Raw genomic sequence first — 56,099 nt, 5'->3', positions numbered from 1 at the left:
CAGCGCGGACGCGTCGTACGGCTCGAGCTCGTCGAATCGGCCCGCCAGCACCTTCGCGGCCCACTGCGGGTCCTGAAGCAGTGCCCGCCCGACGGCGACCATGTCGTACTCCTCGCGCTCCAGGGCGTCGAGCAGGTCGTCGATGCCCTTGACCGGGGAGCCCTCGCCCATGAAGCCGCGGATGAAGTCGCCGTCGAGGCCGACCGAGCCCACGGTGATGGTCGTCCTGCCGGTGAGCTTCTTGGTCCAGCCGGCGAGGTTGAGGTCCGAGCCGTCGAACTCGGGGAGCCAGTAGCGGCGCGTGGAGGCGTGGAAGGCGTCGACTCCGGCGGCGGCGAGCGGCGCGAGGATCGCCTCCAGCTCTTCCGGCGTCTCGGCGAGCCGCGCCTTGTAGACCTCCTGCTTCCACTGCGAGTAGCGGAAGATGATCGGGAACTCCGGCGACACCGTCTCCCGTACGGCCGCCACGATCTCCGCCGCGAACTTCGTACGGGCGACCGGGTCGCCGCCGTAGGCGTCGGTGCGGCGGTTGGTGCCCGACCACAGGAACTGGTCGACGAGGTAGCCGTGGGCGCCGTGGATCTCCACACCGTCGAAGCCGATGCGCTCGGCCGCGGCCGCCGCCTCCGCGAAGGCGCCGATGACGTCGTCCAGGTCGCGCTGGGTCATGGCCTTGCCGGTGGGCTCGTCGGAGCCGAGTCGCAGACCGGAGGGACCGACGGCGGGGGCGTCGACGTAGGGCTGCTGGCCCTGCTCGCGGACCATGCCGATGTGCCACAGCTGCGGGACGATGGTGCCGCCCGCCGCGTGCACCTCCTCGGCGACCTTCGCCCAGCCCGCCAGCTGCTCCTCGCCGTGGAACCGCGGGACGCTCTCGCTGTTCCCGGCCGACTCGTGGCCGACGTAGGTGCCCTCGGTGACGATCAGACCGACTCCGGCGGCCGCGCGGCGGGAGTAGTACGAGGCCACGTCCGCGCCGGGGACACCTCCCGGGGAGAACATGCGGGTCATGGGCGCCATGACGATGCGGTTCGGGACGGTCAGGCCGTTGATGTGGGCCGGGCGGGAGAGGATCTCGGCGGCGCGGGAGGTGGCGGGGGCGGTCACGTGGCAGTACTCCTCGGTATGTGCATGCGCATGGACACTACCCAGGTGCCAACCGCCTCGTCCGCCTCAGGATTTCCCGATGCGCTGTGACACCGGCCACGCATGGAAGTCACGCATCGAGGCCACGCATGAAAGAAGCCCGCCCCACCATCGTGGGACGGGCTTCTTGTCGAGCGCCGGGCAGGCCTTGCACCTGCATCTCCCCGCAGGAAGCGGGGCGTCTTTCCTTGGACCACCAACGCGTAGTCGACCGACGGGAGTTCACGTCGAGCGGCTCGTGATCAAGCATAGCGCAGGAAAAGACCGGGGGCGGCCACCCCCTGTTTCCAGGAAGTGCCGCCCCCGGGAAGGACGTTGATCAACCGTCAGGCCTGGCGGCCGGGGGTCGATCAGAAGTCCATGTCACCGCCCGGCATGCCGCCGCCGGCCGGGGCAGCGCCCGCCTTCTCCGGCTTGTCGGCGATGACGGCCTCGGTGGTGAGGAACAGCGCGGCGATGGAGGCGGCGTTCTGCAGGGCAGAGCGCGTGACCTTCGCCGGGTCGATGATGCCTTCGGCGATCATGTCGACGTACTCACCGGTCGCGGCGTTCAGGCCGTGGCCGACGGGCAGGTTGCGCACCTTCTCGACGATGACGCCACCCTCGAGACCACCGTTGACGGCGATCTGCTTGAGCGGGGCCTCCAGGGCCAGCTTCACGGCGTTGGCGCCGGTCAGCTCGTCACCCTCGAGGTCCAGCTTCTCGAAGACCGAGGAGGCCTGGATGAGGGCCACGCCACCACCGGCGACGATGCCCTCCTCGACGGCCGCCTTCGCGTTGCGAACGGCGTCCTCGATGCGGTGCTTGCGCTCCTTGAGCTCGACCTCGGTCGCGGCACCGGCCTTGATGACGGCGACGCCACCGGCGAGCTTCGCCAGGCGCTCCTGGAGCTTCTCGCGGTCGTAGTCCGAGTCGCTGTTCTCGATCTCGGCGCGGATCTGGTTCACCCGGCCGTTGACCTGGTCCGAGGAACCGGCACCGTCGACGATGGTGGTCTCGTCCTTGGTGATGACGACCTTGCGGGCGCGGCCCAGGAGGTCCAGGGTCGCGTTCTCCAGCTTGAGGCCGACCTCCTCGGAGATGACCTCGCCGCCCGTGAGGATGGCGATGTCGCCGAGCATGGCCTTGCGGCGGTCACCGAAGCCCGGGGCCTTGACGGCGACGGACTTGAAGGTGCCACGGATCTTGTTGACGACCAGGGTCGACAGGGCCTCGCCCTCGACGTCCTCGGCGATGATCAGCAGCGGCTTGCCCGACTGCATGACCTTCTCCAGGAGCGGGAGCAGGTCCTTGACGGAGCCGATCTTGGAGTTGGCGATGAGGATGTACGGGTCGTCGAGCGACGCCTCCATCCGCTCCATGTCGGTGGCGAAGTACGCCGAGATGTAGCCCTTGTCGAAGCGCATACCCTCGGTGAGCTCGAGCTCCAGACCGAAGGTCTGGGACTCCTCGACGGTGATGACGCCTTCCTTGCCGACCTTGTCCATCGCCTCGGCGATGAGCTCGCCGATCTGGGTGTCGGCGGCGGAGATGGAGGCCGTGGAGGCGATCTGCTCCTTGGTCTCGACATCCTTGGCCTGCTCGAGCAGGGCGGCGGAGACGGCCTCGACGGCCTTCTCGATACCGCGCTTGAGGGCCATGGGGTTGGCGCCGGCGGCTACGTTGCGCAGGCCTTCCTTGACCAGGGCCTGAGCGAGCACGGTCGCGGTGGTCGTACCGTCACCGGCGACGTCGTCCGTCTTCTTGGCGACTTCCTTGACCAGCTCGGCGCCGATCTTCTCGTACGGGTCCTCGAGCTCGATCTCCTTGGCGATGGAGACACCATCGTTGGTGATCGTGGGGGCGCCCCACTTCTTCTCGAGGACGACGTTGCGGCCCTTGGGGCCGAGCGTCACCTTGACGGCGTCCGCGAGCTGGTTCATGCCGCGCTCGAGGCCGCGCCGCGCCTCCTCGTCGAACGCGATGATCTTGGCCATGTGAAGTGGTCCCTCCAGGACTGGGGGTGATTCCTTCGGACCGCGCCCGCGCCCGCGACGGACGGCTCGCCGGCCTGTGGATCCTTGCCCCACAAGGCCTGCGGGCCTCACCGACCCGGTCCATCTTTGTCACTCTCACCTTCAGAGTGCTAACGCCAATGATTAGCACTCGGCATGGTCGAGTGCAAGCGCCTCTCGTGGATCGGGCAGGGCGCCGAGCAACAGCGACGCCCGGTTACCGGCCCGTACGGCCCGACCGACACCGCTGCGTCCGGGCACCACCGGGGCCGTACGGGCGCCGCACACGACGGCCCGGCCGCCCCGTCCGCGTGACCGGTGTTCGACCGGCGCGGTCGAGCACCCCGGACCGCCGTACAAGACGGCGAACGCGGGCCCGGCCTCCCGGTGCCCGTGAGCCCGGCCCGATCACGCCCCCCTCAAGACCCCGGGCATGCCGAAGGGCCCGTACCCCATGACTCCCTATGGGGGACGAGCCCTTCGAAGAAGAACAGAAGAACGACGCTGTTGTTACCCGGCGCGTGCTTCAGCCGGTCGCCAGGCGAACCATGTCCGCCTGCGGCCCCTTCTGACCTTGCGAGATCTCGAACTCGACCCGCTGGCCCTCTTCAAGGGTGCGGTAGCCGTCCATCTGAATCGCGCTGTAGTGGACGAATACATCCGCACCACCGTCGACCGCGATGAAGCCGTACCCCTTCTCCGCGTTGAACCACTTGACGGTGCCCTGAGCCATGCCTAACTCCCCTATTACTGGCCCTTGCACGGATCCACACTTCGTGGATCCGGGTCAGACCTCACCCCCCACATGGTTGGGGGCGTGCGCCGGAACGCGTCGACCGCGGCTGAATGTATCTGTCCAACTGCCGTCTGCAACAGGTCAATCGGACGAGAATTCTGGACGGAAGGGGTCCGGAATGTAGTGAGAATTCGCCTGAATTCGGGGCAAGTCGGGCCCCATAAAAGACACATAAGGCACTTAAGGCGCACACACTTTGGCTACTTCTCATCGCATGTGGAGCGAGAACTCATATGCACGCGGCAAGAAGAAAGCCGCTGCTTCCCCAACTGTACCGCGCTCAACCATAGAGAATTGCCCCCTCCGCTTCTCAAGCGGAGGGGGCAATCCGATGAACACTCGGTAATTACCGTTACCGAAGGTAATGACCAGTCATACGGTCACCCGCCGGCGACGGCCGGAATGATCGAGACGCCGGCCCCGTCGGGCGTCGCCGTCTCCAGCCCCTGCTCGAACCGCACATCGTCGTCGTTGACGTACACATTGACGAACCGCCGCAGCTTGCCCTGGTCGTCGAGAACGCGCGCGGCGATACCCGTGTGGTTCTTCTCCAGATCGGCGATGACATCGGCGAGGGTCGCACCCTCGGCCTGCACCTCGGCCTGCCCGCCGGTGTAGGTGCGCAGGATGGTGGGGATACGGACGGAAACGCTCATGTTTCAGGACCTCCGGTCGGGTGAGTGCTTTCAGGGGCGGCGACTACGCGAGGCCGGCCTCGCGGAACGAATCCAGGTTGGGACGGATCGTGGCGGTGAGACCCGTACCCGCCACCGCGTCCAGCGTCTTCAGACCATCACCGGTGTTCAGCACGACGGTCGTCAGCGACGGGTCCAGCAGACCGTTCTCGATCAGCTTCTTCGCCACGCCGACGGTCACGCCACCGGCCGTCTCCGCGAAGATCCCCTCGGTCCGCGCGAGCAGCTTGATGGCGTCGACGACCTGCTCGTCGTTCACGTCCTCCACCGCACCACCGGTACGACGCGCGATGTCCAGCACGTACGGACCGTCCGCCGGGTTCCCGATCGCGAGGGACTTGGCGATGGTGTTCGGCTTCTGGGGCCGGACCACGTCGTGGCCCGCCTTGTACGCGACCGACACCGGCGAGCATCCCTCGGCCTGCGCGCCGAAGATCTTGTACGGCTTGTCCTCGACGAGCCCGAGCTTGATCAGCTCCTGCAGACCCTTGTCGATCTTCGTGAGCTGCGAGCCGGAGGCGATCGGCACGACCAGCTGATCGGGGAGCTGCCAGCCCAGCTGCTCGCAGATCTCGTAGGCCAGGGTCTTGGAGCCCTCGGCGTAGTACGGCCGCAGGTTGACGTTGACGAAACCCCAGCCCTCGCCGGCCGGGTCGCCGATCAGCTCGGAGCAGAAGCGGTTCACGTCGTCGTAGTTGCCCTCGATGCCGACGAGTTCGCCGCCGTAGATCGCGGCCATGACGACCTTGCCCTGCTCCAGGTCGTGCGGGATGAACACGCAGGAGCGGAACCCGGCCCGGGCCGCGGCGGCACCCACGGCGCCGGCCAGGTTGCCGGTGGAGGAGCAGGAGAGGGTGGTGAAGTCGAAAGCGCGGGCGGCCTCGATGGCCTGGGCGACGACGCGGTCCTTGAAGGAGTGCGTCGGGTTGCCGGAGTCGTCCTTCACGAAGAGCTTGCCGGCGTCGACACCCAGCTCGCGGGCGAGGTTGTCGGCCTTGACGAGCTTGGTCCAGCCGGGGTTGATGTTGGGCTTGTCCGCCACGTCCGCGGGGACGGGCAGCAGCGGAGCGTAGCGCCAGATGTTCGCGGGGCCCGCCTCGATCTGCTTGCGGAGCTCCTCGGTGTCGTAGGCCGAGAAGTCGTACGCGATCTCGAGCGGGCCGAAACACTCCTCGCAGGCGAAGACCGGGCCGAGGGGCACGCGGTGGCCGCACTCGCGGCAGCTCAGCGCTGCGGCGGGGCCGAGGTCTACGGTGTTCGTGGTGCTTGCATCAGTCTGCACAGCCATGGAGGCGAGGCCCTTTCTCCTCATCTTCCTCACGACGCACTTCGCCGTGAGACGGATTTGGCACCTTCCCGAGCCGGGAGCCTCGCGGAAACGATCGTCAGCGATCGCTACGAGAACCGACTGGAGGGTTGCCGGGGCTTCATCGGGCCGTATCCCTCTGCCCCTCTGGATGAGCGGTATGAAGTTGTGAACGGCGGGCCACCCAGGACATGCGATGGTCATCCGCGTTGTTCAAGACTGTAACCGACGGCCAGGACAGTTGAGAGAGACGTCCGAACCGCGAGATGGATCAAAGGCAGAGGAGCCGCGCACTGTGCTGAACGAAGTCGAGCGCTGGCTGGCCACGCGTTCCTGGTCCGTGACCGATCGCCCGCTGCACAGGATCATGGCGGCGAAGCGGGGCACGGGCCGGACGGTCAGTGTTGTCCTGCCCGCACTCAACGAGGAGGAGACGGTCGGTGACATCGTCTCCGTGATCCGTCATGACCTCATGCAGCAGGTCCCGCTCGTCGACGAGATCGTCGTCGTCGACTCGGGATCGACCGACCGCACGTCCGAGGTCGCCGCCGCGGCCGGTGCGCGGGTCGTCCACCGCGACGACATCCTCCCGCGCATACCCGCCGTGCCCGGCAAGGGCGAGGTCCTGTGGCGCTCCCTGCTCGCCACGTCAGGGGACATCGTCTGTTTCATCGACGCCGACCTGAAGGAGTTCTCCTCGGACTTCGTCTCCGGCATCGTCGGCCCGCTGCTCACCGACCCCGAGGTCGACCTGGTCAAGGGCATGTACGACCGTCCCCTGGGCGGCGCCGCGGGGCAGGGCGGCCGGGTCACCGAGCTCATGGCACGTCCGCTGCTGAACATGCACTGGCCGCAGCTGGCCGGTTTCGTGCAGCCGCTGGGCGGCGAGTACGCGGCCCGGCGCTCGTTGCTGGAGCAGCTCCCGTTCCCCGTCGGCTACGGCGTCGAGCTGGGCATGCTGGTCGACGCCCTGCACCTGGTGGGCCTGGACGCGCTCGCCCAGGTCGACGTCGGTGTGCGCAAGCACCGTCACCAGGACGGGCAGGCCCTGGGCCGGATGTCCGCCGCGATCTACCGCACCGCCCAGCTGAGGCTGGCCCGCGGCCATATGATCCGGCCCTCCCTCACCCAGTTCGAGCGCGGCCGGGACGGCTTCGAGCCGCGTACGTACTCCGTGGACACGGAGGAGCGGCCGCCGATGGTGGAGATCGCCGAGTACGCGAAGCGTAAGGTCGCGTGACGGACCGGGTGACAGAACGGGGCGTTCCGTATACGTCCGCGCACTGTGTGCAACCGTACGTTTGAGCGTTTCCGGGCCGGGCTAGGTTGTGGCGTATGGCTTCCACGTCTTCCGTGCAGGGTGCTGCCCAGGTGCTGGTCGCGTCCAACCGCGGCCCGGTCTCGTACGAGGTCCAGGAGGACGGTTCGCTGAGCCCCAGGCGGGGTGGCGGCGGACTGGTCTCGGGACTGTCGGCGATCGGCCCGGAGGCGGGCGCGCTGTGGGTGTGCTCGGCGCTGTCCGACGGCGACCGCGAGGCGGTACGGCAGGGGGTCGGCGAGGACGGCGTCCGCATGCTCGCCATCCCGGCCGACGTGCACGCGGACGCGTACAACGGCATCGCGAACTCGGTCCTCTGGTTCGTCCACCATCTCCTCTACCAGACCCCGCTGGAGCCGGCCTTCGACGCCGAGTTCCGGCGGCAGTGGGGGTCGTACGAGACGTACAACCGCGCCTTCGCGGAGGCGCTCGCCGAGGAGGCGGGCGAGGGGGCGGCGGTCCTGGTGCAGGACTACCACCTGTGCCTGGTGCCGGGGATGCTCCGCGAACTGCGCCCCGACCTGCGCATCGCCCACTTCTCGCACACGCCGTGGGCGCCGGTGGACTACTTCCGGATGCTGCCGGACGACATCGCCGGCCAGGTCCTTCGGGGCATGCTGGGCGCCGACCGGCTCGGCTTCCTCACCCGCCGCTGGGCGGACGCCTTCACGGCCTGCTGTACGGAGTTCGCGGACGGGCTCGGGGAAACCCGGATCGGGGTGCACGGGCTGGGGACGGACGCGGACTTCCTGCGCGCCCGCTCCCACGAGGCCGATGTCGAGGAGCGCATCGTCGGCCTGCGCGAGGAGATCGGCGCGGGCCGCAAGACGATCGTCCGGGTCGACCGCACGGAACTGTCGAAGAACATCGTGCGCGGCCTGCTCGCCTACCGGCGGCTGCTGGAGTCGCGGCCCGAGTGGCGGGAGCGGGTCGTGCACGTGGCGTTCGCGTATCCGTCGCGGCAGGACCTGGCGGTGTACCGGGACTACACGGCCGAGGTGCAGCGGGTGGCGGACGAGATCAACTCCCAGTACGGGACGCCGGGTTGGACCCCGGTCGTGCTGCACGTCAAGGACGACTTCGCCCGCTCCCTGGCCGCGTACCGGCTGGCCGACGTGGCGCTGGTCAACCCCATCCGGGACGGCATGAACCTGGTCGCGAAGGAGGTGCCGCTGGTGTCCGACGAGGGGTGCGCGCTGGTCCTGTCGCGGGAGGCCGGGGCGTACGAGGAGCTGGGTGACGACGCGATCGTGGTGAACCCGTACGACGTGGAGCAGACGGCGGAGGCCCTGCACGAGGGCCTGACGATGCCGGCGCACGAACGGGCCGAACGAGCGAAGAGGCTCGCCGCGGCGGCGACGGCGCTGCCGCCGGCGCAGTGGTTCCTGGAGCAGTTGAACGCGCTGAAGGCGGTCGGAGGGTGACCGCGATGAACGGCTGAGCGCCGTGAGCGGGAGACGCCGGTGAGCGGGTGACCCCGGTGAGCGGCTGCGCCGGTCGGGCGGCTGGCCGACCGCGCCGACCCGGCCACCGGCCACCCCCACCCGCCGACTGCGGCCACTGACCGACCGGCCACTGAGCGATGCCCCGACTGCCCCGACTGTTGAACTTCACCCCGCGGAGAGGGACTTCATGAGCAGCCACACCGACCCCGGCGCCCTGCCGAGCCCGGCGACGCCAGCCGGGCGGGACGGCCTGCGCGCGATCCTCGCGGAGCCGCAGCGGGCGGTCATCGGGCTCGACTTCGACGGGACGCTGGCCCCGATCGTGGCGGACCCGGAAGGGGCGCGGGCACACCCCGAGGCGGTGGCCGTCCTCGCCGCCCTGGCACCGAAGGTGGCCTCCGTCGCGGTGATCACCGGCCGCCCGGCCGAGATCGCGGTCCGCTACGGCGGCTTCGCGGGCGTCCCCGGCCTGGAGCACCTGACGGTCCTCGGCCACTACGGCGCGGAACGCTGGGACGCGGTGACCGGCGAGGTCACGGCGCCCGAACCGCACCCGGGCGTGGCCACGGTCCGTGCCGAACTGCCGGAGCTCCTCGACGGAACGGGCGCCTGGATCGAGGAGAAGGGCGGCCGGGCGGTGGCGGTCCACACCCGCCGGGCCCCCGACCCCCAGGCCGCCTTCGACGCGTTGCGCGCCCCCCTCACCGACCTGGCCGGCCGGCACGGCCTGATCGTCGAACCGGGCCGTCTGGTCCTGGAGCTGCGCCCCCCGGGCATGGACAAGGGCGTGGCCCTCCTGACCCACGTCCGCGAACTGTCCGCCACGTCCGTCCTCTACGGCGGTGACGACCTGGGTGACCTGCCGGCCTTCTCCGCGGTCGACGACCTCCGCGCCACCGGCACCCCCGGCCTCCTGGTCTGCAGCGGCAGCGACGAGGTGACGGAACTGCGCAAACGGGCGGACCTGGTGGTGGACGGCCCGGGCGAAGTGGTGAGCCTGCTGCGCGCCCTGGCGGAACGGCTCACCTGACCCTCACCCGACTCTCAGCGTTCCTGCCGCCGCGCCTCCCGGACCCGGCGCAGGCGGTTCACCGTCACCGGGTCGAAGGCCAGGGCGCGCTCGTCGTCCAGCAGGGCGTTCAGCAGCTGGTAGTAGCGGACCGGTGCCAGCCCCAGCTCCTCCCGTATCGCCCGCTCCTTCGCGCCGGGCCCGGGGAAGCCGCGGCGCTCCAGGGCGAGGATGTCCCGCTCCCTGCGGTCCAGCTCCGGATGCTCCATGCCCGGAACCGTAACTCCCGCCACTGACAGCGACTACTCCGCCTTCTGCGCGGTCAGCTGCAGCTCGCGCAGCACCTCCGCAGGGCTCCCGCCCGAACTCACCGCCGACCCGATCCGCTTCTTCACGGCCGCGCTGACCGAGGCCCAGGACGTCTTGCCCACCGGAGGCAGCTCGGAGTCGGGCAGCGCGTCGAGGAAGGGCTTGAGGTCGGCGTCCCGGGAGGCCCGGCTCATGACCGAGGACGCGGAGTTGGTCACCGGCAGCAGGTCGTACTCCCGGGAGAACGCGAGCACGTTCTTCTCGCTGTAGACGAAGTCGAGGAAGTCGCCGACCTGTTCGGCGTGCCCGTTCTGCTTGAAGGCCATCATCCAGTCGGCGACACCCATGGAGTTCTCGGTCTTCCCGTCGGCCCCGGGCATGGGCACCATCCCGAACTTCACCCCCTTCGCGGCGGCGGTCTTCATCAGCGAGGGATGCCCGTTGAGCATGCCGACATCCCCGGCGGCGAACGCCGAGAACGCGGCGGCCCGGTTGAGGTTCTCGGGCGCGACCGGCCCGGTGAGTCCCTTGCCGACGAGGTCGTCCTTGAGCCAGGTCAGCGTCGCCAGGTTCTCGCCGGAGTCGATGCCGTACGTCCCGACGGAGTCGATGTACCCGCCGCCCCCGCTCAGCAGCCACTGCATGGTCTCGGCCTGCGCCTCCTCAGGACCGAGCGGCAGCGCGTACGGGTACTTCACCCCGTCCGCCTTGAGCGCCTCGGCGTCCGCGGCGAGCTGCTTCCAGGTCGTCGGCGGGGTGAGCCCGGCGTCGGCGAAGAGCGTCTTGTTGTAGAAGAGCAGCCGGGTGGACGCGGCGAACGGCATGCCGTACTGCATCCCGTTGATCCGCCCCGCCGAGGCCAGCTGCGCGACGAAGTCCGCCTGCTCCCGGATCCCGATCAGGTCGTCGGCCTTGTACAGCAGCCCCTTGTCCGCGTAGTCGGCGTACGCGCCGATCTGCGCCATGTCGGGTGCCTTCCCGGCGTCGACCAGCTCCTTGACCTTGCGGTCCACGTCGGTCCAGGAGTACACGCTGACGTCGATCTTCACGCCGGAGTGCTCGGCCTCGTACTCCTTGACGAGCTCGTCCCAGTACTTCCGGGAGCTGTTGGCCGAGCTGTCGCCGTAGTCGGCGGCGACCAGCCGCAGCGTCACCTCGTCCGGCCCGCTCCCCAGCCCGCAGCCGCCGAGGACCGCCGTCATGCCCAGCGCGGACACCGCCGCGATCGTTCCCGTCCTACGCCGCCGCACCGACAACCGCCCCACACTCACGTTCGAAAACTCTCGAAAAGTCATACATATCTCAGACGTAAGGTCTACACCACGTGAGTGGACTAGACCTCTTGCGGGTCGAAGGGCCACACTGTTCCCGTGAGACATGTCATCGCCCTCGACGTGGGCGGCACCGGGATGAAGGCGGCCTTGGTCGGCGCGGGCGGCGAGCTCCTGCACCAGGCCCGCCGGGCGACCGGCCGCGACCGCGGCCCCGACGCGGTCGTCGACGGCATCCTCGACTTCGCCGCCGAGCTGCGCGCGTACGGCACCGAGCACTTCGGCGCCCCCGCGCTCGCGGCCGGCGTCGCCGTGCCCGGCATCGTCGACGAGGAACTGGGCATCGCGGCCTACTCCGCCAACCTGGGCTGGCGGGACCTCCCGCTGCGCGCACTGCTCACCGACCGCCTCGGGGGCGTCCCGGTCGCCCTGGGCCACGACGTGCGCACCGGCGGCCTCGCGGAGGGCCGCATCGGCGCGGGCAAGGGCGCCGACCGCTTCCTCTTCGTCCCCCTGGGCACCGGCATCGCGGGGGCGATCGGCATCGCGGGGCGGGTGGAGTCGGGCGCCCACGGCTTCGCGGGCGAGATCGGCCACATCGTCGTACGCCCGGGCGGCACGCCCTGCCCGTGCGGCCAGCGGGGCTGTCTGGAGCGGTACGCCTCCGCGGCGGCGGTCAGCGAGGCCTGGGCCTCGGTCACCGGGAACCCGGACGCGGACGCGGCGGACTGCGCGAGGGCGGTGGAAGCCGACGACCCGAAGGCCCGGGAGGTCTGGCAGCACGCCGTGGACGCCCTGGCCGACGGCCTGCTCACCGCCCTCACCCTCCTGGACCCCCGCACCCTGATCATCGGTGGCGGCCTGGCCGAAGCGGGGCAAACCTTGTTCACACCCCTGCGGGAGGCGGTCCGACGCCGGGTCACCTTCCAGAAGCTCCCGACCATCGTCCCGGCGGCCCTGGGCGACACGGCGGGCTGCCTCGGTGCAGGCCTACTGGCCTGGGATCTCCTCAACAAGACGAACAGTTCGGAGGCAACTCGCTGATGGCAACCCCCCTAGGGGCGCGGGGAACTGCGCGACCAGCCACAACGCTCCGGCACCCCGCAACGGCCGGAACCCCCCTGGTGCTCTCCGGCGGACACGTGGTCCTGCCCACGGGAACGGTCAAGAACGGCCAGGTTGTCATCGAGGGCACCCGAATCACCCGCACTGCCCCGGAGAACGCCCAGGTCATCGACGTAACCAACCACTGGCTCGTGCCCGGCTTCGTCGACATCCACAACCACGGCGGCGGCGGAGCCTCGTTCACCTCAGGCACGATCGAAGACGTACTCACAGGTATCCGCACCCACCAGAACCACGGCACCACCACCCTCGTCGCCTCCACCGTCACCGGCGACATGGACTTCCTCGCCCGGCGAGCCGGCCTGCTGAGCGAACTCGCCGAGCAGGGCGACATCGCCGGCATCCACTTCGAGGGTCCGTTCATCTCCCCCTGCCGCAAGGGCGCGCACTCGGAGAACCTGCTGCGCGACCCCGACCCGGCGGAGGTCCGCAAGCTGATCGACGCGGCTCGCGGACAGGCGAGGATGGTCACGCTCGCCACCGAACTCCCCGGCGGCATCGACTCCGTACGGCTGCTCGCCGAACACGGCGTCATCGCGGCGATCGGGCACACGGACGCGACGTACGAGCAGACCGTCGAGGCCATCGACGCGGGCGCGACCGTGGCCACTCATCTCTTCAACGCGATGCCGCCGCTCGGCCATCGCGCCCCCGGCCCCATCGCCGCCCTCCTGGAGGACGAGCGGATCACGGTCGAGCTGATCAACGACGGCACGCATCTGCACCCGGCCGCGCTGCAACTCGCGTTCCACCGCGCGGCGGCACACCGTGTCGCGTTCATCACGGACGCCATGGACGCGGCCGGCTTCGGCGACGGCCGTTACCTGCTCGGCCCCCTGGAGGTCGAGGTCAGCGAGGGAGTCGCCCGGCTCGTGGAGGGCGGTTCGATCGCGGGATCGACGCTCACCCTGGACCGCGCCTTCAAGCGGGCGGTGACCGTCGACCGGCTGCCGGTCGAGGGCGTGGTCGCGGCGATCTCCGCCAACCCGGCCCGTCTGCTGGGCATGTCCGACCGCATCGGCTCACTGGAGCCCGGCAAGGACGCCGACCTGGTGCTCCTCGACCATCAATTCGACCTCAAGGGCGTCATGCGCCGGGGAGAATGGGTGGTCGATCCCCAACTGGGCTGATGTGTCCGGCTGTTGGGGCCGGTGGCATCCTGGGAGACTGGACGGGCACATTCTGTCTTCCGGGGGAGGTCGGCCCAGGTGATCCTCACGGTCACGCTGAACACCGCTCTCGACATCACCTATCGCGTACGGTCGCTGCGTCCGCACACCAGCCACCGGGTCACCGAGGTCACCGAACGCCCCGGCGGCAAGGGCCTGAACGTGGCCCGGGTGCTGGCCGCGCTCGGCCACGAAGTGACGGTCACCGGGTTCACGGGAGGCGCCACGGGCCGCATGGTCCAGGACCGGCTCACCGCCGTACCGGGCCTGGTGGACGCGCTCGTCCCGGTCACGGGCCCGACCCGGCGCACGATCGCCGTGGTGGACGAACAGTCCGGCGACACGACTCAGCTCAACGAACCGGGTCCGACGGTGACGCCGGCGGAGTGGTCGGCCTTCCAGGAGGCGTACGAGGATCTCGTCCCGTCGGTCTCGGCGGTGGCCCTGTGCGGGAGCCTGCCGCCGGGGGTGCCGGTGGGGGCGTACGCGGGCCTGATCCGCACGGCGAAGGCGGTCGGGGTGCCGGTCCTGCTGGACACCAGCGGTGAGGCCCTGCGCCGCGGGGTCGCCGCCCGCCCGGACGTCATCAAGCCGAACGCCGACGAACTGTCCGAACTGACCGGCTCCCACGAACCACTGCGCGCGACCCAGGACGCCCGACGCCGGGGCGCACTCACGGTGGTCGCGTCCCTGGGCACGCGGGGCCTGCTGGCGGCAACCCCGGAAGGCCGCTGGCGCGCCACGCCCCCGACCCACGTCCACGGCAACCCGACGGGCGCCGGCGACTCGGCGGTGGCAGGCCTCCTGTCGGGCCTGGTGGAGCAACTCCCCTGGCCGGCCCGCCTGACCCGCGCGGTCGCGTTGTCCGCGGCGACGGTACTGGCTCCTACGGCGGGCGACTTCGACCGCGCGACCTACGAGAAACTCCTGGCGGAAGTGTCGGTGACGGCGGCGTGAACTACCGGTCGACGTTCTCCGTCACGGTGAACTGGTCGAGCAGCGCGTTGCACTTGTTGCCCTGCTGGCACGAGAGCTGAATCGTGTTGGTGCCCTTGGTCAGGGAGACCTGGGCCCAGGTCTCCTGCCATTCGTTCGCGGGAAGCCCACCGAAGTTCTTCATGTTCAGCGGCCGGGAAGCGGACTTCCCGTTGACCGTCATCGTCCCGTCGGCATCCTCGGCGGGGAGGCTGTAGCGGACGTAGACCCGGTAGGTGCCGGCCTTCGGGATGCCGTTGACAGTCCAGGTGACCGAGGCGCCGACCTGGTTGAACCCCTGGACGTAGACTCCGCCGTCGGCCTTCGCGCCCTTCACGTCGGACGCGAGAGTCGTGCCGCCCTCGAGGCGCATCGTCTTCGTGTCGGCCTTGGGAAGCTCGGCCGCCTCTGACGCCGACGCGGACGCGCTCGGCTTCGAGCTCTGTGACGTGCTCGGGGTCGTCGCCGCCTGGTTGCCGCTGTCGTCCTTCTGGTCGTCGCCGCCCGCCATCGCGATACCGATGCCTATGACCACCGCGGCGACCACCGCGATCGCGCCGATCAGCAGGCCCTTGGTGTTGGGGCCACCGCTCCGGCCGCCGCCGCCACCGCTGTAGCCGGGCATGGGCTGCTGGGTGGTGGGGGCCGAGCCGGGGAAGGTCTCCGGGGCGGCGTAGTGGGCGCTGGGCTGGTTGTAGCCCTGGCCCTGCTGCTGCGGGACCTGGCCGTACGGGCCGTTCGGCGCGGCCGGCGCCTGCTGCTGGCCGTACTGCCGCTGGCCGACCGAGCGCGTCCGGTTGACGGAGTTCGGGTAGCCGTAGCCGTAGCCGCCGCCGGACGGCGGCTGGGCGCCGTTGGCCTGGCCGTCGGCGTAGAGGTAGCCGAACGGGTCGTCGTCCTCGGGCGCACTCGCCCCGTTGTTGCCGGACGTCATCCCAGGTACTCCTCAAACAGGTGGGCATCGGATGCGATACGGATGGTCAGAATGGCGAGCCTACCCGCTCCTGATGGCCCAAACGGGTGACTCGGATCGCATCAGCTCGCTGACCTGGGGATCATCCCGCGCGTCTGTGTTGTTTGGGACGAGATCGTTTCTCGACGTACATCCGTTCGTCGGCGGACTTCAACACTTCGTCCGCCGTCATGCCGCAGTGCGCCCAGCCGATGCCGAAGCTGGCACCGACCCGGACGGCCCGTCCCTCGGCACGGATCGGCTGGATGATCTCGCTGCGCAGACGGACGGCGAGGTCGGCGGCGTCGGCCTTGCCGAGCCCGTCGGCGAGGATGACGAACTCGTCGCCGCCGAGCCGGGCCACGGTGTCGCCGTCGCGCACGCACTGGGACAGCCGCCGGGCGACCTCGATGAGGACCGCGTCACCCGCGTTGTGCCCGAACCGGTCGTTGATCGACTTGAAGCCGTCGAGGTCGCAGAAGAGCACCGCGAGCCCCTTGGTGCCGTCGTCGCGCTCCCCCTCGGGGGCGACGGTGTGCACATGGTGGTCGAAGGTGTCGAACGCCTCCGCGCCGGCCGGCCGGAAGTCGAAACCGTGGCCGTTCGTGTCGAAGGCGGGGTGGCCGAAGGCCGCGTCGATCGACTCCAGCGCGCCCGTGTGGGTGGAGCGCTGCTGACAGAGCCGGGAGGACAGCCGCGAGCGCAGCTCGGCGGAGTTCGGCAGACCGGTCAGGGAGTCGTGGGAGGCGCGGTGGGCGAGCTGGAGCTCGCGGCGCTTGCGCTCCTCGATGTCCTCGACGTGGGTGAGCAGGAAGCGCGGCCCGTCGGCGGCGTCGGCGACCACCGAGTTGCGCAGCGACACCCAGAGGTACGTGCCGTCCCGGCGCCCGAGGCGAAGCTCCGCGCGCCCGCCTTCCGCGGAGGTCCGCAGCAGGGTGCCTATGTCCTCGGGGTGGACCAGGTCGGAGAAGGAGTAGCGGCGCATCGCGGACGCGGGGCGGCCGAGGAGGCGGCACAGGGCGTCGTTGGTGCGCAGGATCCGGCCGTGCTGGTCGCCGCCCATCTCGGCGATGGCCATGCCGGAGGGGGCGTACTCGAACGCCTGCCGAAAGCTCTCTTCACTGGCCCTGAGGGCCTGCTGCTCCCTTTCGAGCCTGACCAGTGCGCGCTGCATGTTCGACCGCAGACGCGCGTTGCTGATCGCGATGGCGGCCTGGAACGCGTACATCTGGAGCGCTTCGCGTCCCCATGCCCCGGGCCTGCGGCCGTTGCGCGGCCGGTCCACGGAGAGCACGCCGATCAGCTCGCCGCACTGGCCGCCCTGCACGCCCGGCGTGTACATCGGCGCGAACAGCCGGTCCGAGGGGTGCCACTCGTCCTCGAAGCGGGGCGCGGGGCCGTCGGTGTACCACTGCGGGACGTCGTCGTCGTCGAGGATCCAGCCCTCGGTGTGCGGGATGAAGACCAGGTCGCCCCAGGTCTCCCCCATGCTCAACCGGCGCTCCCAGGACTCACGGGAGCCCACCCGGCCGGTGATCAGCGACTCGGCGGCCTGGTTCCCGGAGAAGGCGGCGACCACGAGGTCGCCGTCGGGACGCACGAGATTGACGCACGCCAGTTCGTAACCGAGCGCGGTGACCACGCCGTTCGCGACGGTCTGCAGTGTGTCGGCCAGGCTGCGGGCCGTGTTCATGTCGGCCATGACCTGGTGCAGCTGTCGCAGGGACGCAAGACGGACGTACGGCTCCGACTCGCTCTCCATTGCTCGCCCTCCCCCCGAGACCTCGCAGCGAATCAAGGGTTCTCTTCGGCGTATCTTCAGTGCGGCTTCGTTGGTGCGGCTTCGTCGGTACTTCCCCGCCACTGAATCACAGCGCGCTGCCCACTCGGTACACAGGGTCAACAAATACCGCCTCTTGTGACTCAAGTCACAGCGAAAGATGAACAATTGAGTGGGGTTTCTGCGCTTTCCCTGTGCGTTTACTGAACGCAAACTTTGGGCGTTTGTGGACGCCGTGCCCATCTCCGCCGGTAGACCTAGGTCCGGCCTCCGACGAAGGCCCGATGCCGAGCGCACGGACCGGACATTAGCGTTTCCGGCGTGCCGAACACTCCCCCCGCCACCGCCCCGATGATCCCTTCCCCCGCTTCCGGGCATGCTGTGGGGGTGAGCAACGACGAGTTCCGCGCCGCCATGTCCCGGCTGGCCGCGGGCGTGGTCCTGGTGACCGCCTTCGAGCCCCCGCTCGACGCCGAGGGGCCGGGGGGCGAGGACGTCGGCATGACGGCCACGGCGTTCCTGTCGGTCTCCCTGGATCCGCCTCTCGTGCTGGTCAGCCTGCGTACGGGCTCCCGCATGGACGACCTGCTCGACGAGCAACCCCACTGGGCGGTCTCCGTCCTCTCCGAGAGCCAGCGCCACATCGCCGGCCGCTTCGCCATGAAGGGCCGCATCAGCGACCGCCTCCTGTTCGAGGACATCCCCTACGTCCGCGGCGAGGTCACCGGCGCCGCACTGGTGGGCGGCGCCCTCGCCACCCTGGAGTGCCGCACCGAACAGCGTGTGGAGGCCGGCGACCACACCCTGGTGATCGGCCGCGTCCTGACGGCCGACGTGCCGAGCGCGGACGGCGGGCCGCTGACCTATTTCCGGGGCAGGTACCGCCAGCTGGGATGAATTCCGTGGCCGCGCGCCGATACTCCGGCATAAGGTCCCCGGATGACATTCGCACCCCGCCTCGAAGAGGTCACACCCGGGAATTTCGAAACGGCGACCGGCATACGCGTCCGCCCCGAGCAGGAATTCGCGGTCTCCCCGGTCATGCAGTCCCTCGCCGAGGCCTACGTGCATCCCGCGGGCGTCGCCTGGCCCCGTCTGATCGTCGACGGTGACCGCACGGTCGGCTTCCTGATGGCCTTCCTCGACATCGACTGGCGCGCCGACGGCGGCAGCGTCGTCCGCTCCGGCCTGTGGCGGCTGAACATCGCGGCCGACGCCCAGGGCCAGGGCTACGGCCGTTTCGCCGTCGAGTCCGTCGCCGCGGAGCTGCGCCGCCGGGGCACGAAGGAGTTGTACGTCACCTGGCACGAGGGCGCCGACGGCCCGGCGGAGTTCTATCTGCGGCTCGGTTTCCGCCGGACCGGGGAGCTGAGCGACGGCGAGACCGTCGGGGTGCTGAGCCTCGACTAGACGAAGGTGATCTCCGACCGGGCCGCCCGGACCGGGTCCGTGGTGATGTCGATCACAGCGATCCGGTCGTGTACGAACGTGAACGCGAGCGTCCGCTCCACGCGGCCGTCCCGCAGGAGCGCGATGCCGGTGCGGCCCTCGACGAGAACGGGCACCGCGACGCCGACGATGTGCCGCGAGTAGCTCGTCGCCCCCTTGGCCACGGCCAGGGCCCCCGTCGTCACCCCGACCTCCGTGCGCACCACGACATCCGGGTCCAGGACCTCCAGCAGCCCCTCGAAGTCACCGCCGCGCGCGGCGGCGAGGAAGGCGTCGACGAGTTCACGCCGGCGCGCCTGATCGGTGTCGGTGGCCTGGGCCCCCCGCACCCGACGCCGGGCCCGGCTGGCGAGCTGGCGGGTGGCCGCAGGGGACTTGCCGATGACGCCGGCGATCTCGTCGTAGGGGACGGCGAAGAGGTCGTGGAGGACGAAGGCGAGCCGTTCGGCGGGGGTGAGGGTGTCGAGGACGACGAAGAGGGCGCTGCCGACCGAGTCGGCGAGGAGGACGTCCTGTTCGGGATCGGGGACGGTGGCCGGCACCGGCGCCTCGGGCTCCAGGGGCTGTTCGGCACGGGACCTGCGGGAGCGGAGCATGTCGAGGCAGACCCGGCCCACGACGGTCGTCAGCCAGCCACCGAGGTTGTCGACGTGCGTGGTGTCCGACCGGCTCATCCGCACCCACGTCTCCTGCACCGCGTCCTCGGCCTCGGCTCCCGACCCGAGCATCCGCCGCGCCACCGCCCGCAGCTGCCCCCGGTGCGCCTCGAAACGTTCGGCCAGGAAGTCGTCGTCGCCCATGGGTCACCGCTCTCGTCGTCGTCCGCCGTCGTTGAGTTGACGGACGGGACGGAGCAGATGTGACACGCGCAGGTCGGTTGATGATGTGTGGGAAGGCCGGGGTCACCCCCAGTCCCGCCCCTGCCGCCCCCGCTTGGTGTCCGAGCGCTGCTTCTTCTCCCTCAACCGCCGCTCATTGATCCCGCGCGGGATGCGCGTCGGCCGCCGCGGCTTGGGCGGCGGCGCCGTGGCCTCGGCGAGCAGCGCCGCGAGGCGTACGGCGGCGGTCTCGCGGTTGCGCCACTGCGAGCGGTGCTCGGAGGAGCGGACGGTGACGACGCCGTCGACGAGCCGCCCGGCCAGCCTGTCCAGCGCCCGCTGCTTCCACACGTCGGGCAGGGACTCGGTGCGGGCCACGTCGAAGCGCAGTTCCACCTGGGAGTCACTGGTGTTGACGTGCTGGCCACCGGGGCCGGAGGAGCGCGAGAAACGCCACATGAGCTCGGCCTCGGGGAGCGAGACGGAGCCGCGGATGACGTGGGGACCGGACATGGGCTCCATGTTCCCGGCTCTGTCCGGTCCACGTCACCCGAATATCGCCGGGCGGCCGCCCTCAGTTTGGTAAAGAAAGTAAAGACACGGGGAACCTTCGACGCACCTCGCGGCGTTCATACGGGTAGCTGTAACTTCAAGCCCGTACTTGCCGTACATAAACGAGGGAAGGACTCCCAAACCATGGCTGTAAGCCTGTCCAAGGGTGGCAACGTCTCGCTCACCAAGGAGGCTCCGGGCCTGACCGCCGTCACCGTGGGCCTCGGCTGGGACGTCCGCACCACCACCGGCACGGACTTCGACCTCGACGCCTCCGCGATCGCGGTCAACCCGCAGGGCAAGGTCTACTCCGACGGTCACTTCGTCTTCTTCAACAACAAGCAGACCCCGGACCAGACCATCGTCCACACCGGTGACAACCGCACCGGCGAGGGCGCCGGCGACGACGAGGCGATCAACGTCAACCTGGCCGGCCTCCCGGCCGACGTCGACAAGATCGTCTTCCCGGTCTCGATCTACGACGCGGAGAACCGCTCGCAGAACTTCGGCCAGGTCCGCAACGCCTACATCCGCATCGTCAACCAGGCCGGCGGCGCCGAGATCGCCCGCTACGACCTCTCCGAGGACGCGGCCACGGAGACGGCGATGGTCTTCGGCGAGCTGTACCGCAACGGCGCGGAGTGGAAGTTCCGCGCGGTGGGCCAGGGCTACGCGTCCGGCCTGGTGGGCATCGCGCAGGACTTCGGCGTGAACGTCTGACACGCGCTGCGCTGAGCTGGAGCCCCTGGTCTTGTCGGCCGGGGGCTCCGGTGTTTGTCTTTACGCCTGTGACACGAACGCGGTCCAGCTGGCCGGGGTGAAGGCCAGGCGGGGGCCGGTGGAGGTGTTCTTGGAGTCGCGGACGTGGACCGTGCGGGGTGCTACCGCGATCTCGACGCAGGAGTTGCCGTCCGTGCCGCTGCTGTAGCTGCTCTTGAACCACACCAACTCGGAGGCGTCCCCGGTGGGGCCAGGCTGCTGGCAGTCGAGCAACTCCGCGAGTGGGGAATGCCGTTGCACCCGGCGGAGCACATCGTGGCGGAGCTGGCGGCGAATGCGGTCACGCACGGCCGGGTACCGGGGCGCGACTTCCGCCTGACGCTCTACGTCGTCGGCGACACTCTGCGCATCGAGGTCACGGACACCCGGGGTGACTGTCTGCCACGCACCGAACCCCCCACGTCGGACGCCGAGTCGGGCCGGGGTCTCATGCTCGTGGACGCGCTCGCCGACCGTTGGGGCGTGGCGCCGGGACCCCGCCCGCGCAAGACGGTGTGGGCGGAAATCGACCTCTCACCGCATCCCGAAAACCCGTACTCCGGTGGCGCGGGCGGCCTTTCCCAAAGAACTCCGGGCTGAAAGAAACCTCACCAAGCCCCACCCCTCCTCCCGCCGCGAAGTCGCAACTCACTCGGCCGAGTGAACATCGCCAACTCAGCTGGATTTCGGCCCGGTTGCTTGCTCTACAGTCGGCGCAACACAACCGCAGACATGCAACGGCCCTCGCCGGGACGGCAATCCCGATGCGAGGGCCTGACCACCAAGGAAGAACAGCTTCCCGATGGACACGCAAAACCCTAGCGCGCCCCCACGCGCCCAGTCCCGCACCACGGGCAAAAACCACCCCCGCGTGGGTGGTCTCCTCCACGACAACGCCCGCCACACCGAACGCTTCACGGTGATCGGCAACCACCTCGCCCAGCACCCCGACCTCTCGCTCGTCGCCAGAGGGCTGGCCCTCTACCTCCAGTCCCTCCCCGCAGGCGCTCCCGTGGACATCAAGACCCTCGCGGTCCGCTTCCCCGAGGGCAGGGACCGTATCGCCGCGGCCCTGCGGGACCTGGAGACCCATGGCTACCTCCGCCGCACCCGCGAACGCGTCCCCGACGGCCGTATTGTCACCCGCACGGTCTCCTGCAACCGGCCAGGTCATCGCGGCCGGGCCGGCGAAGACCAGGCCCCCGGGCCTCCGAAGCCACGGCAACCGCGCCGCAAGAGGCTCCTCCCGGCCGTACCGCAACCGGGCTATCCCGCCCCCGCCCTCCTGCAGCAGGCCACCGACGTCCTGTCGGGCCTCCGCCGCCACGACCCCCGCCTGCTCCTGTCGGCCACGGACACGGAACACCTGGCCCCCGGGGTCGCCGCCTGGCTGGAACGGGACCTCACCCCCACCGCCGTACGAGACGCCCTGACCGCCCACCTCCCCACAGAGCCCCTGCACCGCCCGGCAGCCCTCCTGGCCCACCGCCTCACCGCTCAGCTGCCACTTCCGCCCCCATGCCGGCCTCCGGCCCCACCCCCGGACGTACGGCACCCGTTCCGGAACTGCGACGGCTGCGACCGCGCCTTCCGCGCACCCGCACCCGGCCGCTGCCGCGACTGCCGAGGCGATCTTCCGGAGGCCGCCTAGCATGGACGTGACGATCCTGGCCCCTGGGCACAGACGAGGAGCGAGCGCCATGACCATCGCACCGGATGACGCGCAACGCGGCGGCTCCCACATCTACCGGGCCATGCGAGATCTCGTTCAGTCCATGGACGACACCATCCCGGGCAAGTTCGAGATCACCCTGGAAGGGATCGTCCACGACATGATGTCGCCCATTGGGCCGCACGAACTCACGGTGCTGCGCCTCAGGAAACGTCTGGAAAAGGTGATGCCAGAAGAAATCGTGGCGCACACAGGCGAGCCGGATGTGGAAGGCCAGTCCGAAGGCATCATGCGACGTCCCGACGTGATGGTGATCGCCGAGGCCGACATGGAGACCCAAGGAACCTTCGATCCTCATACGATTCGCGCCGCCATCGAAGTCGTCTCCCGCTCCAACCCCGACAACGACTGGGTGGGCAAGATCCGCGACTACCCCCTGATCGGCATCCCCATCTACGCGATCTTCGACCCCCGAACCGGCACCGGAGCCGTCCTCACCGACATCCACCCCACCCCCGACGGCCCCCGTTACGCCACCCGCAAGGACTTCGTCTACGGCGAGGACGTCACCATCGGCGACTGGACGATCTCCACGGACGACCTGCCCCGCTACAAGGACCAGACCTCACAGCCTCAGCCGTAAGCCTCAACTACTCTGCCCGCCATGCTCCTCACCCCCCTCCCCCTCACCCCCGACCACGACATCCCGGCGCCCCTCCTGACCGAACTCACCGCCCTGTACGCGGCCAACCGTGACTTCATGGCCCTCAGCGGTGACTTCCCGGACCCGGACGACATCCGGCCGGAGCAGGTGGCGGCGGCGCTGGCCGAGGAGCTCGCGCATCCGGACGCGGAGGTGCTGCTGGCGCGCAGTGCGGGCCGACTGGTCGGGGTGGCCATCACGCTCGCCCGACACCCGGACCCGGCCGACCCGGACCCGTGGATCGGGCTGCTGATGGTGGACGCGGATGTACACCGGCAGGGCTACGGCCGTCGGCTCGCCGCCCTCGTCGAGGACCGCTTCCGCACCGAGGGCAGCACCGCCGTACGCCTCGCCGTCCTCGACGGCAACGACCGCGCCCTCGCCTTCTGGACCGCCCTCGGCTACGAGGTCATCGACCACCGCACCGACCTGCAACACGCGCGCCCCTGCTCGGTGTTGCGCAAGCCGTTGTCGGAGGGCCGACAGGACCACAGCCGCGGCAACTAGGCGTCTTCCGGCTTGCCGTCCCCGTACAGCCACTCCTCCCAGATCGGTCCGAAGTCCTCGTCGGGGGCGAGGTCCTCGACGTACGACGTGAAGTCGTCGGTGTCCGCGTTGCCGAGGCGGTGGGTGGTGGGCCAGTCGCGCAGGAGGGCGCGGAAGGCCGTGTCGCCGAGCCGCTGGCGGATCTTGTGGAGGACCATCGCGCCGCGCTGGTAGACGGGGCTGTCGGAGAGGTGCGCGGCGCTCGACGGTTTCCCGGGCGGGAAGGACCAGAGGTCGTCGTAGACGTCGTCGCCGTGCGTGTACAGCTCGTCGAAGGTCTTCTGTGCGCTGTCGCCGCCGTGGTCCTCGGCCCACAGCCACTCGGCGTAGGTCGCGAAGCCCTCGTTGAGCCACATGTCCCGCCAGGTCCTCGGGGTGACCGAGTCGCCGTACCACTGGTGGGCGAGTTCGTGGACGAGGGTCTCGGTGTCGGGGGCGCCGGGGAAGAAGGGGCGGTTCTGGGTCTCCAGGGCGTAGCCGGCGTCGCCCTCGCGGTCCACGATCGCGCCGCTGGAGGAGAAGGGGTACGGGCCGAAGGTGTCCTCGGACCAGGCGATGACGGCCGGGATCTGCGCCAGCACCTTCCGGCTCGCGTCGGCCTCCGCCGGGTCGACGGCGGTGTAGACGGGCAGGCCGTCGGGGGTGGTGGTGCGGTGGATGTCGTAGTCGCCGATCGCGAGGGTGGCGAGGTAGCTCGCCATGGGTTCGGCGGTGTGCCAGGTGGTGGTCGTACGGCCGCCGCTGGTCCTGCTGGCCGTCAACTCGCCGTTGGAGACGGCCTGGAGGCCCTCGGGCACGGTGATCGTGAGGTCGTAGGACGCCTTGTCGGAGGGGTGGTGGTTGCCGGGGAACCAGGCCATCGAGCCGGTCGGTTCGCCGAGGGCCACCGCGCCGTCCTCGGTGGGCAGCCAGCCCTCCTCGGAGCCGTCCGGGTCGGTGATCGTCTTCGGGGTGCCGGAGTAGGCGACGGTCACGCGGAAGGCGCTGCCCTCGTCGAGGTCGTCGTGCGGGCGCACGGTCAGCTCCTGGCCGGTGCGGTTCCAGCGGGCCTTGTCGCCGCCGACGGTGACCTTCTTGACGTCCAGCCCTTCGAGGTCGAGGTCGAAGGCGGAGAGGTCCTGGGTGGCGCGGGCGGTGAGGGTCGCGGTGCCGGAGAGCCTGTCGGTGTCCGGGTCGTAGGCGAGGGCGAGGTCGTAGTGGGTGACGTCGTACCCGCCGTTGCCGGCCTTCGGGAAGTACGGGTCGCGCAGGCCGGAGCCGCCGGGGGTGCCGTGCACTCCGCCGCCGCACGCGGTGAGGGCGCTCGCGAGGAGCAGGGCGGTGGAGAGCAGGGCGGTGGGGACGAGCAGCGCGGATCGGGACACGCGGTGATCCTATGAGAGACCGCGTGACACCATCTCGTACGTGCTCGACATCGGCTACGCCCTCTCCAACCGCTTCCCGGACCCGCCGCAGACCGACTACCGCCGCGCGGACGTCCACGCGCTGCGGCACGACCTGTTCTGCGGAGACGTCTATCTCGCGGACACCAAGGAGGACCGGGAACTGTCCACAGCCTGGGGATGGGTGCCGGTGCTCGACTTCGCGTGGGCGCTGTGCGACATCGCGGAACGCCTCGACCGCGACCCTGCGGGCTCCCGCGCCTCCCGTCCCCAGCACGCGGAACTCGACTTCACCGAGTCCACCGACCGCATGCTCTTCGAGCGCCGCTTCGGCTGGGTGGACATCGAGGCCGACTGGATGCCGGTGGAGGAGCCCCCGCTCACCTTCTCCCACGCGGACCTGCGCCGCGAGGCCCGCGACTTCCTGCACGACCTCATCGCCGACCTGATCGACCTCCACGACGACCTGGGCGAGAACCCGGCGATCTGGACGCTCCAGGCACGATTCCCGAGGGTGAATTGAATCCTCCCCTCCATGAAGTGAAGGGGATTCCTGGCTCAGGCAGCCACCTGGGACGGCGCCCCATGTGGTCTTATGCCCTCCACACCAGCCGGGTTGAGACCAGCCCGGACGAGCATCACATGTGCGGAGTTCTTGTCCCTGGGAGACACGGTTCCGCATGCGGTGCAGTTGTAGGTGCGCTCTCCCAGCGGCAATGCGTGCTTGGCTCTCGCTCCGCACTGTGCGCAGTCCATCGTGGTGTGCGCGGGGTGGACCAGGTGCACGATCCTGCCGTGCTTGCGGCCCATCTCGATCAGGGCTTGTTTGGTGGCGCCGATGGCGGCGTCGGCGGCCTTCTTGGCCATGGTGGTCTTGGCGAGGAACTTCGGTCTGAAGTCCTCAACGGCCAGGGCATCGTGGCCGCGGACGACGGACTTGGCCCACTTGCGGGCCGTGTCCTGGCGTTGCCGGGCGACCTTCTTGTGCGCCTTGGCCCGGAGTTTCTTGGCAGTGCGGTAGCCCTTCGACCCGCTCTTCCCTTTCTTCGGTCTGCGGCGAGCCATCATGCGGTCGTACCGGGTCAGCTTCTCCTCGGCCTTCAGCCCGTGCTGGGCGTGCGGGAGGTCATGGGTGTCGCTGGTGGTGGTCGCGGTCTCCTTCACACCCCAGTCGATGCCGATCACACGGCCGGTGGCCGGGAGCGGCTGAACCTGGGCGGGGACGACGAAGCTGGCATACCAGTGTCCAAGGCTGTCCCGATAGACGCGCACCGATGACGGGTCGGCCGGAAGGTCTCGCGACCACACCACCGTCACCACGATGCCGCCCGCCAGGCACAGGAGACCGTCCTTCAAGCGGAAGCCGCTCCGGGTGTAGTTCAGCGTCGGCGGCGCCTCGCGCTTCTTCTTCCACTTCGGCATCCCCGCCCGGCGATGCACGGGCAGCCGTTGCCTGATGTCATTCTGCGCCTTGGCCTTGGACGTGCCGAAGTCGCGGATCGACTGCTGCTGCGGAACGCTGGAGCCCTCGCGCAGCCACCCGTTCGTCTTCCGGGCTTCGGTCAGCATTTTGTCCAGCTGAGCTGGACCGCAGGTCTGCTGGTCCACACCTTCAGGCCGGTTCTTGTTCCCAAGGTGCGTCTGCTTCGACTTCGCGCAGCACTCGTTCCAGATCCACCGGCACCGGTCCCACTCCGCCATCAGCGCGGTGCGGGCAGTGGACGACACACGCAGTCGGAAGGTGTACCGGACGCGCCCCGCACCGTCGGCGCCTGCTGCTTTCGCCACGCCCTCACCCCCGCCCTACGTTCCGACCACCCCAGCCCCGCCGGACGACCATACGTACGAGATCCGCACACCCCACCGCCCTCCCGCCACGATCACCCCTATCGGCGAACACAGGCACACCTGTTCACAGGGAGAGGGCGGGTGCGGCCCACGTCGGCCACTGCGACCGCGCACCGCGGGCCAACCCGACGCCCGCACCCGCACCCGCACCCAAAACTCGGCCTCACCCCCGGCAGTTCGGAAGAGAGCGTGCGGGCCTTCCCGCGCCCCGCGTCACCCCTCCACCCGGATCCCCACCTCCGCCGCCAACACCGGTGCCAAATCCAGCAGTTGTGACGGGCTGATCACCGCTCCGGCCAGCCGGTCGATCCCGCGGGCGATCTCCAGGACCGCGGCGCCGCGCAGGTCCACGTCCTTGAGGGTCGCCGCCGTGAGGTCCGCGCCCTTGAGTGTGCAGTCCACGAACTCCACGCGCTCCAGCCGCGCGCCGCCGAAGTCCGGTTCCACCAGGACACAGCTCTCGAAGACGACGTCCTTGAGGACGGCCGTACGCAGGTTCAGATAGTCGATCTTGCCGCCACGGATCACGACGCGCTCCAGGGCCGCGCCGTGCAGCTGCACTCCGCCCAGGCGGGCGTCGATCAGCTCGACGTCGCGCAGGGTCGACTCCGCCAGGTCGGTGCCCACGCCGCGTATGCCGGTGAGGACGGAGTCGAGGAAGCGGGCGTGGTGGAGATGGGTCTCGTCCAGCGCACAGCTTTTCAGCGCACAGTCCATGAAACGGGCCCCCGCCCCGTCCTGCCCCGCGAAGTCCACCTCCAGGAACTCCAGCCCGTCGTAATCCCCGTCCGGCTCCAGTTCCCCTCCCCCGTGCGGCTCCAGCGGTGGCAGCCGCACTTCCGGCCGCCGCGCCCCCTTCACCCGCGAGCCGCCCGCACCACCGGCACCACCGGACCCGCTCGCCCCAGCTGTCGCTCTCCTCGCCATGCCCCCATCCTGCACCCCACCACTGACAATCCCCCTGACCTGCACAGACAGCCCCCATGTCACATTCCGGTGCCCTCAATCAGTCATACCGACGACGGACCCACCCCCGAGCAGAGGGAGACCCCAGCCATGCACCGCATCACCGTCATCGGCGGCGGCCTCGCCGGGCTGACCGCGGCGATCTCCGCCGCCGAGGCGGGCGCCAAGGTCACCGTGCACGAGGCCCATCACACGCTCGGCGGCCGGGCCCGGACCGCCGAAGGGCCGTACCGCACGAACGACGGTCCGCACGCTCTCTACAAGGGCGGCCCGCACTGGTCCTGGCTCCAGCAGCGCGACCTCATCGGACCGCTCGCACCGCTCCCCCCTCTGGAGGCGGCCCGGCTGCGGCTGAGGCACAAGGGCGTACTGCGCCGCACCCCTCCCTTCGCGATGCTCAAGCTGCTGCGCCGCAGTGCCCAACAGGCACCGGTCGACGTGGACTTCCTGTCCTGGGCCACCGAGCAGGCCGGTGAGGAGGGCGCCCGCGCCGCCGCCCACTACTCCGCCGTCGCCCTGTTCCATCACGACCCGGGCGCCCTGTCCGCCGCGTTCGTGCAGGAACGGCTGCGGCGTGCCACCAAGCTGCCGCCCGAGGCGCACTACCCGCGCGGCGGCTGGGCCGGCGTCGTCGACCGGATGGCCGCCCGCGCCTGGAACCTGGGCGTCCGGATGGAGACCCTGTCCCGCGTCGACACGCTGCCCACCGACACCCCGGTCGTCGTCGCCACCTCCCTCGACGCGGCCCGCCGGCTCCTCGGCGACGACTCGCTGACCTGGCCGAGCGGCCGTACGACACTCCTCGACCTCGCCCTGCGCACCCGGCGGGGTGACGCCTTCGCCGTCTCCGACCTCGACTCCCCCGGCTGGATCGAACGGTTCACCGCCCAGGACCGCACCCTGGCACCCGCGGGCGAGCAGCTCCTCCAGGGGCAGATCCCGATCGCCCCGCACGAGACCAGGGCGGACGGGGTCGCGCGCGCGGAGCAGCTCCTCGATCTCGCCTTCGACGGCTGGCGCGAACGCGTCACCTGGCGGCGCGAGTCCGTCGCGAACGGCCGTACGGGAGCCGTCGACCTGCCCGGCACGAACTGGCGCGACCGGCCGGCCGTCGACCGGGGCGACGGCGTCTATCTCGCGGGCGACCAGGTCGCGGCGCCCGGGGTGCTCTCGGAGGTCTCCTTCAACAGCGCGCTCACCGCCGTGTCGCTGGCACTCGGCCGGAACGCCCTTGACCTCAAGCATGCTTGAGGTCGGAGGGTGGGTGTCCTGCCGACAGAGCCCCTGCCTACAGAGGGAGTCCCTCCATGCACGCCATCCGCCTGCACACCTTCGGCCCCGCCGAGAACCTCACCTACGAGCAGACCGACGACCCGGCGCCGGCCCCCGGCCAGGTCCGTATCGCCGTACGGGCGGCCGGTATCCACCTCCTGGACACCGCCCTGCGCGAGGGGCAGCAGGGACCGCTGCCCCGTCCGGCCACGCTGCCCACCATCCCCGGCCGGGAGGTCGCCGGAGTCGTCGAGTCCCTCGGTGACGGCGTCGCCGAGCTGTGGCTCGGCAAGCGCGTGACCGCCCACCTCGGCTTCGCACTGGGGGTCCCCCCAGGCTCTTCAAGCACTGGGGGAGGGTACGCCGAACTCGCCGTCACCGAGGTCGACCGCGTCCACGAGATCCCCGAAAACCTCGACTTCGCCCAGGCCGTAGCCATGATCGGCACGGGCCGCACGGCGATGGGAATCCTGCAGTTCGCCGACCTCGGCCCGGACTCGGTGGCCGTGATCCCGGCGGCCGCCGGAGGCATCGGCACACTGCTCGTGCAGTACGCGAAGAACGCCGGAGCGAGTGTCGTCGGCCTCGCGGGCGGACCGTCGAAAACGGCACAGGTGCATGCCAACGGCGCAGACCTCGCCGTCGACTACAAGGACTCCGCGTGGCCCGGGAAGGTCCGCGCCTTCCTCGGCGGCCGGCCCGCCACCGTGGTCTTCGACGGCGTGGGCGGAGAGATCGCCCGCGAATGCGTCGCCCTTCTCGGCCCCCAGGGCCGGCACATCGTCTTCGGCTGGTCCGGCGAGGGGATCCACGACGGACAGCCCTACCTCGTCGAAGGTGTCTCCGAGCAGGTCCTCGGGCCCGTCATGGCGCAGAAGGCCGGCGGACCCAACCCCATCCGCACCCTCGAACTCCGCGCCCTCGCCGAAGCCGCCGCGGGCCGTCTCACCCCCGCCGTACAGCGCTTCCCGCTCGCCGAGGCGGCCGCCGCACACCGAGCCCTGGAGACCCGCGGAACGACCGGAAAGGTGGTCCTCGAGCCATGAGCCCCCCGCCTCAAGAAGGTCAGTGCCGCCCCGCGATCCGGTCCGCCCACCGCGCCAGCCGGGACGACTCGGCGCGGTGGCCGGCGAGCTCCCGCCGGTCCGCCGTGCGGTACGTGGCGTACATGGCCTGCACGCCCAGCCAGCGCAGCGGCTCCGGCTCCCACCTGCGCACCTTGTGGCCGACCCACGGCAGTTCGGTGAGCTCGGTCCGGCCGCCCTGCCCGGAGTCCTGCTGGACCAGGTCGCGCAGGGTCCGGGCGGCCAGGTTGGCGGTGGCGACACCCGAGCCGACGTAGCCGCCCGCCCAGCCGATGCCCGTCGAACGGTCCAGCGTCACCGACGCGCACCAGTCGCGCGGCACGCCGAGCACCCCCGACCAGGCGTGCGCGATCCGCGTCCCGGCCAGCATCGGGAAGAACCCCACGAGAATCTCCCGCAGCGCCTCGACCGTCGCCGCCTGCGTCCGCCCGTCGTTGTCGGTGCGCGAACCGAAGCGGTACGGCACCCCGCGCCCGCCCAGCGCGATCCGCCCGTCGGCGGTGCGCTGCGCGTACATGTAGGCGTGCGCCATGTCGCCCAGCGTCTGAAGCCCCTCCCAGCCGATCGCCGCCCACTGCTCGCCGGTCAGCGGCTCGGTGGCGATCATCGAGGAGTTCATGGGCAGCCAGGTCCGCTTCTGGCCCTTCAGAGCGGCGGTGAAGCCCTCGGTGCAGCGCAGGACATAGGGCGCGCGGACGGTGCCGTACGGCGTCACCGCGTGCTTGGGCCGGATCTCCGTCACCGGCGTCTGCTCGTGGACCGTCACGCCCAGCGCCTCGACGGCCGCCGCGAGCCCCTTCACCAGCTTCACCGGGTGCACCCGCGCCCCGTGCGGCGTCCACGACGACCCGACCGCGTCCGCGACCCGGATCCGCTCGGCCGTCTCCCGGGCGCCGTACAGCTCCCGGTCCTTCTCGCCGTACGCCAGCTCGTGCTCGTGGAACGCCCTCAGCCGCGCCAACTGCGCGGGGGTACGCGCGACTTCGAGGACGCCTCCCTTGTGGAGCCCGGCGTCGAAGCCCTCCTCGCCGACGGCCCGGACGACCTCGTCGACGGTGTCGTTCATGGCCTTCTGCAGACGTACGGCGGCCTCGTGACCGTGCAGTTTCGCGTACCGGTCGCGGCCCGCGATGCCGTTGTAGAGCCAGCCGCCGTTGCGCCCGGAGGCGCCGTAGCCGCAGAACTTCTGCTCCAGGACCGTGATCCGCAGGAAGGGCACGGCCTTCTTCAGGTAATACGCCGTCCACAGTCCCGTGTACCCGCCGCCGACGATCACCACGTCCGCCGACGCGTCACCGCCGAGCGGCTCCCGCGCCTGGGGGAAGCCGTCGTCCGCGTACCAGAAGGAGATGCCGCCGTTCACGGCAGTGCTGCTCATGGCCTGGGACGTTAACCCGCCGGCGCGCTCGCTGTCTCCTTCGGATTCCGTGCTTTTTCCCGCCCCCCGACCAGCGGCCGGCACCCGAACCCGATCAGCACCGCGGTGAGGTGCCCGAGATCGGTGAAGGTCCGCCCGGTCACCAGCGGCACCCCGTACACGACGAGGACCGCGAACCCGTAGACGTACCGCCAAGGCGCCGGAATCCGGTACACGAGCACGGCGACCACCCCGGCCAGGGCGTAACTCACCCCGATGTCCAGCGTGTTGACCGCGGACGCGGGCGCCATCCCGTGCCGGATCCCCCACAGCAGCGCCCCCTCACTGATCACCGTGGCCAGTACGTGCGCCGCCGCGCACACCGCCAGCCAGCGCGCGGTCCCCAGCCAACGCTCCGCCGGCGCGTGGAAGACGGAATAGAGGACGACGTACGGCAGCCAGTGCCCGCCGTCGATCCACATCGCGCTGGCGACCAGCACCCGCACCGGATTGCTCGACAGCTCATGGATGTTGGTCGAGCGCTGCCGCAGGAACTCCTCCTCGAACTCCGGCGACATGTGGTGCAGCGCCACCGTCGTCACGAAGAGGACCGCCAGCCACACATAGGTGCCGGGGGCGCTGCGGACGTACGCCCACACCCTGTGGACACCCCGGTTAATTCGCATGAGGCGATTCACCCACGCCGGTAGGGTCCGGCACGTGATCGACATCCCGGAGGAACTGGCGGCGGCACAGGAGCTCTACAACGGCGACAAGGGCCGGGAGTTCATCGCCGGACTGCCGGCCCTGACCGAGGACTTCCTGGAGCGCTGGGAGCTCAGACCGGACGGCTCCCCGATGCACGGCGTCGCCGCGCTGGTCCTGCCCGTCGTCCGCCGGGCCGACGGCACCCCGGCCGTCCTCAAACTCCAGCTCCTCGACGAGGAGAGCGCCGGCGAACCCGTCGCCCTGCGCCTGTGGGACGGCGACGGCGCGGTCCGCCTCCTCGACCACGACCCGGTCACCCACACCATGCTCCTGGAGCGCCTCGACTCCGACCGCATGCTGTCCACCCTGCCCGGCACCCGTGACGCGGTCCTCGTCATCGCCGGTCTGCTCGCCCACCTGACCGCGGGGCCCGCCCCCGCCGGGATGCGCCGGCTCGGTGACATCGCGCAAGCCATGCTGGACCGGACCCCCGAGGCCCTCAAGCGCATCGCCGACCCCGAGGTCCGCCGTACCGTCGCCGACTGCGCGGCCGCCGTACGCGAGGTCGTGGACGAACCCGGCGACCGGCTCCTGCACTGGGACCTGCACGACGAGAACGTCCTCGCCTCCGAGCGCGCGCCCTGGCTCGCCATCGACCCCAAACCCCTCGCCGGCGACCCCGGGTTCGAACTCTGGCCCGCCCTCGACAACCGCTTCGACGCCGACGAGATCACCTGGCGCTTCGACGCCATGACCGACGTCCTCGGCCTGGACCGCGCACGCGCGCGTGCCTGGACCCTGGGACGGCTGCTCCAGAACAGCCTCTGGGACATCAAGGACGGCCGTCCCCTGGAACCCCGCCAACTCGAAATCGCCCACCGCCTGCGCACCCACCGGAGCCGACAGCCGTGATCCGTCCCGCCACCCCCGCCGACCTCCCCGCGATCCACGCCCTCATCCGCGAACTGGCCGAATACGAAAGGGCGCTGGAGGAGGCGAAGGCGACCGAGAAGCAACTCCAGGAAGCCCTTTTCGGCCCCCGCCCCGCGGCCTACGCCCACGTGGCGACCGACGACTCGACCGGCGCGGTGATCGGCTACGCGATCTGGTTCCTCAACTTCTCCACCTGGCGCGGAGTCCACGGCATCTACCTGGAGGACCTCTACGTCCGCCCCACGGCCCGCGGCGGCGGCCACGGCAAGGCCCTGCTCACCGAACTCGCCCGCATCTGCGTCGAGCGCGGCTACCAGCGCCTCGAATGGTCCGTCCTGAACTGGAACACCCCCGCGATCGACTTCTACAAGGCCCTCGGCGCCCACCCCCAGGACGAATGGACGGTGTACCGCCTGACCGACGAGTCCCTCGCAAAGGCGTCCCGCGCATCGTGAGCACGCCCGCCTTCATCCCCGGTCTCGAACTCTCCCGCCGCTTCTACGCCGAGGCGGTGGGCCCCTTGCTGGAGGAGGCCGCCCCCGGCATTCCACACTCCGCCGCGCGCATCGGCCCCGGCTCCGAAGTCCTCGGCTACGACACCCCACGCTCCGCCGACCACGAATGGGGCCCGCGCCTCCAGATCTTCCTGCGCGCCCAGGACCTCTCGCGCCACGCGGGCCGTATCGGACACGTCCTCTCCGAGCGCCTCCCGAAGACCTTCCACGGCTGGCCCACTCACTTCGCACCCACCGGCGAGACCCGCGACATCCGCGTCATGCGCGCCACCGACGGTCCCGTCCACCACCGCGTCGAGGTCACCCACGTCTCCTCCTGGTTCACCGACACGCTCGGCTTCGACCCGACCTGCGCGATCACACCCGCCCACTGGCTCGGCACCCCCACCCAACGCCTCGCCGAGGTCACCGCCGGAGCCGTCTTCCACGACGGCCTGCACGCCCTCGCCCCCGCCCGCGCCGCCCTGCGCTGGTACCCCCACGACCTGTGGCTCCATGTCCTGGCCCGCCAGTGGCAGCGCATCTCCCACGAGGAGGCCTTCGTCGGCCGCTGCGGCGAGGTCGGCGACGAACTCGGCTCGGCCGTCGTCGCCGCCCGCCTGACCCGCCACATGATGCGCCTGTGCCTCCTCATGGACCGCCGCTCCCGCCGTACGGCAAATGGCTCGGCAGCGCCTTCGCCCGCACCGCTGTCGGCGACCGCCTCACGCCGGTCCTCAGGGCTGCCCTCGCGGCCACCGACTGGCACGACCGCGAGCACCATCTCGCCGCCGCCTACGAAACGGTCGCCGACCTGCACAACCAGCTCGGCCTCACCGACCGGATCGACCCGACGACGAGGCCGTACCACTCACGCCCCTTCCGCGTCCTGCGCGCGGACCGGTTTGCGCAGGCCCTGACGGCCCGTGTCGCCGACCGGTCGATCCGGGAACTGCCGCTGCCGCAACCGTAGGGAGCCCATGCGCGGGTTTCACCAGCTGAGTCCAGCCGCCACCGGCCGGTGGTCGCTGCCCGTGGCCGGCAGCACCCAGGAGCTTTCCGGCTCCACACCGCGCACCAGGATCTGGTCGATCCGCGCCACCGGGAACCTCGCCGGCCAGGTGAAGCCGAAACCGTCCCCGGCAGCGTCCTGGACCGAGTGCAGCCGCGAGGTCAGGTCGGCGAGCGCGCGGTCGTCCGTGGTGCCGTTCAGGTCGCCGAGCAGCACCACCCGCCCGTTCGGCTCGGCGGCGACGGCCTTGGCGAGCGCCTTCGCGTTACGGTCCCGGCTCTCCGTCCAGAACCCGCCCCTGGGCATCACGCGTACGGACCCCAGATGGGCCACGTACACCGCCAGGGGACCCCGGTCCGTGGCCACCGTGGCGCGCAGCGCCCGGTTCTCGGGCAACTTCGCGGCGGCCGACTTGGCGTCCCCCAGCGGCCCTACGTCCATCTCCGTGTCCACCGGCCGGGTGTCCGACAGCGGCAGCTTGCTCCACAGCCCGACCGTGCCGAGCACCGTGTGGTACGGATACGCCTTCGCCAGAGCCTTCTCGTACACCGGCCTCGCCTGCGGGGTGATCTCCTCCAGACCCAGCACGTCCGCCCCGGAGGCGACCAGGTCGCGGGGCGGTCCCGACCGGGTCGGGGTTGTCGGCACCGACATTGTGGCCGGCCACCACGAGGTCACCGCCCGAGTGGGACCTGTCGCCGAGCAGCCCGCCGAAGAGACTCAGCCACACCGTGACCGGCAGCAGCAGCGCGACCACCGCGGAGGCGGAACGGCGCCACAGCGCCCCGGCCAGCAGCACCGGCACGAACAGACCGAACCACGGCAGGAAGGTCTCCACCAGACTGCCGAGACCCCCGTAGTCCGTGATCTCCGCGTGCAGCAGCATGAGCAGGCCGAGGAGCAGCGCCAGCGCCGCGAGCACCGGACCGCGCTTCCAGGGGCCCGGCCGGGAGCAGGCCCGGAACACCCGACGGATGCCGGCCCGCCGGACACCGGAGCCACTCTGTGGGAACGGGTGAGTCCGGCGGGTCGCTGTCCGTGCCGAGGGCGGGGTTCGCGTCATGCCACCAGTCAAAGCAGCACGCTGTTGCCCGCACGTATGCGGTTTTCGATACGCCCGCAATATGCGCCCCCTCGTAGCATCGAAGGCATGCGTGTGTTGATCGTCGAGGACGAGCTCTACATGGCAGAAGCCATCCGCGATGGCCTACGCCTGGAAGCGATCGCCGCCGACATCGCGGGCGACGGCGACACCGCACTGGAGCTGCTGAGCATCAACACCTACGACATCGCCGTCCTCGACCGGGACATCCCCGGACCCTCCGGTGACGAGATCGCCAAACGCATCATCGCCTCCGGCAGCGGCATGCCGATCCTCATGCTCACCGCGGCCGACCGCCTCGACGACAAGGCCACCGGCTTCGAACTCGGCGCCGACGACTACCTCACCAAACCCTTCGAACTCCAGGAACTCGTGCTCCGGCTCCGCGCACTCGACCGCAGGCGCGCCCACAGCAGACCGCCCGTGCGGGAGATCGCGGGTCTGCGTCTGGACCCGTTCCGCAGAGAGGTCTACCGGGACGGCCGCTACGTCGCGCTGACCCGGAAGCAGTTCGCCGTCCTCGAGGTCCTCGTCGGCGCCGAAGGCGGGGTCGTCAGCGCCGAGGAACTCCTGGAACGCGCATGGGACGCGAACGCCGACCCGTTCACCAACGCCGTACGCATCACCGTCTCGGCCCTGCGCAAGCGTCTGGGCGAACCCTGGATCATCGCCACCGTGGCCGGCGTCGGCTACCGCATCGACACACAGCCGGGGGCCCAACCCGAGGGAGGAGACCGTGGATAGAGCGCCCGGTCTGAGTGTCCGCCTCAAGCTCACCCTCAGCTACGCCGGCTTCCTCATGCTCGCGGGCCTCCTGGCCATCGCCACCGTGGGGGTGTTCCTCCTGCGAAAGGGCGAGTTGGGATTCAACGAACGAGGGGCGGTGCAAGCGACTCCGGGCACCATGTTCCTGAAGGGTTTCGCCCCGACGGCAGCCGGAGCAATGGCGCTCCTGCTGGTGTTCGGTCTCCTGGGAGGATGGATCCTCGCCGGCCGGATGCTCGCCCCCCTGAACCGCATCACGGACGCCACCCGCACGGCCACCACCGGATCCCTCTCCCACCGGATCCGGCTCCCGGGCCGCAAGGACGAGTTCCGCGAACTCGCCGACGCCTTCGACACAATGCTCGCGCGACTCGAAGCGCACGTCGCCGAACAGCGGAGATTCGCGGCCAACGCCTCGCACGAGTTGCGCACCCCGCTGGCGGTCTCGAAGGCACTCCTCGACGTGGCCCGCACCGATCCGAACCGCGACACCGGCGAACTCATCGACCGCCTCCACACCGTCAACACCCGGGCGATCGACCTCACCGAAGCGCTGCTCCTGGCCAGCCGCGCCGAGCAGCGGTCGTTCACCCGGGAACGCGTCGACCTGTCCCTCCTGGCCGAAGAAGCCACCGAAACCCTTCTCCCCCTCGCGGAAAAGCACGGCGTCACCCTCGAAACCAGCGGCGAGATCACCGCCACGACCGGATCACAGGCGCTTCTGCTGCAACTGACCACGAACCTCGTGCACAACGCGATCGTCCACAACCTGCCCGACCAGGGCACCGTGTGGGTCACCACCGAAGTCCGCCCCGGGACGGTGGCGCTCACCGTCGAGAACACCGGCGAGCAACTCGCCCCGGAACTGATCTCGACCCTCACCGAACCCTTCCAGCGCGGCACCGAACGCATCCACACCGACCACGCAGGCGTCGGCCTCGGCCTGGCCATCGCCAAGACCATCACCCACGCCCACGACGGAACCCTGACCCTGACCCCGCGCCCGGCCGGCGGACTACGGATCAGCGTGGAGCTGCCGGTGACGGATCCGCCCCCAACGCAAAAGCCCAGGTCAGAACTGATCTGACCTGGGCTTTCGTTGAGCCGCCTGTCGGAATCGAACCGACGACCTTCGGGTTACAAAGCCGGCGCTCTACCAACTGAGCTAAGGCGGCAGCGCGCACTGCAATGCCGTACGCGAAGGCGGCTCCACTGTACACAGCGCCCGTTTCCTCTAGCCACGAAGTTCCGCACTCCACACGCTCCCAAAACCGTGCGTAACCATCCGTGCACCCGTTCGTTGATCGAGCTGACGTGCTGTTCCGAAGATCGGATCGTCAGGGAGGGGTCATGGGGGAGACAGAGACCGAGCGCGTCAAACGCGAGGTCCTCGGCATCGGCGAGCGCCGGAAGCACCACACACGCAAGGCGACTCCGTTGAAGTCCCACGCCAAGGCGCCCGACACGCATCACCGCCTCTATCGGTTCCGCTTCTATCCGACCGAGGAGCAAGCCCAGCAGTTGGAGCGGACGTTCGGAGCGTGTCGGTGGGTCTACAACGAGGGGCTGGCGCTGCGTTCGGGTACCTGGGAACGGCACCGGGTGAATGTGGGGTTCGCGGAGACCTGTCGGGCGTTGACCGGCTGGAAGCGGAAGGAGGAGACGGCGTGGTTGAAGGATGTGTCGTCGACGGTGCTTCAGCAGTCGCTGCGTCATCTGGATCAGGCGTACGGCCGTTTCTTCAAGGGTGAGGCCAGGTATCCGAGGCGGAAGAAGAAGGGTCGTTCGCGGGATACGGCGACGTATGTGCGTACGGGGTTCAAGTGGGTGGAGGATCCCGGGCGGCCGGGGACTGGGCTGATCACGTTGGCCAAGCAATCGGTGCCGTTGGACGTCCGGTGGTCGCGGTCGTTGCCTGTCGGAGAGGTTCCGGTTCGATTGTCGGTCACGCGGGATCGGGCCGGCCGGTACTTCGTGTCCGTGCTGGTGGAGGAGCGGATGGCTCCGCTCCCTGTGGTGTTCGTGCCGGGGACGCGGGAGCCGAAGGCAGCGGGGGTGGATGTCGGGCTGGCGTCACTGGTGATCCTGGATGACGGGACGAAGTTCGATCATCCACGGCTGTTGAAGCGGTACGCGGAGAAGTTGGCGCGGTTGCAGCGGGAGCTGCACCGCAAGGTGCGGGGGTCGAAGAATCGGCAGAAGGTTCGGGAGAAGATCGCGCGGCTGTACGCCCTGATCAGTGACGTACGGAGGGACATGCTGAACCAGCTCACCACCCGCCTCGTGCGCGAGAACCAAGTGCTCGTGGTGGAAGACCTGTCGGTGGGGACCTTGATGTGTGCGGCGCGCGGCAAGGGGCGGCGGCGGAAGGCGAAGTTGAATCAGGCGATCGTCGATGCCTCGTGGGGCGAGTTGCTACGGCAGCTGCGCTACAAGTGCGAGTGGTACGGCCGGACGCTTGTGGTCGTGGACCGATTCTTTCCTTCGACGAGGCGGTGCTCCGCATGTCACGTCATAGGTCCGAAGATGGATGTCTCGGTTCGGCAGTGGACGTGTGCCGGGTGTGGGGCCCTGCACGATCGTGATGTGAACGCTGCCGTGAACCTCAGGGACGAGGGTTTGCGTTTGCTGGCCGCGTAGAGCGCGGCCGCTGAAGTACGGACCGACGGGCCGTCGGCCGGAATGCCTGTGGAGTCCCCGTAAGACCGGTCAGACGCAGCTCACCAGGGCTGTGTGTGGCCGGCTGTGGACGATGAAGCAGGAAGCCGAACAGCAAGGTCAAAAGTGCGTCGCTCTGCCCCATTCGAAAGTTTCCGCGAAGTTCACAGTCCTCCAGGTACTGACATACGCGTGAACGCCGGGTACCGTCCAAGCCAGTCCACTCGTGTGGACTACACCACCACCTTCCTACAACGGATCGTCCGGCACGTTCCTGCCGGTAGAAGGGGGCCTCTGAGCCATGGCCACTGTTTCGTTCGACAAGGCGACCCGCATTTACCCGGGTTCCACGAAGCCCGCCGTCGACGGTCTCGACATCCACATCGAGGACGGCGAGTTCCTCGTCCTGGTCGGCCCGTCCGGCTGTGGCAAGTCCACCTCGCTCCGCATGCTGGCGGGGCTCGAGGACGTCAACGGCGGCGCCATCCGCATCGGTGACCGCGACGTGACGCACCTGCCGCCGAAGGACCGGGACATCGCCATGGTGTTCCAGAACTACGCGCTCTACCCGCACATGACCGTCGCCGACAACATGGGCTTCGCGCTCAAGATCGCCGGCATCAACAAGGCGGAGATCCGGCAGAAGGTCGAGGAGGCCGCGAAGATCCTCGACCTCACCGAGTACCTCGACCGCAAGCCGAAGGCCCTCTCCGGCGGTCAGCGCCAGCGTGTCGCGATGGGCCGCGCCATCGTGCGTGAGCCGCAGGTCTTCCTCATGGACGAGCCGCTGTCCAACCTGGACGCCAAGCTCCGTGTGTCGACGCGTACGCAGATCGCCTCGCTCCAGCGCCGTCTCGGCATCACCACGGTCTACGTCACCCACGACCAGGTCGAGGCCATGACGATGGGCGACCGCGTGGCCGTACTCAAGGACGGTCTGCTCCAGCAGGTCGACTCCCCGCGCAACATGTACGACCGCCCGGCGAACCTCTTCGTCGCCGGCTTCATCGGCTCCCCGGCGATGAACCTGGTCGAGGTCCCGATCACCGACGGCGGTGTGAAGTTCGGCAACAGCGTGGTGCCCGTCAACCGCGAGGCTCTCAAGGCCGCCTCCGACAAGGGTGACACCACGGTGACCGTGGGTGTCCGCCCCGAGCACTTCGACATCGTCGAGCACAACGGCGCCGCCGCCTCGGCCCTCTCCAAGGACACCGAGGACGCCCCGGCCGGTCTCGCGGTCTCCGTGAACGTCGTCGAGGAGCTCGGCGCCGACGGCTACGTCTACGGCTCCGCCAAGGTCGACGGCGAACTGAAGGACCTGGTCGTCCGCGTGAGCGGCCGCGCGGTCCCGGAGAAGGGCGCCACGCTGCACGTCGTGCCGCGTCCGGGCGAGACCCACGTGTTCTCGACCTCCACGGGCGAGCGCCTCTCCGACTGAGGACGAGCAGCGCTGATTCACCCAGGTTGACGAAGAGGGCCCCGCAGACCATCTGCGGGGCCCTTCTCGCGTCCGGAGGGTGTCGACAAATACCCCGGCACACCGGTCATTTCGAGCAGTGTGCGTCAACGCCCTACCCAAAAATCGGCACCATCTCATCCCCCGAACCGGTGACTAAATGTCGCCAAATCATTACCGCACGCTACCCTCACACGCGTGAAGCACACCACTAACCAACAGACGCGACGCGGCCGGGGCCCCGCCCGCCGTATCGGCCGCTCCCTCGCCCTTGTCCTGCCCGTCGTCCTGGTGCTCTCCGGGACCCTCGCGGTCACCCGAGTCAACTGGTCGGGGGACCCCTCGAGCTCCTCGGTGCTCACCGCCGCGGACGCCTCGGTCTCGGACAGCAAGCCGCGCAGCGCGCCCCTCGCCCCGCAGGACGTCCTGCGCGAGCAGCTTCTGACCGAGCTCCAGGAGAAGGACCCGGGTACCGCCCTCACGCACCTTCAGGAGGCCGTGAACGACCGTCCGTCGCTCGCCAGGCACTGCGTGTCCATCGCGAAGGCCCTGGGCCGCGCGGCGGTCCGTGTGTACGGCCCCACGCGCGCGCAGTCGTACGCCCGCCCGGTCTGCGACACGTCCTTCGCGACGGGTGTGGCGGCCGCGCACAGCTGACTCCGTGAGAGGGGATACCGACCGAGGTCGGGGAAGGGGCGCGCCGTACAGTTCCGGTCATGACCGATCCGAACGCCGCGTCCCGTCCCACTCAGGCCGTGATCCTGGCCGGCGGCCAGGGTTCCCGGCTGCGTCCCTACACCGACGACCGGCCCAAGCCGATGGTCGAGATCCCCGGGACCGGGACTCCGATCATCGGCCATCAGCTTGTCTGGCTCGCCGAGGAGGGCGTGACGGACGTCGTGATCAGCTGTGGGCATCTCGCCGAGGTGCTGCAGGACTGGCTGAAGACGGCCGAGCTCCCGCTGCGTGTCCAGACCGTCATCGAGACGGAGCCGCTCGGGCGGGGTGGCGGTCTGAAGTACGCGGCCGCGCGTCTGCCGCACCCGGACCGGGCGTGGTACGCGACGAACGGTGACATCTGGACCCGTTTCTCGCTGCGCGACATGGCGGACTTCCACACCGAGCGCGACGCGGTCGCGACGCTCGCGCTGGCGCGGCCGCGGATTCCGTGGGGGGCGGTGCAGACCGACGGGTTCGGGCACATCACGGACTTCATCGAGGCGCCGCCGTCGACGTTCGAGATCAACGCGGGTGTGTACGTCTTCTCGCCGGCGTTCGCCGATCTGCTGCCGGAGCGGGGGGACCATGAGCGGACGACGTTCCCCACGCTCGCGCGTGAGCTGCGGCTGGCCGGGTTCCCGATCCCTCAGGGGGCGTACTGGCGGGCCATCGACACGGCGAAGGACCTGACCGAGGCGGCGAAGGAACTGGCAGCACTGGGTCGATAGAAGCGTCGTCGGCAGAGGCGTCGTCGACTGAGGCGGTCGTACGCCGAGAAGGTCCCGCACCTGCATGGGTGCGGGACCTTCTCGTGGGCCCATGTCTCTCAGCCGGCGGGGTTGCCCAGTACGTCGCCCACCGGCCCGCCTACCCCAACAGGCCGCCCACCAGGCCCGGTTCGCCGGAGGAGGAGCCTCCCGTGTCGGAGCCGCCTGTTGAACCGCCGGAGGTGCTGGTGCCTCCGGTCGGACCCGATGTGGTGCTGGGGGCCTGCTGGGCCGGGGAGGACTGCTGGGGTGTGGTCCGGCCCGTGGTGCCCTGGGTCTGGCTGGGCGAGCCGCCGATGGTGGCGCCGGTGTCGCGGGGGGCGTCGGGGGTGGCCGAGGTGCCGGCGGACGGGCCGCTGGTGGCGCCCTGGCTCGGTGAGGTGGACGCCGACGGGCTCTTCTTGCGGGGCTTGGCGGAGTCCTGCGGGAGCGGGGAGCCGGGCAGTTCGTTGCGCGGGGCCTCGCCGGGTCCGGGGACGATCACCCGGTCGGCGTCCCGGACGGCGCCGCCGAGGACGGAGCCGATCAGGAGGGTGAGGCCGGTGGCGATGGCCGTGATGAGGGCGCCGCGGCGCAGGACGTAGCGGCGCAGCTCCCAGATGTCGGAGAGGGGCCCGAGGCGGCGCCAGGCGCTGCCCGCGAGGCGGCCGTCGATGGAGTAGACGGGGGCGCCGGCGATGATCAGCGGGGACCAGGCGGCGAGGTAGATGATGTCGGGGGTGTCGTAGGCGGGGACGCTCTTCCAGCTGACGGTGACGAGGAGCGCGGCGGACAGGCCTGCGCCGACGACCGCGGCGACGCGCTGCCAGCAGCCCAGGATCGTCAGGACGCCCACGATGACCTGGAGGAAGGCGATGACGAGGCCGGAGCCGACGGGGTGCTGGAGGGCGAACTGGCGCAGTGGTTCGGCCACTTCCCACGGATGCAGGGTGTTGAGCCACTTGACCATGGAGCCGCGTTTGCCGCCGTCGAAGTAGACGGGGTCGCAGAGCTTGCCCATGCCGGCGTAGATGGAGATGAAGCCGAGGAAGATCCGGAGCGGGAGGAGGACGACGCCCAGGTTCATCCGGCGGCCCGGGTAGTACGCGTGCCGCGCGGCTTCGTCACCCTGTCGCCTGGTGGCGCGGTCGTCGGGGGTCTCGTCGAAGCCGTCGTCGAAATCCTCGCCCTGGTAGGCGGGTTCGTCGTACGCGCTGCCGGCCGTGCGCATGTGGGGCAGGAGTCGGGTGCCGTCGCCGGTGCGTTGGGCGCCGACGACCGGGGTCGCCATGGTCTGGGCCAACTCGCCGCCGTATTCGGCCTGGTAGCCGTGGTCGACGTCGATGCGGGGGATGACCTGGGTGGCTCCGGCGTCGGCGGCGGGCGGTTCGGCATGGCCGACGCTGCCGCCTCGCACGGCCTGGAGCAGGCGGTGGGCGCCGGTGTCGTCGGGGGCGGACCTGCCGCTCCACACGACGGGCCGTCGGCGCCCCGCGGCGGGCGCGCCGACGGCCGGGATGCGTGCGGTGTCCTCGGTGGCGCTCAAGTGCCGTGCGATCCGCGGGGATTGTGCAGCACGCCGCGTCGAGGCGCCCAACTGGACGCGGAAACTGGCGTGGTTGACGATGATCTGCGCCGGATCGCTCGGCACCTTCACCATGCTCAGCGCGGGAGCGTCATCGAACCCGGTATCGAATCCCGACGAGCGGCCCCCCGTGGGTGTGCGGGGTGTTCTGGTGTCCACACTCATCTAACCGAGTGACGTGTGCTTAGGACACTGCTTTGACTCGCCGGATCTGTCCGGACCCCGTCAAGCTTGCCCCGTACGCCAGGAACACCCCATGTGGGGGACGGCGCCGAACGGCCGTTCAGGCCCGCCGGCGAGCCGCCTCGTACAGCACGATTCCCGCCGCCACACCGGCGTTCAGCGACTCGGCGCCGCCCGGCATCGGGATCCGCACCCGGTAGTCGCAGGTCTCGCCGACCAGGCGGGACAGGCCCTTGCCCTCGCTGCCGACCACGATGACGACGGGCCCGCCGAGGGCTGCCAGCTCACCGACCTCGTGCTCGCCGTCGGCGGCGAGGCCGACGACCGCGATGCCCTGCTTCTTGTACGCCTCCAGCGCGCGCGTCAGGTTGGTGCAGCGCGCGACAGGGGTGCGGGCGGCCGTACCGGCGGACGACTTCCACGCACCGGCGGTCATGCCGGCCGCGCGCCGTTCGGGCACGAGGACGCCGTGGCCGCCGAAGGCGGAGACGGAGCGTACGGCGGCACCGAGGTTGCGCGGGTCGGTCACGCCGTCGAGGGCCACGATCAGCGGATCCTGCCCCTCGTCGTAGGCGGCGCCCGCGAGGTCCTCGGGGTGGGCGTACTCGTACGGCGGGACCTGGAGGACCAGGCCCTGGTGGTTGAGCCCGTTGGTCATGCGGTCGAGCTCGGGGCGGGGGGCCTCCATGAGGTGGACGCCGCCCCGGTCGGCGACGAGCTGGAGTGCCTCGCGCACCCGCTCGTCGTTGTCGATGAACTGCTGGACGTAGAGCGTCACCGCGGGCACGCCCTCGCGCAGCGCCTCGACGACGGGGTTGCGGCCGACGACCATCTCCGAGGTGCCCTTGCCGCCCCGGCCGCGCGCCACGGGACGGCGTACCGCCTGCTTCGCCTTGGCGTTGGCGACACGGTTCTTCTTGTGGCCCTTGCGCATCTCGGCGGGCGGGGTCGGTCCCTTGCCCTCCAGGCCCCTGCGTCGCTGGCCGCCACTGCCGACCTGCGCGCCCTTCTTGCCGGACATGCGGCGGTTGTTGGCTGCCATGACCTACCTGTTCTACGTGAGGGTCTGCGTCGGTGAAGTGTTCGTACGTCTATGCAGTGTGCCGCCCGGAGGGCCGGGCGGCACAATCGATCAAGAAAAGGGGCTAGCGGGGACCCAGCGACCAGCGCGGTCCCTGCGGACCGTCCTCGATGGTCAGCCCCGACTGGCCGAGCTGGTCGCGGATGGCGTCCGCGGTGGCCCAGTCCTTGCGGGCGCGTGCCGCCTCCCGCTGGTCGAGGACCAGGCGTACGAGGCTGTCCACGACGCCGTGCAGATCGTCGCCGCGGTCGGACTCACCGGCCCAGTGCGGGTCGAGCGGGTCGAGGCCGAGGACGCCGAGCATGGCGCGCACCTCGGCGAGGCGGGCCACCGCGGCTTCCTTGTCGTCGGCCGCGAGGGCGCTGTTGCCCTGCCGGACGGTGGTGTGCACGATGGCGAGGGCCTGCGGCACGCCCAGGTCGTCGTCCATCGCCTCGGCGAACGCGGGCGGCACCTCGGCCGCGGGCTCCACGTGACCGGCCTTCTCGACCACCCGCTGCACGAAGCCCTCGATCCGCGCGAACGCCGACTCGGCCTCGCGCAGGGCGTCCTCGCTGTACTCGATCATCGAGCGGTAGTGCGGGGTGCCGAGGTAGTAGCGCAGCACGATCGGCCGCCACTGCTCGACCATCTCGGACACGAGCACCGAGTTGCCCAGCGACTTGGACATCTTGTCGCCGGCCATGGTGACCCAGGCGTTGTGCACCCAGTACTGCGCGAAGTCGTCGCCGAAGGCCTTGGCCTGGGCGATCTCGTTCTCGTGGTGCGGGAAGATCAGGTCGAGGCCGCCGCCGTGGATGTCGAAGGCGGTGCCCAGGTACTTGTGGGCCATCGCCGAGCACTCCAGGTGCCAGCCGGGGCGGCCGCGGCCCCACGGCGTGGGCCAGGTCGGCTCACCCGGCTTGGCGGACTTCCACATGGCGAAGTCACGCGGGTCCCGCTTGCCGGTCTCGCCGTCGCCGGACGGCTGGAGCAGGTTGTCCAGCTCCTGCCGCGACAGCTCCAGATAGCCCGGGAAGGAGCGCACGTCGAAGTAGACGTTGCCGTCGGACTCGTAGGCGTGGCCGCGCTCGATGAGGCCCTGCATCATCTCGACCATCTCGGTCACGTGCCCGGTGGCACGCGGCTCGTAGGTGGGCGGGAGGCAGCCGAGGGCGGCGTAGCCGTCGTTGAACGCGCGCTCGTTCTCGTACCCGATCGACCACCAGGGGCGCTTCTGCTCGGCCGCCTTGGCGATGATCTTGTCGTCGATGTCGGTGACGTTGCGGATGAACGTGACGTCGTAGCCGCGGTACTGGAACCAGCGGCGCATGATGTCGAAGTTCAGGTAGGAGCGGACGTGCCCGATGTGCGGGGCCGCCTGCACGGTGGCACCACACAGGTAGATCGAGACACAACCCGGCGTGAGCGGGGCGAAGTCACGGATCTGCCGGGCGCTGGTGTCGTACAGGCGAATAGTCACGGGACCTAGGGTAGTGGGCGGAACGGGATGCGTGGAGCAGTCCTTTTGTCACCCTTCCCTTACGACCAGGGCCGTCGCGACCGCCATCAGACCTTCGCCGCGCCCCGGGAAGCCGAGGCCGTCCGTGGTCGCCCCCGACACCGACACCGGGGCTCCCGCCGCCTCCGACAGGATTTTCTGCGCCTCGTCCCTGCGCTTGCCGATCTTCGGCCGCGGACCCACCACCTGTACGGCGATGTTGCCGATCCGGAAGCCCGCCGCCCGCACGATCCGGGCCGCCTCCGTCAACAGGGTGACGCCCGACGCACCCGACCACTCGGGACGGCCGGTACCGAAGTGCTGTCCCAGGTCGCCGAGGCCGGCCGCGGAGAAGAGCGCGTTGCACGCGGCGTGGGCGACGACGTCCGCGTCGGAGTGGCCGGCCAGGCCCGTGCCCTCGCCCTCCCACTTCAGGCCGGCGCACCACAGCTCGCGACCCTCCTCGAAGGCGTGGATGTCGGTGCCGATGCCGACCTGCGGCAACACGGACTCAGAAGCCATCGTTCAGCCTCCTGCGGGCCAGGACCGCCTCCGCGAGGACCAGGTCCAGCGGGCGGGTCACCTTGAAGGCCTCCTCGTGGCCGGGCACCACCACGACCGTGAGCCCCAGCTGCTCGACCATGCTCGCGTCGTCGGTGACGTTTTCGGTGACGCTCTCGTGGGCGCGGATCAGGGTCGCCCGGTCGAAGCCCTGCGGTGTCTGTACGGCACGCAGGCGCGCGCGGACCGGGGTCGCCACCACCGGCTCCGGCTCACCGGGAGCGGTCGCCGGCTCGACCTCCTTCACGGTGTCCGCGAGGGGCAGCGCCGGGACGACGGCGGGCGCGCCCTCCCGTACGGCCTCGATGACCGCGTCGACCGTGTCGACCGGGACGAGCGGGCGGGCCGCGTCATGGACCAGGACGATGCCGAAGTCGGGGGGCAGGGCGTCCAGGCCGAGCCTGACCGATTCCTGGCGGGAGTCACCGCCCGGGACGACGAGGAAGTCCGTCCGCTCGGGCAGCGCGTGGGCGTCGAGGAGCGACTTGACCTCGCCGGCGCCGTCGGGCGGGGCCACGACGACGACCAGGGAGACGGCACGGGACGCGGCCATCGCACGGACCGCGTGGATCAGCATGGGGGTGCCGTTCAGCGCGCGGAGTGCTTTGGGGGCGCCCGGACCGAGGCGTACGCCCCTTCCGGCGGCCGGAATCACCACCGCGGTGCGGGCTTCCGCACGTGCTTCCGCGGGCGAAGGGCGCGAAACGTCAGACATCGGTTCCTGTCAGGTTTGTGTGCTCGGCCAACGTGGGTACGGACACAGCGTGCCGGGCGCGACGCCTTGACCGGACCCTTCCGTGACACCGGTCGAGCCAGCTGCCCGGGCCCGGCACGCCAAGTATCGGGGGATCTTTCTCCGAGAGGAACACGCGCACGTCAATACGGGGCGTCGTAGGTCCGGCATCCGGAGACAGACATGCCGCAGCGCCCGGCGACAGCTGTTGCGTCATCGGGCACCGCGGCATTTCAGTGCGGCAATTCGGATTCAGTGTGTGCTGAGCTGAGCGGGCAAGGTGCCTGCACAGGGACCGCTCAGGACGCGAGAACCTCGTCGAGCAGCGCCTCGGCCTTGTCCTCGTTCGTGTTCTCCGCGAGGGCGAGTTCGCTCACCAGGATCTGCCGAGCCTTGGCGAGCATGCGCTTCTCACCTGCGGAGAGTCCGCGCTCGCGCTCACGACGCCACAGGTCGCGCACGACTTCCGCGACCTTGATGACATCGCCGGAGGCGAGCTTCTCCAGGTTTGCCTTGTATCGACGGGACCAGTTCGTGGGCTCCTCGGCGTACGGTGCGCGCAGCACCTCGAAGACCCGGTCCAGCCCATCCTGACCGACCACATCACGCACGCCGACGAACTCCGCATTGTCCGCTGGCACACGCACCGTCAGGTCACCCTGGGCGACCTTCAGAACCAAGTAGGTCTTGTCCACGCCTTTGATCTGGCGAGTTTCGATAGCCTCGATCAGCGCGGCCCCGTGATGGGGATAGACCACGGTGTCGCCAACCTTGAACGTCATGTGACAGGTACCCCTTCCGTGGCTATCCAGGGTAACACGGAAACTGCGGGTTCTGAATGGCGTTTTCGCAGGTCAGGGCATATCTCGGGGCTTGACAACAGCAACAGGAACGTGCTGCGCGGGCCGAGCGGAAGAAGGTATTCGCAGGTCGGAGCGGCTCTCCGGTCGAGGTGAAACGCGTACGTTACACACATCCGGAAGCCCTTCCGAACGGACTAACGTCCACAAATGTCCGGTTCCAGGTGTGCGACTTACGCTACTCCGTTCGGAGCCAGGAGTCGGTTCCGCGCCGATTCAGGAATTGATCACACGAGCCGGACGGATCATCCGGTGATCAATTCCGGGGGTGATCGCGCATTCCTTCACTGAAGTTTTGCTACTGGATGCCGAAGCCTCTTATGTGAATGCCGGACGAGCGCCGGAGTGCGGGACGGAAGTGACTCACGAGTCACTTGTGGACTGGAGTGACGGGAGAGATACGGCTCTTGGGGAGGGTCGGGTGCGGCCCGGCGGGAACGGCTCGGTAACCTGAGGCCGCTGACAGACACTTAGCGCGGCTTTACGGCCGCCTCGCTCAAGTCAAGGAGTTGCCGCCGCCGTGAGCAGCAGCCTTCGACGCGGCGTCCTCGCCGCCGCCGCCATCGCGTTCTCGGTCACCGCGCTCTCCGCGTGCTCGGCCGGAAACAACGCCCAGACGCTGGAGGTCAAGCCGGACAACGCGGAGACCAGCGTCGGCGGCATCAGGCTCCAGAACGTCGTGGTCATCACCCAGCCCACCACCGAGGCCTCGGGCGAGACCAAGGGACCCGCCGTGGTCTCCGCCACCCTCTTCAACACCACCGGCACCGCCCAGACGCTGGACGCCGTGAGCGTCGAGGGCGGCGGCAGCGCCGAGATCACGCCCGCCAAGGGCAAGGGCAAGGTGACCGTCCCGGCCCACGGCTCCGTCATCCTGGGCGGCAAGGGCAACGCCTCCGCCGCGGTGGCCGAGATCGGCGAGAGCGTCAAGGACGGCAACGCCCAGAAGGTCACCTTCACCTTCAGCACGACCGGTGACGTGAGCCTGCGCGCCTTCGTGGTCCCGGCCGACAGCTACTTCACCAAGTGGGGCCCGACCGCCGTCCCGTCGGCGCCGCAGGCCTCGCCGAAGCCGACCGGCTCCGCGACCCCCAGCGGCTCAGCCACGCCGAGCGGCTCCGTCACGCCGACCGACGCCGCCTCCGCGAGCGTGACGGCGACCGAGTCGGCCGCGAGCCACTGAGCGGCCCGTACAGGATCGTCGTACGCCGAAGGGCGGGACCCCCTCCAGCGGGTCCCGCCCTTCGGCGTACGTGAGACGTTCCTCTTTACGGCTCGAACTTGTAGCCGAGACCGCGCACCGTCACCAGGTACCTCGGCGCGCCCGGGTCCGGCTCGATCTTGGCGCGCAGGCGCTTGACGTGGACGTCGAGGGTCTTGGTGTCGCCGACGTAGTCGGCGCCCCAGACGCGGTCGATGAGCTGCATACGGGTCAGGACGCGGCCGGCGTTGCGCAGCAGCATCTCCAGCAGGTCGAACTCCTTGAGGGGCAGGTCGACCTTGGAGCCGGAGACCGTGACCACGTGGCGGTCCACGTCCATGCGGACCGGACCGGCCTCCAGGGCGGCCGGGGTGACCTCCTCGGGCTCGCCGCGGCGGCGCAGGACGGCGCGGATGCGGGCGACCAGCTCGCGCGAGGAGAACGGCTTGGTGACATAGTCATCGGCTCCTATTTCCAGGCCGACGACCTTGTCGATCTCGCTGTCCTTGGCGGTCACCATGATGACGGGGACGTTGGAGCGGCCGCGCAGCTGGCGGCAGACCTCCGTGCCGGGCAGGCCCGGCAGCATCAGGTCGAGGAGGACGAGGTCGGCGCCGTTGCGCTCGAACTCGTCGAGTCCGTCGGGGCCCGTGGTCGCGACAGCGACCTCGAAGCCCTCCTTGCGGAGCATGTACGAAAGGGCGTCGGAGAAGGACTCCTCGTCCTCGACGACGAGCACTCGGGTCACGGAAGGACCTCCGGGGCGGGAAGCGGGTCGTAAGAAGCCGACTCGGGAGTGGGCCCGTCCTCGTCGTCGAGGTCGGGGTGCTGGAGCGCGCGGTCGCGGGCCGCGCCCGCCTCCGGCAGCCTGAGGGTGAACGTGGAGCCCTGTCCCTCAGAACTCCACACCGTGACCTCCCCGCCGTGCGAGGCGGCCACGTGTTTGACGATGGCGAGACCGAGTCCGGTACCGCCGGTCTGGCGGGAGCGGGCCGGGTCGACGCGGTAGAAGCGCTCGAAGATGCGCTCCTTGTCCTTGTCGGAGATACCGATGCCCTGGTCGGTGACGGCGACCTCGATCAGGTCGCCGCCCGGCACGGACACCCGGCGGGCGGCTATGCCGACCCGGGTGCGGGCGGGTGAGTAGTTGACGGCGTTCTCGACGAGGTTGCCGAGAGCGGCGGCCAGCTGGCCGCGGTTGCCCCAGACACGCAGCTCGGCCGCGCCGGCGGCGGCCATGGTGATCTGCTTGGTACCCGCCTGGTGCCGGCACCGGTCGATGGCCTCGGCGACCAGCTCGTCCACGCGGACGGGCTCGGCGTCCTCCAGCGGGTCGTCGTTCTGCACCCGGGAGAGGTCGATGAGCTCCTGGACCAGGCTGGTCAGGCGGGTGGCCTCGATCTGCATCCGGCCGGCGAAGCGCTCCACGGCCTCCGGGTCCTCCGAGGCGTCCATGACGGCCTCGGACAGGAGGGAGAGCGCGCCGACGGGGGTCTTGAGCTCATGGCTGACGTTCGCGACGAAGTCGCGTCGTACCGCTTCGATACGCCGGGCCTCGGTGAGGTCCTCCACGAGGAGCAGCACCAGCCGGGAGCCGAGCGGTGCGACGCGCGCGGAGACCGCGAGTGCCTCCCCGCGTCCGGTCCCCCGCCTGGGGAGGTCCAGCTCCACCTGCCGTATCTCCCCGTCCCTCCTGGTGTCCCGGGCCATCTGGAGCATCGGCTCCACGGAGAGCTTGCCGCCGCGGACCAGCCCGAGGGCGTACGCGGCGGAGCTCGCCTTGACCACGGCGTCGGCCTCGTCGAGGACGACGGCCGAGGAACGGAGCACCGACAGGACGGTGTCCACGCCCGGCGGAAGCACCGGGTCCGTGTGCAGGGAGGTGCGGGTGGGGCGTTTCTGCTCCCGCTCGCTCCAGCGGAACGCCAGCATGGCGATGACACCGGTGAGCACACCGGCGATCGCTGCCGCTGCGGCGACCGCCGCGTTCACGTCCATGCCTCCAGGTTAGGCATGGGATCGGTCCTGGCCACAGCCGTCCGAGTGCGAGCTCGAACACTCGTCGCCCAGAGTTCACCTTGGAGCCAGTATTGGTTCATTTGGGAGGGCGGAAACGGACGCGTACAGGACCGAACGTGGGAGCGTGGGGTACGCAGCACCGGTTTCACGGCCGGTTTTGGCCCCTGGAACCCACAGGAATGACGTACGAGAGGGAACCCTGATGCGGGACGCGTACCACGAGGAACTTGATTCGATCGGCGACGGTCTGGTGGAGATGGCCCGGCTGGTCGGCTCGGCGATCGGACGCGCCACGACGGCCATCCTCGACTCCGACCTGAAGCTGGCCGAGAGCGTGATCGAGGCCGACCAGAAGGTGGACGACCTCCAGCACGACCTGGAGGCCCGGGCGATAGCGCTGCTCGCCCGGCAGCAGCCGGTGGCGACGGACCTCCGTATCGTGGTCACCTCGCTGCGCATGTCGGCCGACCTGGAGCGCTCCGGCGACCTGGCCCAGCACGTGGCGAAGCTGGCCCGGCTGCGCTTCCCCGAGAAGGCCATCCCGCACGACCTGCACGCGACCATCCTGGAGATGGGCCAGCTGGCGCAGCGCCTGATGGCCAAGGCGGCGGAGGTCATCATCACCAAGGACGTCGACCTGGCGCTCCAGCTGGAGCAGGACGACGACGAGATGGACCTGCTGCACCGCACGCTCTTCCAGCACCTGCTGGACGACAAGTGGAAGCACGGCATCGAGACGGCGGTCGACGTGACGCTGCTCGGCCGCTACTACGAGCGGTTCGCCGACCACGCGGTGTCGGTCGCCAAGCGAGTGGTGTACCTGGTGACGGGTGAGCACGCGGACGACCTCCAGCAGGACATCCAGCCGGTGACCGGGGTGGAAGGGGCCTGACCCCTCCCGGGGTGTTCCTGGGGTGTGCCGGGTCCCGTTCGGGCGTGCGCAAGCCTCTGTGCGCCGTTGATGCGCCCAGTGCAGCGGGCATGCAATGGGGACAGGGCCTGGTCCGACAGTCGGGACGTTCTGGCCCTCGCCTCGAGGAGGGACCCATGGCCGAATCCCCCAGCACTCCCCAGCCCGACCCCACGCAGGAACGCCCGACCGAGCAGCCCGCCGCGATCAGGACCCTGACGGTCATCGGCGCGTGCGGCTGCGGGTCGGGCTGCGGGTGCGGGTGCCAGTCGGGCAATCCGTGCCAGTGCGGCTGAAGCTGGTACGGCTGGATCTCGTACGACGACGAGGGGCCCCGGGGGACACCGGGGCCCCTCGTCGTGTCACGTGGACTGCTCGGGTCGACCGGGTGGGTGGGGAGGGGGAGCATGAAGGGGAGGGACGGGGGACGCCCCTTCGGCACGGGGAGGCCCACCGGGCCGACCTGTCGATCCCCTGGCCCTGCCGGCGCCGCCGCTTTCGGCCTGCCAGGCGTCGAGGCGCTCGCCCTGTCTAGGAGAGCAGCGATGACAACCATGGAGAGTTTCGACCTTCTGCAGCCGTACAAGATCGCCGAGGAGACGTTCGTCATCCCGTGGGCCCTCGAGGCCCCGCCGGTCGGCCACTTCCCGATGAACTCGATGGTGATCCGGGGGGCCGAACCGGTCCTCGTGGACACCGGGGCGCCCGCGGTGCGCTCCCAGTGGCTGGAGGCGGCCTGGTCCATCGTGGATCCCCTGGACGTACGGTGGATCTTCCTCACCCACGACGACCGCGACCATGCCGGCAACCTCCTGGCGGTCCTCGCGGAATGCCCGAACGCGACCCTGCTGACGACATGGTTCTCCATCGGCCGCATGGCCGAGGAGTGGGAGACCCCCGTCAACCGGTGCCGCTTCATGACCGACGGCGACACGATCGACGCGGGTGACCGCACCCTGGTCGCCAAGCGACCGCCGCTGTACGACAACCCCACGACCCGCGCCCTTTTCGACCCGAAGGCCAACGTCCTGTGGGCCGTTGACACCTTCGCCACGAACGTGCCGACCCCTGTGCCCGAGACGGCGGCGCTGTCGCCGGACGAGTTCCGCGACGGCCAGTTCTTCGGCGGACGACTGGTCTCCCCCTGGGTCGCCCTGCTGGACGCCCAGAAGTTCGGGGCGGTCGTCAGCGACTTCCAGCACCTGAACGCCGAGGTCATCGCCGGCTGCCACTGCCCGGTCCTCCGCGGAGCCCACATCCCCGAGGCCTACGACCTCCTCCGCCAACTCCCCGGAGTCCCCCCGTGGGCGGAGTTCACCCAGGCCGACCTGGACCAGTGGATGGCAGCCGCCGAGAGCTCGGTACCACCGGAACAACCACGCCCGTCGGGGACGTGACGGCGGCCGCTCAGACGCGGCAGGCTGGGATGGAAATGCCCCCACCCGCGCCGTATGCGCAGGTGGGAGGCATGATCGATATGGCTACTTCTTCTTGCCCTGGTTCTTGACCGCCTCGATGGCCGCCGCAGCCGCCTCCGGGTCCAGGTACTTGCCGCCCGGGGTGACCGGGTTGAAGGACGCGTCGAGTTCGTAGTACAGCGGGATGCCCGTCGGGATGTTCAGGCCCGCGATGTCGGCGTCGGAGACGCCGTCCAGGTGCTTGACCAGGGCGCGGAGGCTGTTGCCGTGGGCCGCGACCAGGACCGTGCGGCCCGTCAGGAGGTCCGGGACGATGCCGTCGTACCAGTACGGGAGCATGCGGACGACGACGTCCTTCAGGCACTCCGTGCGGGGGCGGAGCTCCGGGGGGATCGTGGCGTAGCGCGGGTCGGACGCCTGGGAGAACTCGGAGTCGTCCGAGAGCGGGGGCGGCGGGGTGTCGTAGGAGCGGCGCCACAGCATGAACTGCTCCTCGCCGAACTCCGCGAGGGTCTGGGCCTTGTCCTTGCCCTGGAGGGCGCCGTAGTGGCGCTCGTTCAGGCGCCAGGAGCGGTGGACCGGGATCCAGTGGCGGTCCGCGGACTCCAGCGCCAGCTGGGCGGTGCGGATCGCGCGCTTCTGGAGGGACGTGTGGACCACGTCGGGCAGGAGGTCGGCGTCCTTCAGGAGTTCGCCGCCGCGGACTGCCTCCTTCTCGCCCTTCTCGTTGAGGGTGACGTCCACCCAGCCGGTGAACAGGTTCTTCGCGTTCCATTCGCTCTCGCCGTGGCGGAGGAGGATCAGCTTGTACGGTGCGTCGGCCATGCGTATGAGCGTAATCCACGCCCTCCATCCGGGTGGTGCCCGCTCGACAGACGGACGGTTGACGGGATCTGTTAATTGAGTGGCCCGCCGTTACCCCGCCTTCGTAAGTTGTGCTGACTATCTGAGCCACTTACACATGGGGGACCGTCCATGCCACTCGCCACCCTGAGACGCGCCACCCGCGAGACCGTCTCCGGGCTCCCCCGCGAGTTCTGGTGGCTGTGGACCAGCACCCTCGTCAACCGGCTGGGTGCCTTCGTCGCCACGTTCATGGCCCTGTACCTGACCCTCGACCGCGGCTACTCCGCCTCCTACGCCGGTCTCGTCGCCTCGCTGCACGGGCTGGGCGGAATCGTGTCGTCGATCGGGGCGGGCGTGATGACCGACCGGCTCGGACGGCGGCCCACCCTGCTCGTCGCGCAGTCCGCCACCGCCGCCTCCGTCGCGCTGCTCGGCTTCATGCACCACCCCGTGGCCATCGCCGCCGTCGCGTTCCTGGTCGGCATGGCCTCGAACGCCTCCCGGCCGGCCGTGCAGGCGATGATGGCCGACATCGTGCGGCCCGAGGACCGGGTCAGGGCCTTCTCGCTCAACTACTGGGCCATCAACCTCGGTTTCGCCGTCTCCTCCATGGCCGCCGGGTTCATCGCCGAGTACAGCTATCTCGCGGGCTTCCTGATCGAGGCCGGGATGACGGCCGTCTGCGCGGTCCTCGTCTTCCTCAAGCTGCCCGAGTCCCGGCCCACCGCGCCGCGGACCACGCAGGCGGGCGACGACGTCGGCCTCGGCACCGTCCTGCGCGACCGGCGGTTCATGAGCGTCGTGGGGCTGTCCTTCCTGGTCGCCGTGATCTTCCAGCAGGGTTCCATCGGACTGCCCGTCGCGATGGGCGAGGCCGGGTTCACGCCCGCCGACTACGGCCTGGCCATCGCCCTGAACGGCGTCCTGAT

Annotated in this window: 55 protein-coding genes, 1 tRNA gene, 2 pseudogenes and 1 riboswitch (2 of these 59 running past the window's edge); of the genes and pseudogenes, 30 read left to right on the top strand and 28 right to left on the bottom strand. The window is 70.0% G+C overall.

The window, feature by feature from the left end:
- From M2157_RS25950 to thrC, 5 genes are all read right to left on the bottom strand, one after another.
- On the bottom strand, positions 1-1,107 hold the 5' portion of the coding sequence (locus tag M2157_RS25950; RefSeq protein ID WP_280858458.1) for an NADH:flavin oxidoreductase. 15 nt of this gene lie to the left of the window's left edge; only the first 1,107 of its 1,122 coding nucleotides appear in the window; its start codon is at positions 1,105-1,107; its stop codon lies off the left edge, out of view.
- A gap of 389 nt (positions 1,108-1,496) precedes the next feature.
- Positions 1,497-3,122, bottom strand: a complete 1,626-nt coding sequence (groL, locus tag M2157_RS25945) for a chaperonin GroEL (RefSeq protein WP_057608613.1) — start codon at positions 3,120-3,122, stop codon at positions 1,497-1,499.
- A gap of 544 nt (positions 3,123-3,666) precedes the next feature.
- Positions 3,667-3,873 carry a cold-shock protein gene (locus tag M2157_RS25940; protein ID WP_007382895.1) on the bottom strand — a complete coding sequence of 69 codons (207 nt, stop codon included), beginning with the start codon at positions 3,871-3,873 and terminating at the stop codon, positions 3,667-3,669.
- A 443-nt stretch (positions 3,874-4,316) separates the two neighbouring features.
- Positions 4,317-4,592, bottom strand: a complete 276-nt coding sequence (locus tag M2157_RS25935) for a ubiquitin-like small modifier protein 1 (protein WP_057608614.1) — start codon at positions 4,590-4,592, stop codon at positions 4,317-4,319.
- Between the two features lie 43 nt (positions 4,593-4,635).
- Positions 4,636-5,919 (bottom strand): threonine synthase, encoded by a 1,284-nt coding sequence (gene thrC / locus M2157_RS25930; protein ID WP_280858459.1) that lies wholly within the window; start codon positions 5,917-5,919, stop codon positions 4,636-4,638.
- A gap of 17 nt (positions 5,920-5,936) precedes the next feature.
- Positions 5,937-6,095, bottom strand: a riboswitch (SAM riboswitch).
- Positions 6,096-6,232: 137 nt separating this feature from the next.
- Between thrC and M2157_RS25925 the strand changes: the two genes are divergently transcribed.
- From M2157_RS25925 to otsB, 3 genes are all read left to right on the top strand, one after another.
- On the top strand, positions 6,233-7,177 hold the full coding sequence (locus M2157_RS25925) for a glucosyl-3-phosphoglycerate synthase (RefSeq protein ID WP_266517541.1): 945 nt from the start codon (positions 6,233-6,235) through the stop codon (positions 7,175-7,177).
- A gap of 95 nt (positions 7,178-7,272) precedes the next feature.
- Positions 7,273-8,679: a trehalose-6-phosphate synthase gene (locus M2157_RS25920; RefSeq protein ID WP_280858460.1), complete on the top strand. Its 1,407-nt coding sequence runs from the start codon at positions 7,273-7,275 to the stop codon at positions 8,677-8,679.
- A gap of 208 nt (positions 8,680-8,887) precedes the next feature.
- A complete protein-coding gene (gene otsB, locus M2157_RS25915) occupies positions 8,888-9,730 on the top strand; it encodes a trehalose-phosphatase (protein ID WP_280866337.1) in 843 nt (280 codons plus the stop codon).
- Positions 9,731-9,744: 14 nt separating this feature from the next.
- Here the strand turns inward: otsB and M2157_RS25910 are convergent, their stop codons facing one another.
- Entirely contained in the window at positions 9,745-9,978 is a 234-nt protein-coding gene (locus M2157_RS25910; RefSeq protein ID WP_057608619.1) for a DUF3263 domain-containing protein, read from the bottom strand.
- 33 nt (positions 9,979-10,011) lie between these two features.
- Positions 10,012-11,220, bottom strand: a complete 1,209-nt coding sequence (locus M2157_RS25905) for an extracellular solute-binding protein (RefSeq protein ID WP_280868270.1) — start codon at positions 11,218-11,220, stop codon at positions 10,012-10,014.
- Positions 11,221-11,388: 168 nt separating this feature from the next.
- On the opposite strand from M2157_RS25905, the gene M2157_RS25900 reads away from it, so the two are divergent.
- From M2157_RS25900 to M2157_RS25890, 3 genes are all read left to right on the top strand, one after another.
- A complete protein-coding gene (locus M2157_RS25900) occupies positions 11,389-12,333 on the top strand; it encodes an ROK family protein (protein WP_280866336.1) in 945 nt (314 codons plus the stop codon).
- 80 nt (positions 12,334-12,413) lie between these two features.
- Entirely contained in the window at positions 12,414-13,544 is a 1,131-nt protein-coding gene (gene nagA / locus M2157_RS25895) for an N-acetylglucosamine-6-phosphate deacetylase (RefSeq protein WP_280866335.1), read from the top strand.
- Positions 13,545-13,622: 78 nt separating this feature from the next.
- Positions 13,623-14,540, top strand: coding sequence for a 1-phosphofructokinase family hexose kinase (locus M2157_RS25890; RefSeq protein WP_280858464.1), 918 nt, complete (start codon positions 13,623-13,625; stop codon positions 14,538-14,540).
- 1 nt (position 14,541) lies between these two features.
- On the opposite strand, the gene M2157_RS25885 is transcribed toward M2157_RS25890, so the two are convergent.
- Entirely contained in the window at positions 14,542-15,492 is a 951-nt protein-coding gene (locus M2157_RS25885; protein ID WP_280866334.1) for a CBM35 domain-containing protein, read from the bottom strand.
- 121 nt (positions 15,493-15,613) lie between these two features.
- Positions 15,614-17,272: a diguanylate cyclase CdgB gene (gene cdgB / locus M2157_RS25880; protein WP_280866333.1), complete on the bottom strand. Its 1,659-nt coding sequence runs from the start codon at positions 17,270-17,272 to the stop codon at positions 15,614-15,616.
- 339 nt (positions 17,273-17,611) lie between these two features.
- Between cdgB and M2157_RS25875 the strand changes: the two genes are divergently transcribed.
- Together M2157_RS25875 and M2157_RS25870 are read left to right on the top strand one after the other, a co-directional pair.
- Positions 17,612-18,187, top strand: a complete 576-nt coding sequence (locus M2157_RS25875) for a flavin reductase family protein (protein WP_280858467.1) — start codon at positions 17,612-17,614, stop codon at positions 18,185-18,187.
- A 42-nt stretch (positions 18,188-18,229) separates the two neighbouring features.
- Complete coding sequence (locus tag M2157_RS25870) at positions 18,230-18,700, top strand: GNAT family N-acetyltransferase (protein WP_280858468.1); 471 nt, start codon at positions 18,230-18,232, stop codon at positions 18,698-18,700.
- Here the strand turns inward: M2157_RS25870 and M2157_RS25865 are convergent.
- Together M2157_RS25865 and arfB are read right to left on the bottom strand one after the other, a co-directional pair.
- On the bottom strand, positions 18,697-19,539 hold the full coding sequence (locus M2157_RS25865; RefSeq protein WP_280866332.1) for a sigma-70 family RNA polymerase sigma factor: 843 nt from the start codon (positions 19,537-19,539) through the stop codon (positions 18,697-18,699). The two genes, M2157_RS25870 and M2157_RS25865, sit on opposite strands and share 4 nt — an antisense overlap.
- Positions 19,540-19,641: 102 nt before the next feature.
- Positions 19,642-20,079 (bottom strand): alternative ribosome rescue aminoacyl-tRNA hydrolase ArfB, encoded by a 438-nt coding sequence (gene arfB / locus M2157_RS25860; RefSeq protein ID WP_280858470.1) that lies wholly within the window; start codon positions 20,077-20,079, stop codon positions 19,642-19,644.
- A gap of 174 nt (positions 20,080-20,253) precedes the next feature.
- On the opposite strand from arfB, the gene M2157_RS25855 reads away from it, so the two are divergent.
- The gene (locus M2157_RS25855; RefSeq protein WP_005486352.1) at positions 20,254-20,829 is read left to right on the top strand and encodes a TerD family protein; all 576 of its coding nucleotides are present in this window, start codon (positions 20,254-20,256) and stop codon (positions 20,827-20,829) included.
- Positions 20,830-20,889: 60 nt separating this feature from the next.
- On the opposite strand, the gene M2157_RS25850 is transcribed toward M2157_RS25855, so the two are convergent.
- A complete protein-coding gene (locus M2157_RS25850) occupies positions 20,890-21,129 on the bottom strand; it encodes a DUF397 domain-containing protein (RefSeq protein ID WP_348541804.1) in 240 nt (79 codons plus the stop codon).
- Between M2157_RS25850 and M2157_RS25845 the strand changes: the two genes are divergently transcribed.
- The 4 genes from M2157_RS25845 to M2157_RS25830 all read left to right on the top strand — a co-directional run bounded on the left by M2157_RS25845 (position 21,085) and on the right by M2157_RS25830 (position 23,750).
- Positions 21,085-21,468: an ATP-binding protein gene (locus M2157_RS25845; RefSeq protein WP_280868269.1), complete on the top strand. Its 384-nt coding sequence runs from the start codon at positions 21,085-21,087 to the stop codon at positions 21,466-21,468. The two genes, M2157_RS25850 and M2157_RS25845, sit on opposite strands and share 45 nt — an antisense overlap.
- 202 nt (positions 21,469-21,670) lie before the next feature.
- Positions 21,671-22,519, top strand: a complete 849-nt coding sequence (locus M2157_RS25840) for a helix-turn-helix domain-containing protein (protein WP_280866330.1) — start codon at positions 21,671-21,673, stop codon at positions 22,517-22,519.
- A gap of 49 nt (positions 22,520-22,568) precedes the next feature.
- Positions 22,569-23,183, top strand: a complete 615-nt coding sequence (locus M2157_RS25835; protein ID WP_280866329.1) for a Uma2 family endonuclease — start codon at positions 22,569-22,571, stop codon at positions 23,181-23,183.
- Positions 23,184-23,204: 21 nt separating this feature from the next.
- On the top strand, positions 23,205-23,750 hold the full coding sequence (locus M2157_RS25830; protein WP_280866328.1) for a GNAT family N-acetyltransferase: 546 nt from the start codon (positions 23,205-23,207) through the stop codon (positions 23,748-23,750).
- On the opposite strand, the gene M2157_RS25825 is transcribed toward M2157_RS25830, so the two are convergent.
- Positions 23,747-25,153 (bottom strand): M1 family metallopeptidase, encoded by a 1,407-nt coding sequence (locus tag M2157_RS25825; protein WP_280866327.1) that lies wholly within the window; start codon positions 25,151-25,153, stop codon positions 23,747-23,749. The genes M2157_RS25830 and M2157_RS25825 overlap by 4 nt on opposite strands.
- Before the next feature lie 40 nt (positions 25,154-25,193).
- On the opposite strand from M2157_RS25825, the gene M2157_RS25820 reads away from it, so the two are divergent.
- Positions 25,194-25,694, top strand: a complete 501-nt coding sequence (locus M2157_RS25820) for a hypothetical protein (protein ID WP_280858479.1) — start codon at positions 25,194-25,196, stop codon at positions 25,692-25,694.
- A gap of 35 nt (positions 25,695-25,729) precedes the next feature.
- On the opposite strand, the gene M2157_RS25815 is transcribed toward M2157_RS25820, so the two are convergent.
- Positions 25,730-26,959 (bottom strand): transposase, encoded by a 1,230-nt coding sequence (locus M2157_RS25815; protein ID WP_280866326.1) that lies wholly within the window; start codon positions 26,957-26,959, stop codon positions 25,730-25,732.
- Positions 26,960-27,232: 273 nt separating this feature from the next.
- Positions 27,233-27,946, bottom strand: a complete 714-nt coding sequence (locus tag M2157_RS25810; protein ID WP_280866325.1) for a pentapeptide repeat-containing protein — start codon at positions 27,944-27,946, stop codon at positions 27,233-27,235.
- A gap of 129 nt (positions 27,947-28,075) precedes the next feature.
- On the opposite strand from M2157_RS25810, the gene M2157_RS25805 reads away from it, so the two are divergent.
- Positions 28,076-29,236 (top strand): NAD(P)-binding protein, encoded by a 1,161-nt coding sequence (locus M2157_RS25805; RefSeq protein WP_280866324.1) that lies wholly within the window; start codon positions 28,076-28,078, stop codon positions 29,234-29,236.
- A gap of 56 nt (positions 29,237-29,292) precedes the next feature.
- Positions 29,293-30,303: a zinc-binding dehydrogenase gene (locus M2157_RS25800; protein ID WP_280866323.1), complete on the top strand. Its 1,011-nt coding sequence runs from the start codon at positions 29,293-29,295 to the stop codon at positions 30,301-30,303.
- A 19-nt stretch (positions 30,304-30,322) separates the two neighbouring features.
- On the opposite strand, the gene M2157_RS25795 is transcribed toward M2157_RS25800, so the two are convergent.
- On the bottom strand, positions 30,323-31,720 hold the full coding sequence (locus M2157_RS25795; protein WP_280866322.1) for an FAD-dependent oxidoreductase: 1,398 nt from the start codon (positions 31,718-31,720) through the stop codon (positions 30,323-30,325).
- An 11-nt stretch (positions 31,721-31,731) separates the two neighbouring features.
- The gene (locus M2157_RS25790) at positions 31,732-32,385 is read right to left on the bottom strand and encodes a rhomboid-like protein (RefSeq protein ID WP_280866321.1); all 654 of its coding nucleotides are present in this window, start codon (positions 32,383-32,385) and stop codon (positions 31,732-31,734) included.
- Between the two features lie 34 nt (positions 32,386-32,419).
- Between M2157_RS25790 and M2157_RS25785 the strand changes: the two genes are divergently transcribed.
- From M2157_RS25785 to M2157_RS25775, 3 genes and pseudogenes are all read left to right on the top strand, one after another.
- Positions 32,420-33,319 carry an aminoglycoside phosphotransferase family protein gene (locus M2157_RS25785; RefSeq protein ID WP_280858486.1) on the top strand — a complete coding sequence of 300 codons (900 nt, stop codon included), beginning with the start codon at positions 32,420-32,422 and terminating at the stop codon, positions 33,317-33,319.
- On the top strand, positions 33,316-33,795 hold the full coding sequence (locus M2157_RS25780; RefSeq protein WP_280866320.1) for a GNAT family N-acetyltransferase: 480 nt from the start codon (positions 33,316-33,318) through the stop codon (positions 33,793-33,795). Before M2157_RS25785 ends, M2157_RS25780 begins: the two co-directional genes overlap by 4 nt.
- Positions 33,792-34,807, top strand: a pseudogene (locus M2157_RS25775) (DUF4037 domain-containing protein). Before M2157_RS25780 ends, M2157_RS25775 begins: the two are co-directional and overlap by 4 nt.
- Positions 34,808-34,825: 18 nt before the next feature.
- Here M2157_RS25775 and M2157_RS25770 read toward each other — a convergent pair.
- Positions 34,826-35,909 (bottom strand): annotated as a pseudogene (locus M2157_RS25770) (endonuclease/exonuclease/phosphatase family protein).
- Positions 35,910-35,996: 87 nt separating this feature from the next.
- Between M2157_RS25770 and M2157_RS25765 the strand changes: the two are divergent.
- Positions 35,997-36,692: a response regulator transcription factor gene (locus tag M2157_RS25765; RefSeq protein ID WP_280866319.1), complete on the top strand. Its 696-nt coding sequence runs from the start codon at positions 35,997-35,999 to the stop codon at positions 36,690-36,692.
- Positions 36,685-37,800, top strand: coding sequence for a HAMP domain-containing sensor histidine kinase (locus tag M2157_RS25760; RefSeq protein ID WP_280866318.1), 1,116 nt, complete (start codon positions 36,685-36,687; stop codon positions 37,798-37,800). The genes M2157_RS25765 and M2157_RS25760 overlap by 8 nt, the downstream gene beginning before the upstream one ends.
- 15 nt (positions 37,801-37,815) lie before the next feature.
- Here M2157_RS25760 and M2157_RS25755 read toward each other — a convergent pair.
- Positions 37,816-37,888, bottom strand: a tRNA-Thr gene (locus M2157_RS25755).
- Positions 37,889-38,063: 175 nt separating this feature from the next.
- On the opposite strand from M2157_RS25755, the gene M2157_RS25750 reads away from it, so the two are divergent.
- From M2157_RS25750 to M2157_RS25735, 4 genes are all read left to right on the top strand, one after another.
- Positions 38,064-39,353, top strand: a complete 1,290-nt coding sequence (locus M2157_RS25750) for an RNA-guided endonuclease TnpB family protein (protein ID WP_280866317.1) — start codon at positions 38,064-38,066, stop codon at positions 39,351-39,353.
- Between the two features lie 319 nt (positions 39,354-39,672).
- Positions 39,673-40,809 (top strand): sn-glycerol-3-phosphate ABC transporter ATP-binding protein UgpC, encoded by a 1,137-nt coding sequence (gene ugpC, locus M2157_RS25745; RefSeq protein ID WP_007382936.1) that lies wholly within the window; start codon positions 39,673-39,675, stop codon positions 40,807-40,809.
- Between the two features lie 216 nt (positions 40,810-41,025).
- Entirely contained in the window at positions 41,026-41,484 is a 459-nt protein-coding gene (locus tag M2157_RS25740) for a hypothetical protein (protein WP_280858492.1), read from the top strand.
- 59 nt (positions 41,485-41,543) lie between these two features.
- Positions 41,544-42,275, top strand: a complete 732-nt coding sequence (locus M2157_RS25735; protein WP_280866316.1) for a nucleotidyltransferase family protein — start codon at positions 41,544-41,546, stop codon at positions 42,273-42,275.
- Between the two features lie 139 nt (positions 42,276-42,414).
- On the opposite strand, the gene M2157_RS25730 is transcribed toward M2157_RS25735, so the two are convergent.
- The 6 genes from M2157_RS25730 to M2157_RS25705 all read right to left on the bottom strand — a co-directional run bounded on the left by M2157_RS25730 (position 42,415) and on the right by M2157_RS25705 (position 48,698).
- Positions 42,415-44,043 (bottom strand): DoxX family protein, encoded by a 1,629-nt coding sequence (locus tag M2157_RS25730; protein WP_280866315.1) that lies wholly within the window; start codon positions 44,041-44,043, stop codon positions 42,415-42,417.
- Positions 44,044-44,161: 118 nt separating this feature from the next.
- Entirely contained in the window at positions 44,162-45,103 is a 942-nt protein-coding gene (rlmB, locus tag M2157_RS25725; RefSeq protein WP_057608678.1) for a 23S rRNA (guanosine(2251)-2'-O)-methyltransferase RlmB, read from the bottom strand.
- Between the two features lie 103 nt (positions 45,104-45,206).
- Positions 45,207-46,604 carry a cysteine--tRNA ligase gene (gene cysS, locus M2157_RS25720; protein ID WP_280858494.1) on the bottom strand — a complete coding sequence of 466 codons (1,398 nt, stop codon included), beginning with the start codon at positions 46,602-46,604 and terminating at the stop codon, positions 45,207-45,209.
- Positions 46,605-46,652: 48 nt separating this feature from the next.
- The gene (gene ispF, locus M2157_RS25715) at positions 46,653-47,144 is read right to left on the bottom strand and encodes a 2-C-methyl-D-erythritol 2,4-cyclodiphosphate synthase (RefSeq protein WP_057608680.1); all 492 of its coding nucleotides are present in this window, start codon (positions 47,142-47,144) and stop codon (positions 46,653-46,655) included.
- A complete protein-coding gene (gene ispD, locus M2157_RS25710; RefSeq protein ID WP_280858495.1) occupies positions 47,134-47,898 on the bottom strand; it encodes a 2-C-methyl-D-erythritol 4-phosphate cytidylyltransferase in 765 nt (254 codons plus the stop codon). The genes ispF and ispD overlap by 11 nt, the downstream gene beginning before the upstream one ends.
- A gap of 317 nt (positions 47,899-48,215) precedes the next feature.
- Positions 48,216-48,698 carry a CarD family transcriptional regulator gene (locus M2157_RS25705; RefSeq protein ID WP_003953493.1) on the bottom strand — a complete coding sequence of 161 codons (483 nt, stop codon included), beginning with the start codon at positions 48,696-48,698 and terminating at the stop codon, positions 48,216-48,218.
- Positions 48,699-49,296: 598 nt separating this feature from the next.
- On the opposite strand from M2157_RS25705, the gene M2157_RS25700 reads away from it, so the two are divergent.
- Positions 49,297-49,959, top strand: coding sequence for a DUF461 domain-containing protein (locus tag M2157_RS25700; protein WP_280858496.1), 663 nt, complete (start codon positions 49,297-49,299; stop codon positions 49,957-49,959).
- An 85-nt stretch (positions 49,960-50,044) separates the two neighbouring features.
- Here the strand turns inward: M2157_RS25700 and M2157_RS25695 are convergent, their stop codons facing one another.
- Positions 50,045-50,725: a response regulator transcription factor gene (locus M2157_RS25695; RefSeq protein ID WP_015659563.1), complete on the bottom strand. Its 681-nt coding sequence runs from the start codon at positions 50,723-50,725 to the stop codon at positions 50,045-50,047.
- Positions 50,722-51,975, bottom strand: coding sequence for an ATP-binding protein (locus M2157_RS25690; RefSeq protein WP_280866314.1), 1,254 nt, complete (start codon positions 51,973-51,975; stop codon positions 50,722-50,724). Before M2157_RS25690 ends, M2157_RS25695 begins: the two co-directional genes overlap by 4 nt.
- A gap of 223 nt (positions 51,976-52,198) precedes the next feature.
- Here M2157_RS25690 and phoU point away from each other — a divergent pair, with 223 nt between their 5' ends.
- The 3 genes from phoU (at position 52,199) to M2157_RS25675 (ending at position 54,303) form a co-directional block, all read left to right on the top strand.
- The gene (gene phoU, locus M2157_RS25685) at positions 52,199-52,888 is read left to right on the top strand and encodes a phosphate signaling complex protein PhoU (protein ID WP_037709742.1); all 690 of its coding nucleotides are present in this window, start codon (positions 52,199-52,201) and stop codon (positions 52,886-52,888) included.
- 155 nt (positions 52,889-53,043) lie between these two features.
- Entirely contained in the window at positions 53,044-53,202 is a 159-nt protein-coding gene (locus tag M2157_RS25680) for a hypothetical protein (RefSeq protein WP_167348002.1), read from the top strand.
- 249 nt (positions 53,203-53,451) lie between these two features.
- A complete protein-coding gene (locus M2157_RS25675) occupies positions 53,452-54,303 on the top strand; it encodes an MBL fold metallo-hydrolase (RefSeq protein WP_280866313.1) in 852 nt (283 codons plus the stop codon).
- 84 nt (positions 54,304-54,387) lie between these two features.
- Here M2157_RS25675 and M2157_RS25670 read toward each other — a convergent pair whose 3' ends face one another.
- The gene (locus M2157_RS25670; protein WP_280866312.1) at positions 54,388-55,149 is read right to left on the bottom strand and encodes a phosphoglyceromutase; all 762 of its coding nucleotides are present in this window, start codon (positions 55,147-55,149) and stop codon (positions 54,388-54,390) included.
- A 150-nt stretch (positions 55,150-55,299) separates the two neighbouring features.
- Here M2157_RS25670 and M2157_RS25665 point away from each other — a divergent pair, with 150 nt between their 5' ends.
- Positions 55,300-56,099 carry the 5' portion of an MFS transporter gene (locus M2157_RS25665; RefSeq protein WP_280866311.1) on the top strand. Its footprint extends 460 nt past the window's final position, so 800 of the gene's 1,260 nt are visible here — the first part of the coding sequence; the start codon lies at positions 55,300-55,302; its stop codon lies beyond the right edge, outside the window.

Origin of the sequence: Streptomyces sp. SAI-127 (assembly GCF_029894425.1) — a bacterium.
Lineage (GTDB): Bacteria > Actinomycetota > Actinomycetes > Streptomycetales > Streptomycetaceae > Streptomyces.
The sequence above is the reverse complement of the archived record's forward strand: the minus strand, read 5'-3'. Positions and strand labels throughout refer to the sequence as shown.

Excerpts from the sequence above, each read along its gene's own strand:
- groL (WP_057608613.1), bottom strand. The coding sequence starts at position 3,122 with ATGGCCAAGATCATCGCGTTCGACGAGGAGGCGCGGCGCGGCCTCGAG.
- M2157_RS25940 (WP_007382895.1), bottom strand. The coding sequence starts at position 3,873 with ATGGCTCAGGGCACCGTCAAGTGGTTCAACGCGGAGAAGGGGTACGGC.
- M2157_RS25935 (WP_057608614.1), bottom strand. The coding sequence starts at position 4,592 with ATGAGCGTTTCCGTCCGTATCCCCACCATCCTGCGCACCTACACCGGC.
- thrC (WP_280858459.1), bottom strand. The coding sequence starts at position 5,919 with ATGGCTGTGCAGACTGATGCAAGCACCACGAACACCGTAGACCTCGGC.
- M2157_RS25920 (WP_280858460.1), top strand. The coding sequence starts at position 7,273 with ATGGCTTCCACGTCTTCCGTGCAGGGTGCTGCCCAGGTGCTGGTCGCG.
- otsB (WP_280866337.1), top strand. The coding sequence starts at position 8,888 with ATGAGCAGCCACACCGACCCCGGCGCCCTGCCGAGCCCGGCGACGCCA.
- M2157_RS25910 (WP_057608619.1), bottom strand. The coding sequence starts at position 9,978 with ATGGAGCATCCGGAGCTGGACCGCAGGGAGCGGGACATCCTCGCCCTG.
- M2157_RS25905 (WP_280868270.1), bottom strand. The coding sequence starts at position 11,220 with ATGACGGCGGTCCTCGGCGGCTGCGGGCTGGGGAGCGGGCCGGACGAG.
- M2157_RS25885 (WP_280866334.1), bottom strand. The coding sequence starts at position 15,492 with ATGACGTCCGGCAACAACGGGGCGAGTGCGCCCGAGGACGACGACCCG.
- cdgB (WP_280866333.1), bottom strand. The coding sequence starts at position 17,272 with ATGGAGAGCGAGTCGGAGCCGTACGTCCGTCTTGCGTCCCTGCGACAG.
- M2157_RS25870 (WP_280858468.1), top strand. The coding sequence starts at position 18,230 with ATGACATTCGCACCCCGCCTCGAAGAGGTCACACCCGGGAATTTCGAA.
- M2157_RS25865 (WP_280866332.1), bottom strand. The coding sequence starts at position 19,539 with ATGGGCGACGACGACTTCCTGGCCGAACGTTTCGAGGCGCACCGGGGG.
- arfB (WP_280858470.1), bottom strand. The coding sequence starts at position 20,079 with ATGGAGCCCATGTCCGGTCCCCACGTCATCCGCGGCTCCGTCTCGCTC.
- M2157_RS25855 (WP_005486352.1), top strand. The coding sequence starts at position 20,254 with ATGGCTGTAAGCCTGTCCAAGGGTGGCAACGTCTCGCTCACCAAGGAG.
- M2157_RS25840 (WP_280866330.1), top strand. The coding sequence starts at position 21,671 with ATGGACACGCAAAACCCTAGCGCGCCCCCACGCGCCCAGTCCCGCACC.
- M2157_RS25835 (WP_280866329.1), top strand. The coding sequence starts at position 22,569 with ATGACCATCGCACCGGATGACGCGCAACGCGGCGGCTCCCACATCTAC.
- M2157_RS25830 (WP_280866328.1), top strand. The coding sequence starts at position 23,205 with ATGCTCCTCACCCCCCTCCCCCTCACCCCCGACCACGACATCCCGGCG.
- M2157_RS25810 (WP_280866325.1), bottom strand. The coding sequence starts at position 27,946 with ATGGCGAGGAGAGCGACAGCTGGGGCGAGCGGGTCCGGTGGTGCCGGT.
- M2157_RS25805 (WP_280866324.1), top strand. The coding sequence starts at position 28,076 with ATGCACCGCATCACCGTCATCGGCGGCGGCCTCGCCGGGCTGACCGCG.
- M2157_RS25800 (WP_280866323.1), top strand. The coding sequence starts at position 29,293 with ATGCACGCCATCCGCCTGCACACCTTCGGCCCCGCCGAGAACCTCACC.
- M2157_RS25795 (WP_280866322.1), bottom strand. The coding sequence starts at position 31,720 with ATGAGCAGCACTGCCGTGAACGGCGGCATCTCCTTCTGGTACGCGGAC.
- M2157_RS25790 (WP_280866321.1), bottom strand. The coding sequence starts at position 32,385 with ATGCGAATTAACCGGGGTGTCCACAGGGTGTGGGCGTACGTCCGCAGC.
- M2157_RS25765 (WP_280866319.1), top strand. The coding sequence starts at position 35,997 with ATGCGTGTGTTGATCGTCGAGGACGAGCTCTACATGGCAGAAGCCATC.
- M2157_RS25750 (WP_280866317.1), top strand. The coding sequence starts at position 38,064 with ATGGGGGAGACAGAGACCGAGCGCGTCAAACGCGAGGTCCTCGGCATC.
- ugpC (WP_007382936.1), top strand. The coding sequence starts at position 39,673 with ATGGCCACTGTTTCGTTCGACAAGGCGACCCGCATTTACCCGGGTTCC.
- M2157_RS25735 (WP_280866316.1), top strand. The coding sequence starts at position 41,544 with ATGACCGATCCGAACGCCGCGTCCCGTCCCACTCAGGCCGTGATCCTG.
- M2157_RS25730 (WP_280866315.1), bottom strand. The coding sequence starts at position 44,043 with ATGAGTGTGGACACCAGAACACCCCGCACACCCACGGGGGGCCGCTCG.
- rlmB (WP_057608678.1), bottom strand. The coding sequence starts at position 45,103 with ATGGCAGCCAACAACCGCCGCATGTCCGGCAAGAAGGGCGCGCAGGTC.
- ispF (WP_057608680.1), bottom strand. The coding sequence starts at position 47,144 with ATGGCTTCTGAGTCCGTGTTGCCGCAGGTCGGCATCGGCACCGACATC.
- ispD (WP_280858495.1), bottom strand. The coding sequence starts at position 47,898 with ATGTCTGACGTTTCGCGCCCTTCGCCCGCGGAAGCACGTGCGGAAGCC.
- M2157_RS25705 (WP_003953493.1), bottom strand. The coding sequence starts at position 48,698 with ATGACGTTCAAGGTTGGCGACACCGTGGTCTATCCCCATCACGGGGCC.
- M2157_RS25690 (WP_280866314.1), bottom strand. The coding sequence starts at position 51,975 with ATGGACGTGAACGCGGCGGTCGCCGCAGCGGCAGCGATCGCCGGTGTG.
- phoU (WP_037709742.1), top strand. The coding sequence starts at position 52,199 with ATGCGGGACGCGTACCACGAGGAACTTGATTCGATCGGCGACGGTCTG.
- M2157_RS25680 (WP_167348002.1), top strand. The coding sequence starts at position 53,044 with ATGGCCGAATCCCCCAGCACTCCCCAGCCCGACCCCACGCAGGAACGC.
- M2157_RS25675 (WP_280866313.1), top strand. The coding sequence starts at position 53,452 with ATGACAACCATGGAGAGTTTCGACCTTCTGCAGCCGTACAAGATCGCC.
- M2157_RS25670 (WP_280866312.1), bottom strand. The coding sequence starts at position 55,149 with ATGGCCGACGCACCGTACAAGCTGATCCTCCTCCGCCACGGCGAGAGC.